Raw genomic sequence first — 57,671 nt, 5'->3', positions numbered from 1 at the left:
CGATCGACCAGTGCCACCATCAGCGAAATCACGAACAAGTCCAGCATTGACCAGCGACCGATAAAATCGATCACCCGATACATCACCAGCTGGCGCTTGCGCCGTACCGGTTTGGCCCGCTGCAACTGCCAGCAGATCCAGCCCAGCCCCAATATTTTGCCCACCGGCACCAGTATGCTGGCGGTAAGGACGATAGTGGCAATCCCGCCCATTTTGCTGCGATAGAGCATCATGATACCGCTGAAGATGGTATCTGACTGCAGTAAACCCTTGTTGTAGAAATGGGTAATAGGCAACAGATTGGCAGGCAACAACATGAAGGTGGCAAGTGCCAGCAAGCCCCACGACCAGGCAAGGGAGCGGGGGATGCGCACCTGCAACTTGCTGCTGCAAGGGGGGCAGGCTGCCCCGGCTTGATAACGCACCAGCAGACCGCAGGTATGGCAGCGGCAGAGCCCCATCTCACGGGCGCTGGTCATGTTCCGGCTCCTTTAACGGGATCCGCGCCCAGTAGGGGGCGGGGTCAAACAGGATCAGCAGGGTCATATTGAGCAGCATCAGAATGCCGAGACTGAGCAACCCGCCACCGAGGCGCACATCGGCGATGTCGATCAGTTTGAACAGGGCAACAAGCAGACTGACGATATAGACCTCCAGCATGGCCCAATGGCGAAACACCTCGACCAGCTTCAAGGTGGGCGCCAAGATATGCCAGCGTTTAGCCAGACCCGAGGCAAGCGCAAAGATCCCCGCCAATAACCCTACCGGTGCCAGTACGGCGCACCAGAGCACCAAAGAGGCCACCCAAAACTCACCTTCGCCAAATAGCACCAGGATACCGCGCAGCAGGTCGGCATCGGAGTTGACCCCCGCCAGCCGCAGATAGATCAGCGGTTCAAAAAACGCGGAGGGGAGCAGCAGAAATCCGGTGATGGTCAGGGCCATCAACTGGGAGGGACGAAAGGCATAACGGCCATAGAGATGTTGGTGACAACGCGGGCAGTGGGCATGACGACGCAGCGGCAGTGCTTTGCGCTGGATCAGCAAGTCGCACGCCGGACAGACAATTACGGAACCGGGCTCCATCATACAATTCAACCTGTTGAAGGAATTGGTGAAATTTACCCTAAAACCGGTTTCCTGTCTTGCCTGCGGCCGGAATGTCACGAAAGTATAATTGACGTTAACGTAAACGTGATATTAGATAGCCAGACTAGACAGGTGAAAGGAGTCATGATGTCCAGTTTGTCCCCCTCGGCAGGCCTGCGCTTTCGCACCGCCCTTGCCAATGAACATCCCCTGCAGATCGTCGGCACCATCAATGCCTATATGGCGCTGATGGCCGAGCGCAGCGGTTTTCAAGCTCTTTATCTCTCCGGCGCCGGAGTAGCCAATGCCTCCTATGGCTTGCCGGATCTCGGCATGACCTCCCTCAACGACGTGCTGATCGATGCCGAGCGGATCACAGCGGCGACCCGAGTGCCGCTACTGGTCGATATCGATACCGGCTGGGGCGGGGCATTCAATATCGCCCGCACCATTCGCGCGTTCGAGCGAGCCGGAGTTGCCGCTGTCCATATGGAAGATCAGGTTGCCCAGAAGCGCTGCGGTCATCGCCCCAACAAAGCGGTGGTGTCGCTGGAGGAGATGTGTGATCGGATAAAAGCAGCAGTGGATGCCCGCGAGAATAGCGAGTTCGTCATCATGGCCCGCACCGATGCGTTGGCGGTGGAGGGGATGGAGTCGGCTCTTGAACGCACTGCCGCCTATGTGGCCGCCGGGGCCGACATGATCTTCGCCGAGGCGGTGACCGAGCTTGCTCAGTACGACCAGTTCAAGCAGGCGGCCAAAGTGCCGATCCTCGCCAACATGACCGAGTTCGGCAAAACCGAACTGTTTGACAAAGAGCAACTGGCCGCCCACGGGGTCGACATGGTGCTCTACCCCTTGAGTGCCAACCGGGCCGCCAATCAGGCCGCCCTCAACGTCTATCAACATATTCGCCAGGATGGCCATCAGCGCGCTGTCGTGGAGACCATGCAGACCCGGGAGTCACTCTACGACTTCCTCGGATATCACCACTACGAGCAGACACTGGATCGTCTGTTTACAGCCAAGGAATAGGAGGCAGCTTATGGGACAGCAAAAACCGTTGGGCGGGGCCGGTCTGCGCGGTCAAAGCGCAGGGGAGACCAGTATCTGCACAGTAGGCAAGAGTGGCACCGGTCTTACCTATCGCGGCTATGACATCAAGGAGCTGGCCGATAGCGCCCAGTTCGAGGAGGTTGCCTATCTGCTGCTCAAGGGGGAGTTGCCCGGTGAGCAGCAGCTTGACGCCTACAAGCGCGAGCTGCGCCGCCTGCGCACCTTGCCCCAGCCGCTGCTGGAAGTGCTGGAACGCATTCCCGCCGATGCCCATCCCATGGATGTGCTGCGCACTGGCTGCTCCATGCTCGGCGATCTGGAGCCGGAAGATGGTTTCGAGCATGAGCATGAAGTGGCGGATCGGCTGCTGGCTGCCTTCCCGGGCATTCTGATCTACTGGTACAAGTTCAGCCATGAAGGTATTCGTATCGCCCTCGACAGCGACGAGGAGTGTATCGGTGGCCACTTTCTGGCGCTGCTGCACCAGAAGGCACCGAGCGAGCTGGAGCGGCGGGTGATGCATGTCTCCCTTATCCTCTACGCCGAGCATGAGTTCAACGCCTCCACCTTTGCGGCGCGGGTTTGCGCCTCGACGCTCTCTGACATGTTCTCCTGCATCACCGCGGCCATCGGCACCCTGCGCGGCCCGCTCCATGGCGGTGCCAACGAGGCGGCCATGGCGATGATCGAACACTGGCAGGATGAAGAGCAGGCAAGGCGCGAATTGCTGGCCAAGCTGGCGGCCAAGGAGAAGATCATGGGCTTTGGCCACGCCATCTACCGCACCTCGGATCCACGCAACGTCATCATCAAGGAGTGGTCGGCCAAGCTCGCCGAGGCGGTAGGGGATGATCGCCTCTATCGCGTCTCCTGCGAGGCGGAGAAGGTGATGTGGGAGGAGAAAGAGCTCTTTCCCAACGCCGACTTTTTCCACGCCAGCGCCTATCACTACATGGGGATCCCGACCAAGCTGTTCACCCCCATCTTCGTCTGCTCGCGGGTCAGCGGCTGGTGCGCCCACGTGATGGAGCAGCGCGAGCACAACCGGATCATCCGCCCGAGCGCCGATTATGTCGGCCCGGCCCCCCGTCACTTTGTCTCTCTACAACAACGATAAGGAAATCACGATGTCCGCCAACGTCGACGTCAACCACAGACCCGAGCCCGATCAGGTGCTGGTCGATATTGCCGATTATGTCTGCAACCACCCCATTACCAGCGAGGCGGCCCTCGACACCGCCCGCTACTGCCTGATGGATACGCTCGGCTGTGGCCTCTTGGCCCTGCGCTTTCCCGAGTGCACCAAGCACCTTGGCCCTATAGTCCCCGGGACACTGGTACCCCATGGTGCCCGGGTGCCCGGTACCCAGCTCTGCCTCGACCCCGTCAAGGCGGCCTGGGATATCGGCGCCATCATCCGCTGGCTCGATTACAACGACACCTGGCTGGCCGCCGAGTGGGGTCACCCCTCCGACAATCTGGGGGGCATTCTGGCCACCGCCGACTGGCTCTCCCGTACTCGCGTGGCCGAGGGCAAGGCGCCGCTCACCATGAGCGATGTGCTGGTGGCCATGGTCAAAGCCCACGAAATTCAGGGGGTGCTGGCGCTGGAGAACTCCTTCAACCGGGTCGGTCTCGATCACGTGGTGCTGGTCAAGGTCGCCAGCACCGCCGTGGTGACTCATATGCTGGGTGGCACCCGCGATCAGGTAATCGATGCGGTCTCCCAGGCCTGGGTCGATGGCCAGAGCCTGCGTACCTACCGCCATGCCCCCAATGCGGGATCGCGCAAGAGCTGGGCGGCAGGAGATGCCACCTCTCGCGCGGTGCGCCTCGCCCTTATCACCATGAGCGGCGAGATGGGCTATCCCGGTGTGCTGAGCGCCCCCAAGTGGGGCTTCTACGATGTGCTGTTCAAGGGCAACCAGTTCGCCCTGCATCAGGGGTACGGCAGCTATGTGATGGAGAACGTGCTGTTCAAGATCTCTTATCCCGCCGAGTTCCATGCCCAGACCGCGGTTGAGTGCGCCATGAAACTGCACGGTCAGGTGAAGGGGCGGCTGGATGAGATCGACCGCATCGAACTCACCACCCATGAGTCGGCCATTCGCATCATCAGCAAGGTGGGTGCCCTCAATAACCCGGCCGATCGGGACCACTGCCTGCAGTACATGGTGGCGGTGCCGCTGATCTTTGGGCGCCTGATCGCCGAGGATTACGAGGATGACGTGGCGGCCGATCCCCGCATCGACGCGCTGCGTAGCAAGATGGTGGTGCAGGAGGACAAACGCTACAGCCACGAATATCTGGAGGCGGACAAGCGCTCCATTGCCAACGCCATCCAGATCTTCTTCAAGGACGGTACTCACACCACCAAGGTGGAGGTGGAGTATCCGGTCGGCCATCGTCGCCGTCGGGAGGAGGGGATCCCGCTGCTGGTGGAGAAATTCCAGCACAATCTGGCCACCCGCTTCCCGGCCAAACGGGTCAGCGACATTCTGGCCCTCTGTCAGGATGGGCCGCGCCTTGCCGCCACCCCGGTGCACGCCTTTATGGATCTGCTGGTGATCTGATCGCTCCGCTCTTGCATTGGCCAACATATCGGCAAACAGTGATAAACGAAAAGCGGGCTCATCGGCCCGCTTTGTTATTCTGGCGGCTTATCCCTCGATAAGCCTTACCCCAGCGCACTGCTGTCGCCGTTAAAGAGCGCCGTCATGATGGCCGTCTCGCGACTGGCGATGGTCTCGAGAAACTCGTTGGCACGCCCCATCTGATGACACACCTGATAGCCGCGCTCGACAAAGGAGAAGAGCTCGCCAAGCCCCGCCAGATGGGCTGGCCCTGACACCAGCTTGAGGGTTGCCCCCAGCAGCGGCTTTCTCGCCAGTCTGTCCAGCGTCATGCCAAGCTCGCTCACCAACGCAATCTGATGTTCCCGGCGCGCCTGTTCACCCACGGCACGATAGGCGATGGTGTAATGATCCGGTGTGATGGGATCAATGCCATCAATGCGCCGCAGCGCCACCACCATCAGGTAGTCCAGCTCTTCGGAGAGAGCGTCGAGCTCGATCGCTTGCGCCAGCACCTTGAGGCCGGACTCCGGCAACAGCCGCTCGGCGGTTGGCATCACCCGCATCACGTCCGCATCGCGGCGGGCGCAATCCCCGGGGCCATAGAGATCGGTCAGGAAAAACTCGGCCGCCGGGCCGTAGCGGTCACTCTCCAGCAGATCACGATGGGTTCGCCCCAACCGGTCGGCCTGCCACTGGCGTAGCCGATCCCGATCCTGCAGATCCTCCGGGTGAGCACGCATCTGCTCGCGCAAGGCTGCAACCCGCTTGAGCTGGCGGTAGAGCCGACCCAGGGTGCTATCGTCGTCGTGGGCATGTTCTTGATGCGTCATCTACAGCTCTCTGGCCTTGGGCCCATTGATGGGGATTCGGTGATACGAAGATACAAGTGAATGAAAAACAAGCAGCTTTTGCTGATCGTTCCGTGACAAGTGTAGCGCGCACGGGGGAGGGAATAAATGCCATGCCCCGCTGATGGCCTGCATCCCTCTCGACTCTGTTAAGTGAGTCCCATTTATGTGAACCATCCTTTCATTTGTTGTGAACATGTGTTTAATATCAATAACTAACTTATGACCCAGAGTAACGACCATGTTCTTCAACTCGCTTGCTGGCAGCAGCGCACTCTCTACCATCCAGATCAGCCGTCAGCATCCGCTGGGACTGGCCGCCGCCCGGATCGCGGCCGAAGCCATCGCTGCGGACATGAGCGAGAGCTATCAACTCGATTGCGAATGGGCGGATGAAGAGGAGACCGAGCTACGCTTTCGCGGCTCAGGGGTACATGGCACTCTCACCCTGGACGAAGATACCCTGGAACTGGAAGTGCATCTTGGTTTGATGCTGTTGCCAGTACGCAGCGTGCTGGAGCAGGAGATCCTCGATTATGTCGACAATCGCTTACCTTGCCCCAAACGTGTTTGAAACTCTTCGTTGCACTGGTTTTAAATAAACCAGCTGTAAACGATGGCTGTTTGAAATAAGTTTGCAAGCCATGTGGTTTGTCAGATTTATTATCCAGCGAGGTCTCGATTCTATTTGTAAGTAATCTTTCATCTTTATTTCATATTTCGAGTCGGCACTCATTAAAGTCATTCTGATTGCATCAAGCCCTCATCCGGATATGAGGGAAGGAGCAATTTGCCGCCTCGGTAAATTCATTTTGTAGGGAAACAACCATGCCACTGAGTGAATTTATCTCCTGCGTCGATACCGCCTGGTTACGCATGGACAGACCCAACAACCTGATGCAGATCATCGGTGTCCTGATGTTTGAAGGAGAGCTTGATGAAACGCGTCTGCGGGCCGGATTGCGCCATACCATTTCGGTGCAACCCCGTTTCCACCAGCGGGCCGTGCTGGAGGGGGGCTCCTACTACTGGCGCCATGATCCCGATTTCGATCTCGATCAGCACCTCAAGCGAGTGATCCTGCCGGGTGAAGCGGGCAAGCTGGAGCTGGAGAAGCTGGTGGCCGATCTCGCCTCGACGCCGCTCAACCACCAGCGCCCCCTGTGGGATATGCACCTGACCGACACTTCGCTGGGTGGGCAAGCGCTGGTGGTGCGCATTCACCACGCCATGGGCGACGGCTTCTCGCTGGTGCGAGCCATGCTGACCATGATGGATAACACACCGGAAGGGGCGCCGCGACCACCGTCACCGGAGCCACTGGATGACAGCGATGACGAGGATGAGGAGGATTGCCACCAGGGCAGCCGGCTGGTGCGGGCCGGTCTCAAGCTGACCGGTAGCCTCTGGTCCAAATATGTCGAAGTGGTCACCCATCCCACCAAGGCGGTGGATTACCTCAAGACCGGGCGCGATCTGGCGAGCGAGCTGTGCAATATCGCCACCCTCGGTGATGACTCCCCCTGCCGCCTGCGGGGTAAGACCACCAGCACCAAGCGGGTGGCCTGGTCGGAGCAAATTGATCTGCCGGATATCAAGGCAGTGGGCAAGGTACTGGGCTGCTCGGTCAACGATCTGCTGATCGCCGCCACCGCAGGGGCGTTTCGCCACTACCTGCAGGAGAAGGGGGATGATGCCAACAAGGTCAAGATCCGCGCCCTGGTGCCAGTCAATATGCGTGCACCGGACGATGAGGGGGCACTTGGCAACCGCTTCGGGCTGGTGGCCCTGGACTTGCCACTGGATGTTGAACACCCGTTGCAGCGGCTCTATACCGTACGTGACCGAATGCAGGCGCTGCGCACCTCGCTACAACCCGTGGTAGTGCTCAACTTGTTACATGCCCTTGGCATGGCCCCCAATGCGGTGCAGCAGCAGGCCGTCGAGCTGCTCACGGCCAAGGCCAGCGCGGTGATCACCAATGTGCCCGGCCCGCAGCAGACCCTCTATCTGGCTGGAGCAAAATTGCGTCAGCCGCTGTTCTGGGTGCCGCAATCGGGGGATATCGGCGTCGGCGTCTCCATCCTCTCTTACGATCACAAGGTGCAGCTGGGCCTTATCACCGACAAGAAGCTGGTACCTGACCCGGATCAGGTTGTCGACCGCTTCGCCGTGGAGTTTGAACAACTGTTACTGCTGGTGTTGCTGGAGCCTGAGCTGCTGTTCGACCCGAACGGCCTTGATGCGCTGCTGGGTTGATCCGATACGTAAAAATCCCAATAAAAAGAGGCCAACCCGCGGGTTGGCCTCTTGTTTTGTTATCTATGAATAGTGGGAATAGCGGTTAATCCTCCAGCTCTTCCCGCGCCGCCTCCACATCGAGGCGCTCCATGGCATCCATGGGTTCGCACTCGGCCGCTTCGGCATAGAGGGCTTCGGCGGCTTTCAGGCGGCTCTTGCCGTGCAGCATCACCTGAGCGTTGGCGTACTCCATGCGGGCGATAGCCGAGTCGGGGATCAGCGCCAGCGCCTCCTTGAAGTGACGCTCGGACTCTTCCTTCTTGGCGCCATAGGTGAGGCCGCCGATCATGGCCCCCAGCTTGTCAACGATCTCGGCGTGCCAGGCGCCAAAGGCAATATGGGCCTCGGCGTGATCTGGCGCCAGCTCCAGCGCCTTCTCAAGGTTTGCCTTGATCTTGTCGCCAATTCCTTGCGAGAGGGCCTTGGAGATGGAAATGACCTGACTGTAGCGACCGAGGGCCAGCGCGTGGAAATACCAGGCATTTGCATTCTTGGGCTGGCGTTTTTGCAGCTTCTCGGCATGGCTGGCCGCCCGCTCGAAGGCGGCGCGCTTGGCATACTTGTCTTCCAGCAGATAGCTGGCATGGATCACCAGCGCTTTGTTCGCCACATTGAGGCCCTCCTCACCGGCCGCTTCGCCAAGGGCGACGGCCCGGGCAAAATCCCCGGCATGATAGGCCCGCCAGGCATCCTGTACCTGTTCATCTTCGGGCCAGGGTTCGGCATCCCCCTGATGGAGACGATCCCAGTTGTCCGCCAGCTTCTGGCCAGCATAGTCATAAGCCGCATCCGCGTAGGGGAAGGGGACAAATTCGAGTTGTGAAGTGGTCATGCTTGTTCTCCCTGTAGCATGTGAATCAAACCTTGTCGGTGTAGTGGTGGGCGAGGGCGCCCAGATGAGCGCGAGCATCGGCCCGCAAATAGGGTGCGACCAGCTGCATCACCTGAAAGACGCCGAGGGCAATATCGGCGTCCGCCTTGGGGTGCAGTGCCCGCTGATAAGAGATCCAGAATGTGCCCACCAGCGCCACATTGGCCGCCAGCGTGCGCATCTGTTGCGCCGTGCCCTCCATCAGCCCGACCGTTTGCAGATGGTTGCAAATGGCGATGGCGGTCTGCTCCTTGCGGCGCAGCAGGGCGGAGAAGCGCTGCTCCACCTGATGATAACCACTCATCAGGGTCGCGATATCGTAGTAGAGGAAACGGTACTGCCAGATAGCTTCAAACATCAGGTGGAGAAAGAGCCAGATATCTTCTGGCTCATCGGACGGGGTGCTGACCGCCTCCAGCAGGCGATCCATCTGCTGTTCAAATTCGCAGAACAGGGCGTTGACGATCTCCTCCTTGTTGTGGAAGTGGTAGTAGAGATTGCCCTGGCTGATCTCCATCTCGGCCGCAATAGCCGAGGTGGTGACGCTGGGTTCCCCTTGTCGATTGAAGCAGGCGAGGGCAGTGGTCAGGATCCGCTCCCGGGTACGGCGTTTGGGTTTGCGATCCATGCTACTCCTTTGGTGATGAACGACGCACGCCGTGGCGATAGCGTTTGGCAAGCCAGTGCTGCAGCTGCTCCAGCGACTTGTCGAGGGCGGCAACCGAGCCAAGGCCGGGGGCCAGCAGGGTGCGATCTTCATCGGCCAGCGCGGCCAGATTGAGCTCGAGGCCATGCTTGGCAAGCACCGGCGCCAGCTCGTCACGACGCTGCCAGAGATCGCGGCGGGTATGCTGGTAAGCGTGCTCGCAGAGACGGCGGCGATCCCGGTAACTGAATACATTGGTGAAGAACATCTCACCATCGGCAGAAGAGGGCTCAAACAGCAGGGCGTCGGCGTCGGGATATTGGTGCTTGTAGCGATCCATCCCCACATGCATGCGGGAGTGGATGATGGCGCGAAAAGTCTGGGCCAGCACCACCGGCAGACCGCTGTCCACCAGATTGGTCGGCGCGCCGGCGGCCATGTCCGCATCATAGGGCACCAGCGGATTGATGCAGAACACCAGATCCGCCCCCTCTTCCAGCGCTACCGAAGCGTGCAGGGTCTTGATCAGCGCCCCGTCCACATAGTAACGCCCGTTAATCAATGAAGGGGGGAAGAGGCCGGGCAGAGCGGCTGACGCCTGTACCGCCGCCGAGATGGGCACGTCATCGAGCCCCGGGCTACCAAAGGCAACCGGATGACCGGTGTCGAGTTCGGTAGCGACCACAAACAGTCGGCTGCGCAGCTGGCGAAAATCGTTGCTGCGGCCGGGACGAGAGAAAAACTGGGTCAGGGTACGATCCACCCCGCGGTTGTCGAACAGTCCGGTCGGAATGGCCTTGGAGAGCCCTTGCAGCGACTCAAACAGGCTCCGCTTCCAGGGCGCCGCCAGATAGTAGGTCAGGCTCTGCCACGCCAGTGGCGGGATCGAGGTCAGGCGGTCGGCATATTCACGAAAGGCGGGGCGCAGCAAGGTGGCCGGGTCAAACATCTCCCCCGAATCATCGCTGAGCAGGATCCGCACCAGCTTAGCCGGCGAGATGCCGTTGGCCAGCGCTGATGCCACCACGGCCCCCGAACTGACGCCGACATAGATATCGGCATGGTCAAGGCGCAAGCCACTGATGCTGTCAGAGAGGGCAGCACAGGCACCGATCTCGTAGATGCCGCCGAGCGGCCCGCCGCCAGCAAGGGCAATTGCGATGGTACTCATAGCGTCGCCTCTCTATCCATGACATTCACCATGACAAGACCGGCCCAGCGCAGGGCATGGGCCGGTATCAATCACCTTCCGTCACCGCGAGGGATCAGGGCAGGACGCTCTCTGCTTTGGCCTTCACCTCTTTCACCGCATCTTCCGCAGCGGAGAGGAGATCGGCGGCCTGCTCAACTACGGCCTCTTTAGCCTTGGCTACCGGTGCCTTCTTTACCGGAGGCTTGCGGGCAGCGGGCTTTTTGGCGGCAGCCGGTTTGGCTTCTGCGGCCGGGGCTTCCTCTTCCTGTGCATCCAGCAGTTGCTGGACCACGTCGGTCAGCTCGGCCATGCGCTTGGAGAGCTTGTCGATATCCTTACGGGTCGGAATGCCGAGGCTGGCCACAGCGCGGGCCACGCGATCTTCAAACACCTGCTCCAGACGGCCCCAGGTATTGGCAGTCTTGTCGGTCACAGCGGCAATCTTCTCATCTGCGCTCTGACGGGTTTTTGCTTGCAGCGCTTCACCTTCCTGCACCAGGGCTTCAAAGATCTTGCCACCCTCTTCCTGCGCCTTGGCATAGGCACCCAGACCCGCCAACCAGATCTGCTGGGTGGACTCCTTGATGGTGGAGGTGAGTTGGTTGTCGGTCACTGACCCTGCCAGCGCTTTCAATTTCTTAGCCATGATCTTCTCCTTGAATAACGACAGTTAAATGTAATGGCGACAACGAAACTGCAATCGGGTTGTGGCATTACTGATTTTTCAACTTCAGTCTAGGGACAAAAAATAGAGGGTTCTACCTAATAACGGAACAGGCACACCACCGAAATTAGGGTTTGCTCACGAACCGACAATCAAATTGCGGATTCCCATATGAATCGTGATATATCTAACAACCTAGTAACACCCTAATCAGTAGCAGGATTCTCTTTATGAACTATTTCATTACTGGCGGTAGTGGTTTTATCGGGCGTCGATTGATCAAAAAGTTATTCCAACAGCATCCCGACTGTATCGTCTATTTTCTGATGCGCGCCTCTCATCAGGATAAATTGCCGGAGTTATTTGCATTCTGGAATGTGGATGAATCGCGCGCAGTCCCGGTTTTTGGCGACATGACGCAACCGCTGCTGGGGGTATCGGTCGAGATACAGGAACAGTTGATCGGCAAGATAGACCACTTCTTCCATCTGGCTGCTATCTATGATCTGAACGCCAAGGCCGGGATCCAGCAGCAGGTCAACACCGAAGGGACCCGTCAGGCTGTTCAACTTGCCGAGCGGCTGGGAACGGGGCAGTTCCATCACTGCAGCTCCATCGCTGCAGCGGGCCTGTTTGACGGTCTGTTTCGCGAGGACATGTTCGATGAGGCCGAACACCTCGACATGCCTTACTTCCAGACCAAGCACGAAGCGGAAGGGATTGTGCGAAACGAGTGCACTATTCCGTGGCGGGTCTACCGACCGGGGATCGTTGTAGGTGACTCCAATACCGGCGAGATGGACAAGATTGACGGCCCTTACTACTTCTTCAAGACCATCCAGAAGCTGCGTCGCCTGCTGCCGCCCTGGATGCCCGCCATCGGGGTTGAGGGCGGGCGCATCAACATAGTGCCTGTCAACTTTGTGGTCGATGCCATGGTGCATATTGCCCATCAGGAGGGCGAGGAGAACAAGACCTTCCACCTGACCGACCCCAACCCGATGCGGGTCGGCGACATGCTGAGCACCTTCTCCCGCGCCGCCCATGCGCCGGAGCCTGCGATCCGCATCAACGCCTCTCTCTTTAATTTCATTCCCCGCCACCTGACCGCCATGCTGATGACCATGGCGCCGGTGCGCCGCATCCGCGATGCCGCCATCGCCGATCTGGGTCTACCCAAGGATGTGTTCCGCCTTATCAGTTATCCCACCCGTTTCGACAGTCGCGAAACCCAACGGGTACTGAAAGGGACCGGTATCGAAGTGCCACCGCTGCACAGCTACGCCTGGCGGCTGTGGGACTACTGGGAGCGTCATCTCGACCCCGAACTCTTCATCGATCGCTCCCTGCGTGGTCGGGTCGAGGGCAAGGTAGTGCTGGTGACCGGAGCCACCTCCGGCATTGGTCGTGCAACCGCACGCAAGCTGGCGGGGGCGGGGGCCAACGTTGTTACCATCGCCCGCGACGAGCAGAAGATTGCCGAGACTAAAGCTGAGTTTGCCGAGCTGGGGCTGACCATCGAGATCTATCAGGGGGATCTCTCCAATCTGGCGCAGGCCGAGGAGATCACCGCTCGCATCGTGGCCGATCACGGCGGCGTCGATATTCTGGTCAACAATGCCGGCCGATCCATCCGCCGCTCCATCGAGGACTCCTTCGATCGCTTCCACGATCTTGAACGCACCATGCAGCTCAACTACTTTGGCGCGCTCAAGGTGATCATGGGGGTGCTGCCCACCATGATCGAGAAGAAAAAAGGGCACATCATCAACATCTCCTCCATCGGGGTGTTGACCAATGCGCCGCGCTTCTCCGCCTATGTTGCCTCCAAGTCAGCCCTCGATGCCTGGGTGCGTACCGCCGCCTCCGAGTTTGCCGATAAAGGGGTGAGCTTCTCCATCATCAATATGCCGCTGGTGAAAACGCCGATGGTCGCACCGACCAAGGTCTATGAGCAGGTACCGATGATGACGCCGGAAGAAGCGGCCGATCTGGTATGCGATACCATCATCAACAAGCACGTTCGTCTGGCCACTCGCCTCGGGGTGTTCGGTCAGGTGGTTCACGCTCTGGCGCCGCGCGTCGCCCAGGTGATCATGAACACCAGCTTCCGCACCTTTGCCGACCCCAAGGATGGCGACAAATCCAAGGCCACCGCCGATCAGGTTGCCGTCTCGACCCTGATCAAGGGTATCCACTTCTAACCGGGTGATGCGATAAAGAGATCAACAGGGGCCTGAGCAATCAGGCCCCTGTTTTATTTGGAATAGCAGTTGAAGAACGATTAAGGAGGGTCAGACTCGGGACAACAACTCAAGCAGCAGATCCGTCGTACGGCGGGAATAGAGCAGAGAGAGATGGCCAATGGCAGGCAACTCGATATCTTCCATTCCCGCCAATCGTTGCCGCTCCTGCGGCATCACCACATTGTCGTGACTGGTGCGCACCGAGATGCCGGGTACGCAAAGCGGCACCGAAGCGAAACGCTGCAACCAGCCGGAGCCTGGCTCCATCTCGCGGGCATTGGCCCCAAGCCCAAGGGCGGCCAGCTGACTGCCCTGATGGGGCGTTGCCAGCGTGATCAGGCGCTCTACTTTGTCACCACCATGGATAGCCAGATAGTCGCGGCAGACCAGTCCGCCCATGCTGTGACCGACCAGCACCAGCTTGTCAGCCCCAGTCTGCGCCAGCACGTCGTCAATCCGGGTGGCCAGCAGCGGCACCATCTCATCGATATGACCAAATGGTGGCATCAGGGTAATGGTGGCGACCACATGGCCTGCAGCCTCTAGTCGGGCGCGCTGGGTGCGCCAGATCCCGCGACTGCAACCGTAACCATGCACCAGCAATACGGGGCGCTGGCATGGACGCAGCCGATCGGGTGCCATCAGCAAAGGCTCAAACGGTAGCAACAAGGTGAAGGTGTAGAGGTAGGCCAGCATCTCCTGCGCCATCATCTTCACCCTGCGCCAAAGGCCGATAGCCGGGGAGGGGTAGAAGCGGGTAAACAGCCAGCTACCGAGCACCACCAGGCAGCGCAACCCAAGCAGGGAAAACACCACAAACAGCAGGGTCAGCAACCAGGGGAGTCCCACGACCAAGTGGGCGATACTCCCAAGGAGCAGCACCTCTACCATCAGCAGGATAAACAGGTGTCGTACGATCGTCATAAGGCCATGTTCCGACCAGTCTGACGTGGAAGTCAAATGACACTTTGAGACAGCTTGATCCAGCGCGGCTTTTGTCGCTAAACCCCGGCGAACTCTTTTCCGGTGAGGCTATTTGCAATGCTGTATATCCATACATATACTCTATCCATTATCACCAAGAGGAGGCCATCATGGCTGTCGAGATCAAATATGTGGTTGTTCGTGGGGGAGTGGAAAAAATGACCTTTGCCAGCAAAAAAGAGGCCGATGCCTATGACAAGCTGCTGGATACGGCCGACGAGTTGATGACTCTGTTGGCTGGCGCCCCGATCGAGCTGGCACCAGAGCAGCAAGAGAGTCTGGCATTCTACCTGGCAGAGCAGCGTGATGTGCTGCAAACCCTGCTGCGTGGCGGCAAGGTTCAGGCAGGCACGAAGGAAGAAGAGGCTCCAGCGGCCAAGCGCAAGGAGAAGCCACTCAAACAGGTTGCCTGATTGCACAGACCTGCTATTTCTCGGGATAAATAGCTCACACCATTCACTTTAATTGCATTTAAATCCATTTTTACGGCTATTTATCCCGAGAATTTTTTAACAAAGATGCATATCCCATGCATAACTGAATAGCGTACACAACTGAGCGAAACCAGCCAGATCTATGAGGAAATAATGAGCAAACAGTGGAGAGATCGTTATCCAGATCGCTCCCGGTGACCTCAATCAGCAATAACAAGAGACAGAACAAAAACTAGCAGAAGCCGCATTCATCTATCACGAGCCCTTTTTTATCATCTCGGCTCACAGGCACATATCGATTCATCATCAACAAGCAACACCATGACTCAACACCCATTATCCTTGCCGCCGGCCATGCCGCTGTTTGACAGTCTTATCTATCTGGAAGCTGGCAACCCGCAGGTCAATCAGTACCTTGCCAACCTCAGCCTCAACGATGTGCCCGATGCCGGGCTGGTTTACGAGCTGGCGGTCGATTGGTTGCTGGAGCAGCGCAACAGCGAAAACAACTACAAAACCTATCGCAGCGAACTGACCACCTTTTTGCACTGGTGCTTTTGCGAGGCGGCCATCAGCCCGAAAGATCTCACTCGCCGCATCATGATCCGCTATCTCGACTACTGTCAGTCGCCACCTGAAGAGTTAATCGCCTATCGCAACGTGGCGCAATTTGTCCTAGACAAGGAGTGGGGGGAGCGGTTGCCCAATCCGCAATGGCGACCGTTTTTGGGCAAGCGGGAACTGGGCCGCACCTTGCCCTACCGTCTTAGCGAGCAGGCGATGAAGACCAAGCTCGCCATCCTGTCGGCCTTCTTCCAGTTCCTGATCCAGGAGGAGTACATGGACAGGAATCCCGCTCTGCTACTGCAGCGGGTCAAACGGCCGCAACAGCAGGAGGCCGATGATCAGGTGCAGGCCTTCAGCGAGTTGCAGTGGTCATACGTGATGCAGGCCGCCGATACCCTTGCCAACGACCATCCGGAGCAGCACGAGCGCAGCCGTTTTCTCACCATTCTGATGTACGCCTGCTATCTGCGGATCTCTGAGGTTGCAGCACGGCCGGGCTTTACCCCTGTGATGGGGCAGTTCAGGCGGGATCGCAAAACCGGCGTCTGGGGTTACTACATACCCAGTAGCAAGGGGGGCAAGCGCCGCACTGTTGCCGTTTCACAGGCGCTGCTTCAAGCACTCGAACGTTATCGCACGTTTCTGGGACTCTCGCCCTTGCCGGCACCCAACGAGCAGACTCCGCTTTTTATCCGTCATAAAGCGGCAGCCCACGGCCGGGAGCAGGGAGAACTTAATGCCAATTTAGGGATACGTCAGCTGCGTGAGCTGATACAAGCGGTGATAACCAAAGGTGCCGAACTTGCCGAGCTGGATGGCTTTTATCAGGATGGTGCCGAAATGCGGCAACTCTCTCCCCACGCTATTCGCCATACCGGGATCACTCATGACATCAACCTCAACGGCCGACCACTTTCCCACGTACAAGCTGATGCGGGCCACGACAGTATCGACACTACCTCCAAATACCTGCACACAAGCCAAAGCGAACGCCATGAGAGTGCACAGCAAAAACCGCTCGACAGATTGCGATAAAAGCACACAAGTGAGAGATAACGAAGAGTAAAGAAATGGAATGGCATCACCTTGAACCACGTCATTTTACAACATATGCCTGTCAATCGGAGTGAGTGCAATGGCTGCCCACTGTGAAAAGGGGAGCCCAATACACATATTGTTCAAGCATTTTAATAGTGAACGCTTGTCTCAAAATACGACATTTGTGGTTTCAGAATATCGACCACTGGGAGGGGGCGATTGCTATATCTTGTTATCTCTACAGCTCACCCCCACCATGCTCACGCAAACCAAAGGGGAGGGGCATTATCTCTCACAAGGCAAGGTTGTTATCATTGAGTTCTTTTTTCGCCAGAACCGCATAAATATCCGTATGAAGCATGGTGCTCAAACAGGGGATGCACGTGGCAAAGAATATTCGTGGTAACAAGATGGGAAGAACGGCGAAAACCAAACCTACACCATTCCTGGGCGGGGGACAGGCCCTCGTAAAGGCTTATTGAAGATATACACGAAGGAAAACATCCTGACTTTCATATTTATAAGCGTAATGAGGTCAGGTTCGTGAGAGCCGCTCCAGATAGCTCAGAGCAAAACAACGTTGATAAGGACTAGGATGGTGATGCCGATAAATGGGGTTATCGGCATCATTTGTGAAACCAAGGTCAAAATTGACCTTCAACATGTCTCACAGAGTAGGCCCACACCAGAAGAGAGAAAAATAAATGGGAGAACGTTCACCATTTCGGGTCACAACCCTCGAGGAGCTGATGGCCAAGGGGACGTGCTGAGTCTGGCCGATCTGGTGCGACGGGTCAGCCCTGGAAAAATGTCTGATGTCCTCCATGCTGCACATCGCGAGGTTGCGCCGATAGACTATGGCTAACAGAGCCATCCAACCCGGCGAGCAATTTTAGGGCTGCCCGATGGCGCCATAATTCACCGACAGACCCTGGAACTGATCGACACCTTGAAACCCCAGCCTGCAAGACGATAGAGTCAAAATGATTCTAGATAAATATCAATGGATACAATGGCATGTCTGACGATTGGCATTTGAACGAAACCTATAAGTCGCTCATCACGATTTCCGTCGAGGCTTTCAAGTTCTGTGCATTAGCAAATGGAGGAGCAGCGGTTGCCATTTTGGCTTACTTGGGGAATGTAGCTGCAAAAACCGATGTAACCACGCCAATAGGCATACGTTGTTCCATGGGGGCATTCTTGTTCGGATTGGTAACGTGTGGACTATCGATGGTTTGTGCCTACCTAACGCAATTGCAGTTGTTCAATGAAGAGAAACTACAGCGAGTTCCGGAAGAACTTCGTGGTAATAGCATCTCGCACGCTGCATTTCTCCGGCCAGCGCTGATCTTCTTAGTGGCGAGCCTTATGGCATTCTGTGAAGGTTCATTGCTTGCTGTATTGTCATTTTGATACTGATTAAGCTAGAGCTATTAGCGTAACAAGGCGTAGTGATGCAAAGATTCCAATACTTCTATCCTGGTCAAGTTGTGACACTTTCAGGCGGTGGCTATAGGATAACCGTCAAGCCGGTGAATGATGAGGAGAGCAATGATACCTGCTGCGTATGGTTCAATCCCGAACTGGGCGGAAAGCCCGTAGAGTGGACCTTCCCAAGTATCCTGCCGAAACTGGAAGAAAATCAGGAACTATATGGCTATGGCCGAACATTGTTTAAACTTGGTGATAATGCTCGTGGCGCTATAGACTGCCGTGATTTTGAATTGGGGGCCTTCCGGCCCCTCTGTTTTACCCTTAACCAATACTGCGTATAATGTATATTATGTTAAATTAAGTATCTTGTTTCCTGTCACCACTTATTGAACTGTGTATAATGGCAACAATTGCTCCTATCTTCGACCGGATGTCTTAAGTGGCTGAATTAACATCAGAACAATTAAAACCCGCTTTTGCGATTGAACAGTTCACCAAGCTTAGCGAGCTTGAACCTATCCCCTTTGCTGCGCTGCAACCCAGAGCCATTTCCGGCATCAAACGTCTTGCCAGTTTTGATGGTGACTGTCCGGTCATGCTGCTCAACGGGTTTCCCGGCGCAGATTACGAAGGCGTTTGCCAAACGTTGATTGCCGACTCCAATGGCAAGGACGGTGACCTGTTTGATCTCTGCTACACCGAGAATCTGAACAACCCCTACAAGCCTATCTGGCTGCGCCTGCAACCGGGCACCGGCGTTGAGTTTTGCGAAATGGTTGGCGAGCTGCTCAAGCTGTTGAGCCACCATCTCGATGCCGAACGGATCGTAACCCGCATCATGCGCAAGCAGAACAATGATCCGAAAATCGATGATTTCCTCTCCGATCTGGCGGCTCATGTGGCATTGGGTCTGGAGTTCCAGCACCCCATTCTGATCAACCTGCTGATCCACCACGAAGCGCAGGAAGCGCCGGTAATTTATGGCCGTGATCTCAACTGGGATACCCTTTTTGGCTCCATCAACTACCAGACCGAGCAAGGCTCAGTCTATGCCAACCAGCACCTTTTGGAGCCCGGTCTGCTGCGCGAAGCCAACGGCGGTTACCTCATTTTGCAACTGGACGAGCTGCTGGATCAGCCGCACCTCTGGTTCAAACTGAAAAATGCCATGCAAAAAGGAGAGCTGGACTGGAACGCTTATCAGGAAGGGAAAACCCTAACCCCCTTCTTCGCACCCGAAGCGACCCCCATCAAGCTCAAGCTGATCCTGGTGGGTGACCGACTCGATGTGGCCGAGTTCCAGATGCTGGATCGGGATATGTCCGAGCGCATCTTCCTGCGCGCGGATCTGGTATCAGAGGTGAATATTGAAGAGGATCTGCAGGAATTTCTGCAGTACCTGGCTTGGCTGCGCCAGCGTTGGAGTCTGCTGGACTTCACGCCAGCCGCCCTCGCCGCCCTTTGTCGTCATGCCAGCCGCCTCTGTGACCATCAGGAGTGGCTGTCGCTCTCCGAAGTGCAACTCTCCGCCATCATGCGGATGGCTGACAGTCTGGCCCGGGAGCTGGAATCTGATGTGGTCACCGACGAGCATATCCGTGGCGCACTGGAGGAGCAGGATTACCGCCTCAACTATCTGGTTGAGCAGTCAGATCAGGGGGTTATCGACGGTCAGATCCTGCTGCAAACCGATGGCGAAGAGATTGGCCAGATCAACGGCCTGTCGGTCATTCAGGTCTCCGGTCACCCTTATGACTTCGGCGAGCCGGTGCGCCTCACCGCTACCGTACACCTTGGTGATGGCGATGTGGCGGATATCGAGCGCAAAGCGGAGCTGGCCGGTCATATCCACGCCAAGGCGATGATGATTATCCACGGCTATCTCTCCAACAAATTTGGTGCAGAGAACCCCTCCCCCCTGTCGGCCAATCTGGTGTTCGAGCAGTCTTACCACGAAATTGATGGCGACAGTGCCTCACTGACCGGCTTGTGTGCCCTGCTCTCTGCCCTCGCCCGCCAGCCTATCTATCAGCACTTCGCCGTGACCGGTGCGGTCGATCAGTTTGGCAATGTGCAGGCCGTTGGTGGCGTGAACGAGAAGATTGAAGGCTTCTTCCGGGTGTGCAAAATCCACGGCATCACCGGCAAGCAAGGGATCATTTTGCCGGGCACCAACATCCAGCAGCTAAACCTCTCTGACGAGGTGATTGCAGCGGTTGAAGCAGGCCAGTTCCACATCCACCCGGTGGATCATGTGGAAGAGGCCATCGAGTTGCTGACTGGCTGTGTCGCCGGTGAGCCTGATATGCCTGATACCCTGTTTGGCCGTATTCAGGAGCGGTTGGACGAGTTGAACGGCTCCACTGCCAAAGTCGGACTGCTGCAATCCCTGCTGGGGCGCCTGTTTGGCCGCTGATGAAGTGATCGGAGTTGTTTAGCGAACAACTGTAAGCTAAATTGGCCCGGCTTTGACCCATTTGAAGGAAATACCGCGTGACCGTAGACAATACCACCATGGAAGCCCGCCTTTCCCTGTGCGAACAGGGCAAGAACTCTTTTACCCGTGAAGAGCTGCTGGCTTGCAGCCGTGGCGAACTGTTTGGTGAGGGTAACAGTCAGCTGCCTGCCCCCAACATGTTGATGATGGACCGCATCGTCAAGATCAATGACAACGGCGGCGAACACGGCAAGGGCGAGATCCTGGCTGAGCTCGACATTACTCCGGATCTCTGGTTCTTCGATTGCCACTTCCCGGGTGATCCTGTGATGCCTGGCTGTCTCGGTCTGGACGCCATGTGGCAGCTGGTTGGCTTCTTCCTTGGCTGGAAAGGTGGCCCCGGCAAGGGTCGTGCTCTGGGCGTAGGTGAAGTGAAATTCACCGGCCAGATCCTGCCGACTGCCAAGAAAGTGACCTACAAGATCACCTTCAAGCGCGTCATCAACCGCAAGCTGGTGATGGGGATTGCTGATGGTGTGGTCGAAGTCGACGGCCGTCCGATCTACAGCGCCACCGACCTGAAAGTGGGCCTGTTCAAAGATACCACCGCATTCTGATCTCTCTGATTGGTGGTAAAACAGCATTAACGCAAAGGGGCCACAACGGCCCCTTTCCTTTTGTAATGAGTGATGAAGTACCTGCTACTTCATGAAGAGGCCTGAGCCCCGCCCTTCCATGGCGTCACGCCAACCACCAAGCCAATGCCCTCGGGCATCCAGGCATTGATACGGACACGCTTCTTTCTGTTTGCCGACCACGCCAGCCTGATAACCACGAGCACGAGCTCTTTCCAGACGGTCCCGCTTCTGTCTCTTCATCATCTACGACCCTCTTCGTGGAACAAAAAAAGCGACCAATTCTGCATCGGTCGCTTTCATCTTTACTCCTGCGAGCGCACTGGGTCAAACAAAAACTTCCACCCTAACCGGGCTATGTGACACAAGGCACTGAACTGGATTAAGTTTTAATTACAGGGAACTTACTCCTGATTTTTGAGTCCTTCCAGCTCTTCCCAGCGAGCAAATGCCTGCTCCAGCTCGGCTTCAGCGGCATTGAGCGCATCGAGTTTCGGCTGGGTTTTATCTGCCGGCAACGAGAAGAAACCGGGCTGGTTGATTTCGCTTTGCAGCGCATCCAACTCGGCTTCCAGCTGTTCGAGACGAGCGGGCAACCCTTCCAGTTCAAGCTGCAGCTTGTAGGAGAGCTTCTTGCTTTTCTTCGGCGCTTCTGGCGCGGCGGCAACGACCGGCTCGGGCGCCTTGACCGGTGCACTCCTGGCCTGTTGCTGGGCATTCTGCTGTTCGCGGGTCGCCATCATGTCGGCATAACCGCCCACGTAATCGCTGATGCGGCCATCCCCTTCAAACAGCCAGCAGCCGGTCACTGTGTTGTCGATGAAGCGACGATCGTGACTGACCAGCAGCAGGGTGCCGGGGTAGTCGGAAAGCAGCTCTTCGAGCAGCTCCAGGGTTTCCACATCCAGATCGTTGGTCGGTTCATCGAGGATCAGCAGGTTGCTGGGCTTGAGGAACAGCTTGGCCAGCAGCAGCCGGTTCTTCTCGCCACCGGAGAGCGCCTTGACCGGCGTACGGGCCCGCTTGGGCTCGAACAGGAAGTCCTGCAGGTAACCAAGAATGTGACGGGAGCGGCCACGCACCATCACCTCCTGCTTACCCTCCCCCACGTTGTCCACCACTGTCTGCTCGGGATCGAGCTGCTCGCGGTACTGATCGAAGTAAGCCACCTCCAGATTGGTGCCCCCCTTGACGGTGCCACGGGTCGGCTCAAGCTGACCCAGCAACAGCTTGATCAGGGTCGATTTGCCGCAGCCATTGGGGCCGACCAGCGCAATCTTGTCGCCACGCAGCACTTGCAGATCGAGCCCCTTGAACAGGGTGCGATCGCCAAAATCCAGCCCCAGCCCTTCGGTCTCGAACACCAGCTTGCCGGAGCGATTGACCTCGTCCAGTTGCAGCTTGGCCTTGCCCTGCAGCTCGCGGCGCTGGGAACGCTCCATCCGCATCGCCTCAAGGGCGCGCACTCGGCCTTCGTTACGGGTACGGCGAGCCTTGATACCCTGACGCACCCACACCTCTTCCTGCGCCAGCTTGCGGTCGAACTCGGCATTTTTCAGCTCTTCGACCCGCAGCCACTCCTCTTTCCCCTGCAGATACTCGTCGTAGTTGCCCGGCCAGGAGGTGATGGCGCCGCGATCGAGATCGATGATCCGGGTGGCCAGCTTGTGGATGAATTCCCGATCGTGAGAGATAAAGACGATGGCGCCGCGAAAATCCTTGAGGAAATCTTCCAGCCAGTTGATGGCCTCGATATCCAGGTGGTTGGTCGGCTCATCGAGCAGCAACAAGTCGGGATCGCAAGCCAGCGCACGGGCCAGCGCCACTTTGCGTAGCCAGCCACCGGAGAGACTGTCGAGGGTCACGTCAGAATCAAGACCAAGCAGGGTCAACACCTGACTGATGCGGGTCTCGAACTGCCAGCCGTTCTGATAATCGAGCTGCTCTTGCAACTCGCTCATCTTGCGAATGTTGGCGTCTGACGGATCGCTCGCCAGCTCCATGGAGATGTGGTGGTACTGCTTGAGCAGCTCCCCCACCCCTGCCAGCCCTTCGGCGGCATAGTCAAACACCGTCAGCTCGCTGGAAGCAGGCGGATCCTGCTCAAGGCGGGTCACTTTCAAATCTTGCTGCAGCACCAGACGCCCGTCGTCCAGCGGCAATTCGCTGGCAATGACCTTCATCAGAGTGGACTTGCCCGCCCCGTTGCGGCCAACCAGGCAGAGGCGCTCGCCCCGCTCGATGGTCAATTCGGCATTGTCGAGCAGCGGGAAATCACTGAACGACAGACATGCGCCGTGCAATGTTAAAAGAGCCATGTATGTTCCTTATTTCATATGAAAAAAACGGGCAGCAGACTGGGTCTGCCCCCGTTTTATCGTCAAATCACGCTCACCCCTGACGTGCGGCCCAGCCCTTGAGCTCGACCAGCGTGAAGGGCCAGCCAAGCTCGCGGCCTGCCTCGTCACGCAGCACCGGAATGCGCACCCGATAGGCGGCAAGCCACTGCTCATCATCCATGATGTCGCACTGGCAGGTGGTAGCGGCAAGGCCTGCCTCCTCCACCAGCGCCCAGGCCTGCTCGCACAGGTGGCAACTGTCGGTATGAAACAGGGTCAGCATCACGCCTCGCCTTGCTCCGGCGCATGAGTGATGATCCAGCAGTTGTGGATATGCTGGTTACGTTCGAAATCCTTCGGTCGCGTCTTCTGGGTGATGTTCTGGGCCTTGAGACCAGTGGCCTCTAGACCGGCCAGATCCATCTTGAAGTGACGCTTGTTGTTGGAGAAGACCAGAGTGCCGTCCGCCGCCAGCAGGCGCTTCAGGTGCTGCATCAGCAACAGGTGATCGCGCTGTACGTCGAAGCTCTCGTCCATCCGCTTGGAGTTGGAGAAGGTGGGCGGATCGATGAAGATGAGGTCGTACTGCTCATCGGCTTCAGACAACCACTTCAGGCAATCTGCCTGGACAAACTTGTGCTGACGGCCCACCAGCGAGTTGAGGCGCATGTTGTCCTGCGCCCAGTTCAGGTAGGTGTGGGACATGTCCACTGTGGTGGTCTCGCTGGCACCGCCAAGACCTGCGTGCACGGTGGCACTGCCGGTGTAGGCAAACAGGTTCAGGAAGCGCTTGCCCTTGGCCATCTGACCCAGCATGCGGCGAGTCTGACGATGGTCGAGGAACAGGCCGGTATCCAGATAGTCGTATAGGTTGACCCACAGGCGGGCACCGTACTCCTGCACTTCCATCCGGTGCTGCTCTTCGGAGAGCTTCTGATACTGCTGTTTGCCTTCCTGACGCTCACGCACCTTCAGGATCACCTTCTCGCCATCCATGCCGGTCACCTTGATGGCGGCCTGAACCATGTCGAGCAGACGTTGACGGGTTTTCTGGGCGGGGATGTCCTTGGGCGCGGCATACTCTTGCACCACCAGGTAGTCCTGATAGCGGTCGATGGCAGCGTTGTATTCTGGCAAGTCGGCATCGTAGATGCGATAGCAATCGATGCCCTCTTTGTTGGCCCACTTCTCGAGGGTTTTCAGATTCTTGCGCAGACGGTTGGCAAAGTCCTGTGCGACTTCTTTTTGCGAGGCCACGGAGTCCAGTGCGATTTGATAATTGCGCAGCTGACACTCGAGGGCGCCGTTGAACAGGCGATATTGCTTGTCGGCGCGCAGGCGCAGACAGCTCAAGAGCTCCGGTGAGGCAGAAAGAATGGATACTCTCCACCCCTGGAAGCTGCGACGCAGAGCATCGCCAAGGGCCTGATGCACTTCCAGCAGCGCCGGGAACTCGCCAAGACGCTCGCCGTAAGGCGGGTTGGAGATCAGCATACCGACCTGGCGGGCCTCCCCTTGACCTTCTTCCCCTACAACAGGGGCAGGCATCGGCAGCGGGTTTTCCAGTTTGGTGACATCTGCTTGCTTGAAGGTGATGAGGTGGGCCACACCGGCCGCTTTGGCGTTATCACGGGCTTTGAGCAGCACACGCTGGTCGGCATCACAACCAAACAATTTTACTTCGCAACGTTGCATGCCACGTTTGGCGCGCACTTGTGCTTCCATCATCAGGCTCTGCCACAGCTCGCTATCGTGCTGCAGCCAGCGATCGAAACCGAAGCGCTCGCGGCGCAGAGCTGGCGCCATATCGGCGGCGATAAAGGCCGCTTCGATCAGCAGCGTACCGGAACCGCACATCGGGTCCATCATGGGCTCACCGGCCCAGCCACTACGGGCAATCATGGCGCAGGCCAGGTTCTCTTTGAGCGGTGCTTCACCGGTGCCTTGACGATAGAAACGCTGGTGCAGCGCCGGGCCTGACAAGTCCAGCGTGATATTGGCCTTGCCTTTGCCCAGGTGCGCCATGATGCGGATATCCGGCGACTTTTTGTCCACGTCCGGACGCACGTGACCGCGCTTGGTGAAGCGGTCAACGATGGCATCCTTGATCTTCAGCGCGCCATATTGGGTATTGCGAATGGCAGGGTTGGTACCGGTAAAGTCCACCGCGATGGTAGAGGTACCGGAGAAGTGCTCTTCCCAGGGGATGGTGTGGGCGCCCAGATAGAGATCCAGATCGTCGTTCATCTGGAATTCGGAGAGCACCAGCACGATGCGGGAAGCAAAACGGCTCCACAGGCAGGCCTTGTAGCCAATCGCCAGTTCGCCTTTGAAATGGACGCCAGCCACGGTCTCACGGACCTGCTCTGCGCCAAGATTGGTCAGCTCATCGGCCAACAGGTTTTCCAGCCCCTTGGGGCAGGTTGCAAAAAATTCTTTCATCACGCTCACGGGGAACCCATAAAAATAGTCCCGCATTATACCTCATCAGGCGGGCTGGAGCATGAAAAAGTCGGCGCAAACAGCAGGATGGAAACAGATTGATAGGTGGTGAAAAGATAAAAGGCCCCATGACTACCCGATGGCGAGATCATGGGGCCAGACATCATTTAGCGGATCACTTCATGCGAGCCTTGAAACGGGGATTGCTTTTGCAAATCACGAACAATTTGCCCCGACGGCGCACCAACTGACAATCGGGATGACGCGCCCGTGCGGATTTGAGTGAACAGACGACCTGCATTCAGGACTCCTTCTTGCTTGAAAATGCGCCAAAGCGCTTGTTGAAACGGGCCACACTCCCCTCGCTCGATACCTGCTTCTGCTTGCCGGTATAGAACGAGTGCGACTGGCTGGAAACATCGAGCGATACGTAGGGATACTCCTTCCCGTCTTGCCACGTATAGCGGCGATCGCTCTTGATGGTTGAACCTACCAGGAAAAAGGCATCTGCCGCCGTGTCATGGAACAGCACCAAACGATAATCCGGATGAATATGAGGCTTCATGGCAACTCCATTTTGTTATGTTATAACAAAATGTAAGTGAGAATAGCTCTCGTTTCAAGCATAAAATGTCGTATGAAGCAAATCGCTGCCGTGAGTGATGTGTTGATAGCGAGGTGGAGGCACTACGCAAGCAGAACGAAACAAGAGGAAGGCACCATGCTTGCAGCACGGAATACCAAGATACTGCATGGGTCAGAACACAAGGTGCAAGTGGATGTAACAAGCCTCAAGAGAAGCTGAGCCATAACCATGAAGATCAATGAGAATGGGCAAGATGTTCGCGGATCAATGAAGGATCAGAAACGAGGCGCGATTGAGGTGACAACAGTAAAAACAGACAGCGGTGTAATCACAGAGATAAAACGATTGATGAAAATATATCAACTGACCTGACGATATTGCTCGGTCACGGTAATACGCGGCTTCATCCGGTTATTCATCACCTTGATCACCCCGAAACGCGGCAGAGTTTTACTGGTGGTCAATACCAGATCGGCTGTGAGGTTCAAACAGACGCTGGCCTGCTCCCCTGCCTCAATGACCATAAATTCGCCGTTACCATGGGGTGTATTCATCAGGACCAGATCACCGTTTTGCGGGATCACTTGCGGATGCTGTTCACTAAAAAACCAGCTTTGCGGCATCAGGGGTTTATAAAAACGACTGACCGCGATGGCATTAAGCACCAACTGAACCTGATGAGGAATACTCCACTCAAGTTCGGCTGCTTTATCCATCAACTGATAATAGAGAGCTGCATCATCGACACAAAAAGGCTGGGCTGCAAACGAACTGGGCACCAATTGTCGCCCTTTATACTCGGTCGCAAATAACATGTTATCAGACAGGTCCAACATCAGACGGTCACTCTGGGCATCATAGTGCCATTGCCAGCTATCGGTCGGTTGGATAAACATGTTGGAACCCTTACTTGATAATTACCAGTTGACTTTATTCCATATGCAGGGAATCAGCAACGTCAAATAAAGGGCTCCGCCATCTATTTCTTAAATATTGGTCACAATCTCTTTGACCAGCCCCGGCCCTTTATAAATAAAGCCGCTATAAATTTGTACCAGACTGGCACCGGCGGCCAATTTTTCACGGGCGGCCATGGCACTATCAATACCACCCACCCCGATAATTGGCAGAGCACCATTGAGCGCCTTGGCCAGATGGCGGATCACCTCGGTACTCTTGTGTTGCAGCGGACGACCGCTCAAGCCACCCGCTTCACCGGCATGGGGCATGTCATAAATCATCTCGCGCTCGAGGGTGGTATTGGTGGCGATAACCCCATCAATGCCATTACGCACCAGCGAAGCGGCCACCTGATCTATTTCTTCAAGGCTTAAATCCGGGGCAATTTTAACCGCCAGCGGCACATACTTTTTATATTGGGCGGCCAGCTCTTGCTGCCGCACCTTGAGGGCGGCCAGCAATTCATCCAGCGCCTCACCATATTGCAGCGAACGCAAACCCGGAGTGTTGGGGGAAGAGATATTGACGGCAATATAACCGGCGTGATCATAAACCTTGTCCATGCAGATCAGGTAATCATCCTTACCCTGTTCGATGGGAGTATCTTTGTTCTTGCCGATATTAATGCCGATGACCCCCTGATATTTGGCCTCTTTTACCTTGGCCACCAGATGATCAACCCCCTTGTTGTTGAATCCCATCCGGTTGATGATCCCCTCTGCCGGAATAACCCGGAACAGGCGGGGCTTGTCATTGCCGCTTTGGGGTCTGGGGGTGACGGTACCGACCTCGATAAAGCCAAATCCCATGGCGCCCAGCGCATCAATGCACTCACCATCTTTATCCAGACCGGCCGCCAATCCCACCGGATTGGCAAAAGAAAGCCCCATGACAGTGACGGGGCGTTTCGGCAAATTCTGGCGGAAGAAACAATCGAGTGGCGTACCGAGAAGGCGGGGCAAATATTTCATGGAGAGATCGTGAGCCTGTTCCGGATTGAGTTTGAACAGGAAATGCCTGGTGATGGGGTACAACATCTTTGCTCCTTAAAGAAAGCCCCGGCAACTGGCCGGGGCTTTGGGTGTAATGTCGGTCTCATGCCTTAATCTGGCAATTAAAGTGCCCGACAATTCAACTGGAGCAGGTTCAACTCTCGCAAGGCCACCGAGAACTTGGCGAACTCGTGAGTACTGGTGGTCTTGAAGTCGGCCAACATATGGGTCCAACGGGACAAGAGTTGCTCATGCTCCGAAATCCAGTCGGCCAGTATGGTAGCGCATTCTCCCTGATCTTTGCACCCTTCCAGTACCACAGAAGTGAGACTGCGCTGCTGCCAGTCCAGATCTTCGCGGAAGGAGGCTCGCGCCATCGCCTGCCAGTGGTTGCCGACCGGCTGATGGTTGATCTGGTCGAGGAACCAGTGCAGATCCAGTTTGGCACCGAGGCGATAGTAGACATTGGCGGCACGCAGGATATCGGTCTTGTGCTCCGCGGCAATCTGCGCCAGGTCCAGGCTGGAGAAGAGGCTGCTCATATGGGCGACCTGACGGGCAATGGCCTCCGGCACCTGTTTTTCCATCCACTTGGCGACAGCCTGACGATGCTCGGCCACTTCGCTCTCATCCATCACCTCGTAGAGGTGCTTTCCTAAGGTCTCGAACGCTGGACGGAAGAAGGCGATGTTCTCGCTGATGCTCCAGCTACGATTACGGGCGCGCAGGAACCAGCGGGTGGCACGGCGCACGATCCGGCGGCTGTAGAACATCAGCTCGAGCTGAGTCTGGGCATCCACCAGGTTGTCGCACCCTTCGATATCGCGCCACAGCTGGTTCATGCCAAACACTTCGCGGGCCATGGCAAAGCAGCAGGCCACTTCGGCGACCGAGGCACCAGTTTCGTCCTTCATCCGGCTGGCGAAGTTGAGCCCCATGTCGTTAACCAGCATGTTGGCAACCCGGGTAGCGATGATCTCGCCGCGTAGCGGGTGATCGGCCAGCTGGGCACCAAACTGCTGCTGTACCTTGGCCGGGAAGCTGGTGACCAGCATGTTGGCGAGGAAGGGCTCGTCGGTCACTTCCGGGCAGTTGAGCTGCTCTTTCAGTACCATCTTGCCGTACGCCACCAACACCGCCAGTTCGGGGCGGGTCAGCCCCTGCCCTGCCGCCATCCGCTCGGAGAGCTCCTCATCGGATGGCAGGAACTCCAGTGCACGATCGAGCTTGCCTTCCCGCTCCAGCCCCTGAATAAAGCGCTGCTGCTCTTTGAGTTGTTCAGAGCCACGGAAGCTGGTGACCGAGATGGACTGGGACTGGCGATAGGCATTGGTGATCACGATCTGCGCCACGTCGTCGGTCATCTCGTAGAGCATCTGGTTACGCTGCTTGAGGGTCAGATCCCCTGCCGCCACCAACTGGTTCAGCAGGATCTTGATGTTCACCTCGTTATCGGAGCAATCCACCCCACCCACGTTGTCGGTAAAATCGGTGTTGATGCGACCGCCCTGACTGGCGTACTCCACCCGACCGAGCTGGGTGAAGCCGAGGTTACCCCCCTCGCCCACGATGCGGGCCCGCAAATCGCGACCATTGACCCGCAATGCGTCATTGCTGCGATCGCCCACTTCCCCATCGCTCTCACGAGCGCTCTTCACGTAGGTGCCGATGCCGCCGTTCCACAGCAGATCGACATTGAGGCAAAGCAGCGCCTTGATCAGCTCGTTCGGGGCCATGCTGGCCTTGTCGGTGCCGAGCAGGGTCTGCATCTCGGGGCTCAGCTTGATGGATTTGGCAGAGCGCAGGAAGATGCCGCCCCCTTGTGATATCAGCTCGCGGTTGTAGTCATCCCAGCTGGAACCCGGCAGATCGAACAGACGCTGGCGTTCGACAAAGCTCTTTGCCGCATCTGGGGTCGGGTCAACGAAGATGTGCATGTGGTTGAACGCGCCCACCAGCCGGGTGTGCTCGGAGAGCAGCATGCCGTTGCCGAACACGTCCCCCGCCATGTCGCCGATCCCCACGCAGGTAAAATCGGTGGTCTGGCAGTTGACGCCGATCTCGCGGAAGTGGCGCTTGACCGACTCCCAGGCACCGCGGGCGGTGATGCCCATCTTCTTGTGGTCGTAACCGACCGAGCCGCCGGAAGCGAACGCGTCGCCAAGCCAGTGACCGTATTCGAGGCTTATTTCGTTGGCGATGTCGGAGAAGGTCGCCGTGCCCTTGTCGGCGGCGACCACCAGGTAGTAGTCATCCTCATCATGGCGTACCACGGATTTGGGCGGGATCACCTCGCCGCCGATGATGTTGTCGGTCACATCGAGCAGGCCACGAATAAACAGGCGATAACAGGCCTTACCCTCCTCCTGGATGACGGCGCGGGTTGCCCCCACCGGCATCTGCTTGCAGTAGAAACCGCCCTTGGCCCCCACCGGCACGATGACGGTGTTCTTCACCTGCTGGGCTTTCACCAGACCCAGCACTTCGGTGCGGAAGTCCTCTTTGCGATCGGACCAGCGCAGGCCGCCACGGGCTACCTTGCCCCAGCGCAGATGCACCCCTTCCACCCGTGGCGAATAGACGAAGATCTCGAATTTCGGCAGCGGCAGCGGCATGTCGGTAATGCTGGAGGGAGCCAGTTTGAAGGAGATGTAGGGCTTGAGGTTGCTCGCCTTGTCCAGCTGGTAGTAGTTGGTGCGCAGAGTAGCGTCGATCATCTCCACATAGCGGCGAATGATGCGATCGTCGTCCAGGTTGGCCACCTGATCCAGCTTGGTGGCAAGCTCCTCGTGCAACTTGGCTTCTGCTTTGGCATCCTGCTTGCCAGCCGGGTCGAGACGCTGCTCGAACAGGGTAAACAGCAGCTGGGCGATATCAGGGTAACGGGTCAGGGTCTCTTCGATATAGGACTGGCTGAAGGAGACGCCGGTCTGGCGCATGTATTTGGCATAGGCGCGCAGCACCGAGACCTGACGGCCAGTGAGGCCCGCCCCCAATACCAGCCGGTTGAAGCCGTCATCTTCCAGCTGCTTGTTCCAGATGGCGGCAAACGCCTGCTGGAAGCGCTGCTGGCTCTGGGCCAGATCAAAGGGCTGCTCGCCGTGCAGCAACATGGAGAAGTCGAGGATCCAGAACAGATCGCCAGCCGGAGTGCGTACCTGATACGGGGTCTCGCCGATCACCCGCAGCCCCATGTTCTCCAGCATCGGCAGCACATCGGAGAGGTGAATGGGCTCGGTGCGATGGAACAGCTTGAGCCGTACCCGACGGTCGTTCTCCTCCTCCTGCGCGCGGTAGAACAGCATCCCCAGCGGCTCGGCTTCGCTCAGGTTATCGAGCGCCATGATATCGGCCACGGCCGAGCCTGGCAGCACATCCTCCTTGTAAGCGCGAGGGAATGCGGTGCTAAAACGGCGTCGCAGCTCGTTGCCACGAGCCTCGCCATAATGGGAAAGCAGCACGGAGTCGAGTCTGTCGTCCCAGCTGCGGGCCGCTTCAATCAGGTTATTCTGTACTTCGTTCACATCCACATCCACGTTGTTGTTGTTGACCCGCACTATGTAGTGGGTCCGCGCCAGCACGCCTTCGGTGAAGTAGACGTTGAACTCCACCTCTTCATTGCTGCCAAAATATTTCTGCAAAATTTGCTGGGTCTTGATCCGCAGCGCCGTGTTGTAGCGCTCCTTGGTGACATAGACCATGCAGGAGAAGAAGCGACCATAGACATCCCGGCGCACGAATAGCCGCAGCATGTCCCGCTCCTGCATCTCCAGCACCCCAAGGCCGGTAGCCAACAGCTCCTCTTCGCGGGCCTGGATCAGTTCGTCACGGGGATAGGTTTCCAATACGTTCAGCAGCGCCTTGTAGGCGTGGGAGCCCTTCTCGTGACCGGAGGCGGCCATTATGCGCTCGAGGCGATGGCTGATGAGCGGGATCTGGGTCGCGCTGGTGTTGTAGATGGAAGAGGCATAAAGGCCGATGAAGCGATCTTCCCCGATCACCTTGCCATGCTCGTCGAAGCGCTTGATGCCGATGTAATCCACATAGGCCGGACGGTGTACCCGGGACTTGCTGTTGGATTTGGTGAGGATCAGCAGATCGGAGCTCAGGGCGGCGTGACGGGCGCTGGCCGGCATGTTGCCAAGGCGCTGGCCCACCTCCTTGATGGAGTTCTTCATCAGACCGAGGCTGGAGCTGGCCTGCGGCAGGATCTCGTGATCCCCCTCCACCGCCTTGACGTCGTAGCGGCGATAGCCCATCAGGGTAAAGTTGTGGGCAGCCACCCATTTGAGGAAAGCAACGCAGGAGGCCACCTCCTCCTTGCTGACCGGGTGCTTGCGCTTGGGCAGTTCGTCGATGATCTCATTGAGCTTGGCCAGCATGGGCTGCCAGTCGCCGACTGCCAGCGCCACTTCCCCGGCCACCGAGTTGAGCTCGGTAGCCAGCGCGGCCATCTGCTCCTCGCTGGTGAGGTGATCGATCTCGATAAGGAATGCTGTTTCAACCGAGGTCTGCCCGTCGGTGTTGTCGAGCTCCAGAATGGCGCCGATCTTGCCATCCGCGCCACGAATGAGGTGCAGCGGTTGGTGCAGCATCATGTGGGCGGTGATATTGAGCCGCTTGAGCGCCATCCGGATGGAGTCCACCAGGAAGGGCGAATCCTGCAGGATCACCTCGACGATGGTATGGGGCGATTGCCAGCCGTGACGGGTCAGCTCGGGATTGTAGACCCGGATGTAGGGGTCGGTGCCGGTACGCTGATTGAGGGCATTCCACAGGCTCAGGGCCGCACCGTAGAGATCGCTGTCATTGCGATCGTGCAGATCGGAGCTCGCCATGTTGCCGTAGAACTTGGCAACGAAGCGCTCGACCAGCGAGGCACTGTTTTTGGGCAACTTCTGATGGATCAGGCTGAGAACGTTTTCGAGCAGAACTGAGGTAGGGGCGTCTTTCAATGCCATTTTTATATTCCTTATCGGACGACATTAACCACCGACGCAGAGGCAACCACCCTGGTTACCCGCTGGTGCAGAGTTGTTGCGAAGTGTAATGGCTTGGATAAGGGAAGGCGAGGATAGGTGCTAACGAGATGTTAAAAACAAGGTGCAGATCACGGCTTAAACTGTAAGAAATTTTGTAAATAACCAAAAATACAGAAATTCCCACTACCTTTGTGCCAGTTTACCGGATAGATAGTGACGCAAAGCAGATAAACAGTCGGTAATCTGTTCGATTTTTGTTAATTTATGCGTTCGAGACTGATAAAGCGGTAATCATCCTGCGTTTTCAGCCGAAAGTAGCCATGAACACCATTAATGGCGACAAAGGGCCGTATTTTTTCTATGCCAAGTTCCAGGGTCAGCCCCTGTTCGCTGCGCACCACCAGCCGTTTGGCATGGCCCTGATACATCAGCATCACCTCGTCGCTGCTCAATGAGAGCCGAAAAGTAAACTGCTTCACGCTTGCTCCTGATCACACGGCAAATCACACAATGAGGGGCAGGCGCGTTCACGCCCCTGCCCCGTCGGTACTTACTGCTGCAGTGCCTTGCTTACCTTCTCGAACAGATCCCGTGCCAGCCCCTCAAGGTTGGCAAGACGAGTCAGCTCGGCGCGGATCAGGGCCTTGCGCGCCTCATCCAGTCGCTTGAACTGGATAAGCGGCGTGATGAGGCGAGATGCCACCTGCGGATTCACCTCGTTGAGCTCGATCAGCAGATCGGTCAGGAAGCGGTAACCGCTGCCATCCACCGCATGGAACTGCACCTGATTGCTCATGGCGAAGCTGCCGATCAGCGCCCGCAGCCGGTTCGGGTTGCGAATGCTGAAGGTGGGGTGACTCATCGCCTGTTTCACTTCGCCCAGCACATCGGCAGCGGGCTTGCTGCCAATCAGCCGCAGCCAGTTGTCCAGCACCAGTCCATCCTTAGCCCACTTACCTTCGAAATCGGCCAGCAGTGCAGCGCGGCATGGCAACAGATAGCCGTTGGCCACCTGCAACGCTGTCAGGGTATCGGTCATGTTGTCGGCAGTTGCATACTGCTCGCGCACCAGCGCATCGGCATGCTCAGAGTCCAGCGCCGCCAGATAGCCGAGCACCACCCCTTTGAGGGCCCGCTTGGCCATGTCGGCGTGCACCACCTGATAACCGCTCAGACGCAGGCTCTGGTAGATAGCCGCCAGCCGCGCGCCAAAGGCCTCGGCAAGACGGATGTGGATCGCGCCGCGCACCTGATGGATGGCGTCGATATCAGCAACCTCGAACAGCTCGGCCAGGGTTGCCTCACCGGGCAGCGCCAGCAGCTCCGCCTTGAGGGCCAAATCCAGCTCGCTGTCGTCCAAAATGGCGACAAAGGCTGCCAGCAGGGTCTGGGAGAGCTCAACCCCCTGCCCGTGCTGTACCCGTGCCACCCCTTCGATGACCGCCTTGTTGATCAGCATCTGGGCGGCATCCCAGCGGGCAAACTCGTTGCGGGCAAAGCGCATCAGGAAGGCGAGCGCTTCATCGCTGTAGTCATAGTGCAGCTTGACCGGCGCGGAGAAGTCCCGCAGCAGGGAGGGAACCGGCTTGACCGGCACCTGATCGAATTCGAAGGTCTGCTCTGCTTCCAGCACGTCGAGCACGTTGCCGATGGCCTTGCCCTGATATTGCAGCGCAATGACGGCACCTTGTTGGTCATAGAGCTCGATGTCGAGGGGAATGTGCAGCGGCAGCTTCTGCGGCTGATCCTGAGTCGGCGGGGTGTGCTGGCTCACATGGAGGCGATAGATACCGCTGGCGGCATCGTACTCGTCAGTGACGGTCAGCTCCGGCGTGCCGGACTGGCTGTACCAGCGGCGGAAACGGCCGAGATCGACACCGGAAGCATCCTCCATCGCCTGCACGAAATCATCGCACGTAGCGGCCGAGCCGTCGTGACGCTCGAAGTAGAGACGCATGCCGGCCTGGAAGGCATCTTCCCCCAGCAGGGTGTGCATCATGCGGATCACTTCCGACCCCTTCTCGTAGACGGTCAGGGTGTAGAAGTTGTTCATCTCGATCACCACATCCGGGCGGATCGGGTGTGCCATGGGGCCGGCATCTTCGGCAAACTGCGGGCCGCGCACGGTACGCACGTTGTTGATGCGGTTGACGCCGCGGGAGCCCAAATCGGAGGAGAACTCCTGATCCCGGAATACCGTCAGCCCCTCTTTCAGGCTGAGCTGGAACCAGTCGCGACAGGTGACGCGGTTGCCGGTCCAGTTGTGGAAATACTCGTGGCCGATCACCCGTTCGATGCCGTGGTAGTCGCTATCGGTGGCGGTGGCCGGATTGGCCAGCACGAACTTGGAGTTGAAGATGTTGAGCCCCTTGTTCTCCATGGCGCCCATGTTGAAGAAGTCCACCGCAACGATCATGTAGATGTCGAGATCATACTCGAGGCCAAAACGCTGCTCGTCCCAGCGCATGGAGTTGATGAGGCTCTCCATGGCAAAACCGGCGCGATCGAGGTTGCCCTTGTCGACGAAGATCTCGAGGGCCACCTTGCGGCCGCTCTTGGTGGTGTAGTGGCTGCGCTCCACATCGAAATCACCGGCCACCAGGGCAAACAGGTAGCTCGGTTTGGGGAAAGGATCCTGCCACTGCACGAAGTGACGGCCGCCATCCAGATCACCGCTGTCAACCTTGTTGCCATTGGAGAGCAGGAAGGGGAACTGGGCTTTGTCGGCGGTAATGCGGGTGCTGTAGCGCGCCAGAATGTCGGGGCGGTCCAGATAATAGGTGATGCGGCGAAACCCTTCCGCTTCACACTGGGTGCAGTAGGCATCGCCTGACTTGTAAAGCCCTTCCAGCGCGGTGTTGGCAGCCGGATCCAGCAGGGTGACGATGGTCAGTACACATTCGGCAGGCAGGTTGAACAGGGTCAGACTGCTCTCGCCTTGCTCGTAGTGGTCACAGGGAATGCCATCGATGGCAACACTCTTGAGGGTCAGCTGTTCACCATCGAGGACGAGCGGCGCATTGTGCTCGCCGTTGCGACGAATGCGGGTGATGGCGGTGACCTGGGTCAGCGGCTCCTGCAGTTGGAAATCGAGGTCGATGGTGTCGATCCAGTAGAGCGGCGCCTGATAATCCTGGCGATATTTGGCCGTCATGGCCTGGGAGTGATCGGTCATTATTGTCTGCTTCCACGCTTGTTAAAGGCGAGAAAGAGGCTGTCACAACCAACTGGCGGGGTCAAACAATTTGCATTACGTCAGATATGCCAGACAAAAAGAAAGGGCGACCGCAGTCGCCCTTGTGCATTGGAGGCCGCTTTGTCAGCTGCGTTTGCTGACCTTGGCCAGATCTGCCGTGATATTGGCCGCTTCGATGAGATACTCATCGGGCGCTTCGAAATCAGCGGGCAGTTCATCCAGACTCTTCACCGCCGGCTTGCCAAGACGTGCCAGACGCTCGTTGGTACGTTTGAGCGCTTTCTCATCCTGTTTCGCCTGCTCTGCAACACGCTCCGCCTCGTTGAGGGAGACCGACTTCTTGTCTTTCTCCTCCTTGTAGTCGGCGATGTCCTGCATCACATAGGCAAACTCGGGATCCTTGGCGATCCGGGCATCGTGCGCCGCCTGCAACTTGGGCAGCAGGCTGGCGAAGTTGCCGAGTTTCTCGTAGTTAGCGGAGGCAATTTTGTCCCACGGCAACGCATTGAACTCACGGCTTTCGCCCGTCTCTTCCGGAGCAACCGGTGTCGGGAAGCTGATATCCGGCGCAACGCCCTTGTTCTGGGTGCTGCCACCGTCGATCCGGTAGAACTTGGCGATGGTGTACTGCACGTGACCGAGCGGCTGCTCGTAGAAGTCATAGACCTTGGCGAGACTGCGATGCTGCTGCACCGTCCCCTTGCCGAACGAGTTTTCACCCAGAATCAACGCGCGGCCATAATCCTGCATGGCGGCAGCGAAGATCTCGGAGGCCGAGGCACTGTAGCGGTCTATCATCACCGACATCGGGCCGCCGTAGTAGACGTTGCCATCGTCATCGCCATTGACCGTGATACGGCCCATGTGATCACGAATTTGCACCACGGGACCGCTGGCAAAGAAGAGACCGCTGAGGGCGGAAGCTTCAGTCAGGGCGCCGCCGCCATTACCGCGCAGATCAATGATCAAGCCATCGATCTTCTTCTTGTTCAGGCTGGAGAGCTCCTTGATCACGTCATCGTGCAGATTGACGTAGAAACTCGGGATCTCGATGACGCCAATCTTCTTGCCTTCGGCGTTAATCACCTTGGACTTGGCAGCCCGGTCTTCAAGGCGCACCTTGTCGCGGGTCAGCTCGATCTGCTCGGTCTTGGCGGTTGCCCCCTTGCCGCGCTGGATCTCCAGCTTGACCTTGCTCCCCTTGGGCCCCTTGATGAGCTCGACCACGTCATCAAGACGCCAGCCGATCACATCGACAATCTTGCCATCTTCCTGCCCCACCCCGGTGATCTTGTCATCGGGTTTGAGGTGGTTGGATTTGGCAGCCGGGCCACCGGGCACCAGAGAACGGATGACGGTAAAGTCATCTTCCGCCTGCAACACGGCACCAATCCCCTCCAACGAGAGGTTCATCTCGGTGTTGAAACGATCGGCACTGCGTGGTGAGAGGTAACTGGTGTGCGGTTCGATGGCGCGAGCGAAGGAGTTCATGAAGAGCTGGAAGACATCCTCGCTCTCGGTCTGGGACATCCGCTTGATGGCGTTGTTGTAACGCTTGCCAAGCAGCTCCTTGATCTCGGGCCACTCCTTGCCGCTGAGCTTGAGACTCAGGGCATCGAACTTGACCCGCTGACGCCACAGCTCGTTGAGCTCTGCTTCATCTTTGGGCCAAGCCGCCCCTTCCCGATCAAACACATAGTTGTCGGTCTGGGTAAAATCGAAAGGAGTATCAAGCAGTTTGAGGGCGTATTCGAACCGCTCATAACGCCGCTGCTGACTCAGGTTGAACATCTCGTAGGCGGGAGCCAGACGGCCTCTTTCGAGGTCGGTGTCAAAACCGTTACGGTACTTTTCAAAACGGCTGATATCAGAGGCCAAAAACAGGTTGCGGCTGTAGTCCAGATTCTCCAGATATTTATCGAAAATCACGGAGGAAAAGGCATCGTCCAGCTTGAACTGTTTGTAGTGCGAGCGGGTAAACAGATTGGTAATTCGCTTGCTGGCCGTAGCATGTTGGCTCTCTTGAGCCAACACAGGCAAATCACTCTCCTTGAGCACCGGCTCGATGGCCTGTGCAAGCCCGGCAAGCGCCAGGCTACAGGCAACGAGGGAAAAACGAATTACGCCATGCTTCAACATTTGTCTCCTTAGAGAACCAAGTGCTCTGATTTGACCCGCACCATCATGCCGGTCTGCAGTTGGACCTGTACATCGTCCTTGGTTACTTCCTTGATGGTTGCCGGAACCGGGAATTTACCCATAACGACGCGCACATCCTGGCCCACTTTCAGCGTAGCGGCATCCACTTTAACCAGCGGAGCGTCAGCGACCGGTGCCTTGGCGGCAGCTTTCGGCTTGGCAGCTACATCAGCTTTCTCGGTTTTGCGCACAGCAGGACGACGGGGCTTCTTGGCCTTCTCATCCTTCTCTTTGGTATTGGTACGACGGCTGGCGAATACGCGCTCTTTGCTCTCTTTCAGAGCTTGCTTGGCGTGCTCGATGTGCTCTTCGGTCAGCAGTTCGCCCGGGTTGCCATCCAGATCAACGCGAGCCTGACCAGCTTTGAGACCGTGCAGGTAGCGCCAGCTGGAGGTGTATTGACGCAGTGCGGAACGCAGCATGGTCTTGGAGACTCTGGCATCGTCAGCAAGACGCTCGGCCAAATCCTGGAAGATGCCAATCTTGAGCGGCTTGGCCTCTCCTTCAGCAACGAAGCAGGCCGGGAATTTCTCGACCAGGTAGGCAACGATCTCTTTACTGTTCTTCAGCTTCTCAGTGTTTTCCATGTATAACCTTGGCTTTCATATAAACGCACGGGCACGTCCCGAGCACAACAAAGGCCCCATTATAGAGAGCTTGGGGCCTTTTGCGAACCATCTAGCAATGACTTAGAGCATGCTTTCCAAAATTTGCACCGTTTCTTCGAGGCCAATCCGGTCTTGCTGGTCGAAACGGTTAAAAATCGGACTGTCGATATCGAGTACCCCGATGATCTCGCCACCACGGCGCAACGGGATCACGATTTCCGAGTTGCTCGCGCCATCACAAGCGATGTGACCGTCGAACTGGTGGACATCGTCAATGAGCTGGGTTTTCCCCTCTGCCACTGCCGTACCACACACCCCACGGCCGACCGGGATCCGCACACAGGCCGGTTTGCCCTGAAATGGCCCCAATACCAGGGTCTCGCCCTGCAACAGATAAAAACCGACCCAGTTGATCTCCTCCAGCTCCTGATTCAGCAGCGCGGAGAGGTTGGCCAGATTGGCAATCAGATCGGTTTCCCCCTCCAGCAGCGCCTTGGCCTGCTGGTTGAGGGTGCGATAAAACGGTTGTTTTTCAATCATGATTAAATGAACTTCACTCCCTGATGGTTTGGGGAAGGTAACGCCTGGCCGGGAAATTTCAAATATTTTTTCCACTCCCCACCTCTTGCGCCATTATTCCCGGGCAACGGAAAGCGCCAATTGCTGGCGTTGACCATTACTCCACTCGATATTTAACAACCAGATCATGACGGGTGATGTACAGCTCCCCACCTGGGTCACCCCCTGCCACTGTCCGTCTATTTGTTCAAAGCTCACCGGAATGGTGCCCATAAACATATCTTTGCCTTCGAGTGTCGCTTTCATCGGCTTGATGGCCGGATCGCCGCCGGTAATAGCGATGGCAAAGTCATGTTCGGCGCGCAGCGGTAATTCCTTGATGCCGACCGTCAGTGGCTTGTCACCAATCAGCGCGCTGCAAGGGGTGTGGGAAAGATCACAAATCTGATCTTTTTTCTGGTCAACAGAGACGCTGTTATCGGCCGAAAACCAGGTGCGATAGGCCATCAGCGCCAATAACAGCGCCAATACCAGTACGAGGTGCAAAACTTTACGTGCGGTAAGTCTCTCTTTCATCAAAAACAGCCCGATTAAGATGCAATTAAAATAGTTTTTTGTGATCTCGAACAAGGTAAAAAACTGCCATATCGAGACCGGACGGAGCCAAATATATCACTGTTTATACTGTTATTTTACCTGTCACTTCAGTATCATTCCCATGCAGTTTTCATTTAGCCATCTTTTGCTTTTCCTTTCGTTAACAGATGTTAACAACTGGTCGGCGGTGGCTGATGAAGCCAGTCCGGTTCTCCGGATACAAAACCAAACAACAGCAGCATCGGAAGCGGAATATAACGATGAGCCATACAACTAACCATCCTGAGTACAACTACACCGTTGTTCGCCAGTTTACCGTCATGACGATTGTCTGGGGAATTGTCGGCATGTCGGTTGGCGTACTGATCGCAGCCCAGTTGATCTGGCCTGCCCTCAACTTCGAGACCCCGTGGCTGACTTACAGTCGTCTGCGGCCCCTCCATACCAACGCAGTGATCTTCGCCTTCGGCGTCAGTGCACTGATGGCCACCTCGTTCTACGTGGTGCAGCGCACCTGTCAAACCAGACTGTTTGGTGGCCCGCTGGCAACCTTCGTCTTCTGGGGCTGGCAAGCGATCATCCTCTCTGCCGCCATCTCTCTGCCGCTGGGTTACACCTCTGCCAAAGAGTATGCCGAGCTTGAGTGGCCGATTGATATCGCCATCACTGTGGTATGGGTCGCCTATGCCATCGTCTTCTTCGGCACCCTGATGAAACGCACCACCTCCCACATCTATGTGGCGAACTGGTTCTTCGGCGCCTTCATCATCACCGTTGCGGTGCTGCACATTGTCAACAACATGGAAGTGCCGCTCTCCGGCATGAAGTCCTACTCCATGTACTCCGGCGCCATGGACGCCATGGTGCAGTGGTGGTATGGCCACAACGCGGTAGGCTTCCTGCTGACCGCCGGCTTCCTGGGGATGATGTACTACTTCGTGCCCAAGCAGGCCGGTCGTCCGGTTTACTCCTATCGCCTCTCCATCGTGCACTTCTGGGCGTTGATCTCCCTCTATATCTGGGCAGGTCCGCATCACCTGCACTACACCGCACTGCCTGACTGGGCTCAGTCACTGGGCATGGTGATGTCCCTGATCCTGTTCGTACCCTCCTGGGGCGGTATGATCAACGGCATCATGACTCTCTCCGGTGCCTGGCACAAACTGCGTTATGACCCTATCCTGCGCTTCCTGATCGTCTCCCTCTCTTTCTACGGCATGTCGACCTTCGAAGGCCCGATGATGGCGATCAAAACCGTCAACGCCCTCTCCCACTACACCGACTGGACCGTTGGTCACGTGCACTCCGGTGCGCTGGGCTGGGTTGCCATGGTCTCCATCGGTGCGGTTTACCATCTGATCCCGAACCTGTTCGGCCAGGGCCGGATGTACAGCGTCAAGCTGATCAACGTTCACTTCTGGCTGGCGACCGTGGGCACAGTGCTCTACATCGTTGCCATGTGGATTTCCGGCGTGATGCAGGGCCTGATGTGGCGTGCAGTCAACGAAGACGGCACCCTGACCTACAGCTTCGTTGAAGCGTTGCAGGCATCCTATCCCTTCTATTTCGTGCGCTTCCTGGGTGGCTGCTTCTTCGTCACCGGCATGTTGCTGATGGCTTACAACGCCTATCGCACCATCACTGCGCCCAAAGGTTCTCTGGAACCTGTCGCCCAGCCAGCATGATTGAAGAGGTCAACCCATGAGCAACAATAACCGTCACGAAATATTTGAAAAGAGCGTTCCCATGCTGGTGGTCGGCATCATCTTCGCCATCAGTCTGGGGGGCCTGGTTGAAATCACTCCGCTGTTCTTCCAAAAGCAAACCACCGAGCCGGTGGAGGGCCTCAAGCCCTACACCGCTCTGCAGATGGAAGGACGCGACATCTTCATTCGCGAAGGCTGCACCAACTGCCACAGCCAGATGATCCGTCCGTTCCGGGCCGAAACCGAGCGTTACGGTCACTACTCGGTCGCAGGTGAGAGCGTCTGGGAGCACCCCTTCCTGTGGGGCTCCAAGCGTACAGGTCCGGATCTGGCCCGTGTTGGTGGCCGCTACTCCGACGAGTGGCACAAGGTTCACCTGATCAACCCGCGCGATGTGGTACCGGAATCCAACATGCCCGCCTACCCCTGGCTTGATACCAATGTGCTGACCGGTGAGATGACGGCCAAGAAGCTGGCGCTGTTCCGCGATCACTTCGGTGTGCCCTATACCGACGCCGATATTCAGGGTGCTGGCGAAGCCGTCAAGGGCAAAACCGAGCTGGATGCGCTGGTGGCCTATCTGCAATCACTGGGTCATGCCCTGAAATAAGGAGGCGAAAATGGACTACGGCACATTTCGCGGTCTGTATACCCTGCTGTTGATGGCCATCATGATTGGCATCATCGTCTGGGCCTACAGCAAACGCCGCAAGACCTCTTTCGACGAGGCTGCCAATCTGGTTTTTGCCGATGATGAGCAACCCGGTGCTGATAAAAAGAACGCAGGAGCGAAAAAATAATGAGCACTCTGTTTAGCATTTTTGTGACTGTCATCAGTCTGGGAACCATCCTCGGCTGCTTCTTGCTGCTGATGTGGTGCCGCAAGGACAAGATGGGTGTTGAAGAAGGCAAATCGATGGGTCACTCCTTCGATGGCATCGAGGAGATCAACAACCCGCTGCCGAAGTGGTGGACTTACATGTTCCTCTTCTTCATCGTCACCGGTCTGGTCTATCTGATCGCCTTCCCGGGGCTTGGCAACTTTAAAGGCCTGTTGGGCTGGCAAAGTTCCAACCAGGACGTGCGCTCGCTGGCCGAGTCCAAGGCTGCAACCGAATCGGCCAAGGCCGAAGGTCGCGCGGTGGAGTATGACCGCGAGGTCGCCAAGGCTGACGAGATCTACGGCGCCAAGTTCCGTGAACTCACCTACGAAGCGGATGGCAAAACCTATCGTGCCATCACCGAGATCGCCAAGGATCCGGAAGCCCTGAAAGTGGGTCAGCGTCTGTTCCTGCAGAACTGCTCCCAGTGTCACGGCTCCGATGCCCGTGGTGGTCGCGGCTTCCCGAACCTGACCGACAGCGAATGGCAATGGGGCGGCCAGCCTGATCAAATCAAGACCACCATCATGGGCGGTCGTCAGGGGATCATGGCGGCCTGGGGTGAAATCCTCGGCAAAGATGGCGTTCAGGAAGTGGCCTCCTATGTGCTGAGCCTCTCCGGTCGCAAGGTCGACCTGGTCGAAGCGAAGAAAGGTGAAGCACGCTTTGCCATCTGCGCTGCCTGCCACGGGGCCGATGCCAAGGGCGGTGTTGCCGTCGGTGCGCCAGATCTGACCAACAACACCTGGCTCTACGGTGGCTCCCGCGAAGTGGTGGTACAAACCATCACCCACGGTCGTCACGGTGTGATGCCAGCCTGGAAAGACATTCTGGGTGAGGACAAGGTTCACCTGCTGGCCTCCTACGTTTACAGCCTGTCTCATCAACAGTCTGCCAAATAAGGTTCGCCCGTAACGTTGTAACATGTGATAAACACGTGATTACACAGCAAAAAGCCTCGACTCCTCGAGGCTTTTTGTTATCTTGTGTTGCGTAAAAACCATCTTCCACGTTAATCATTCGTTTCATGGCAGTAGCAATCATGACCCAACCTCTATCCAAACCGTGGTATCGCCAATTCTGGCCCTGGTTTATCATCGCCCTCCCCACTGCCGCCGTTGTCGGCAGTATCGCCACCGCCATCATCGCCAGCAAGGATGGGGTCAATCTGGTGGCCGAGGACTATTACAAACAAGGGAAAGAGATCAATCAGGACTTGAGCAAGTTTGACCGCTCCGAAGCGCTCAATATCCGCTTTGGACTGGAGGTTGACGGCAACGAGCTGACCCTCAAACCCATCAGCGGTGACATTCCTGCCGGGCAAGCTCTCTATCTCTCATTGTTCCACCCGACCTTGGCCGGTCAGGACAGCGAACACATGATCACCGCCGATGCGAGCGGCACCTATCGCCTCCATTTCGACAAGCCGCTGGTCGGCAAGTGGCACATTCGGGTCGATGCCTTCGATCACGAGTGGCGATTACAAGAGACCGTCCAGCTGCCCACCCTGGCCCCTGTCGAACTCGACCCGAAAGGACGCTAAGCCATGACCGGCTGTTCTCACTGTGGCGAGCCGGTGCTCGCCAGTGCCCCTGCTGCTTGCATTCTGCATTCAGGGAGGCATAACGCATGACCCCCTGCTTTCACTGTGGCGAGCCGGTACCCGCCAATAGTGGCTATTCCCTCGAGATAAAGGGGATTGTTCGCCCCATGTGCTGCCCCGGTTGTCAGGCGGTGGCGGAAACCATCATGGAGTGCGGCCTCGCCAGTTACTACGATCACCGCACCGCCCCCGGTACCAAGGGGGATCTGGTACCCGAGGAGCTAGCCGCCCTCACCCACTACGATCTGGCAGAAGTGCAACAGGATTTTGTCACCGACAGCGGTACCCTTCGCGAAATCCAGCTGACAGTTGAAGGGCTCACCTGCGCCGCCTGTGCCTGGCTTATCGAACGCCACCTGATGACCCTTGGCGGCCTGCGCTACATCAACGTCAACACCACCACCCACCGGGCCCGCATCAAGTGGGATCCGGGCCAGCTCTCCCTGAGTGACATTCTCAAGGGATTTGCCCAAATCGGCTATCGTGCCTACCCGTTCCAGACCCATCAACAGGAGGCGCTCTACGCCAAAGAGGTGCGCAGCTATATGTTCCGGCTGGCACTGGCAGGGCTGGGCTCGATGCAGGTGATGATGTGCGCCGTGGCCCTCTACATGGATCTCTTCATCAGCGTTGAAGATGAGTTCATGGTCTACTTCAAGTGGATAAGCCTGCTGCTCTCCACCCCCATCATGATCTACTCGGCCCAACCCTTTTACGTGGGTGCCTGGCGCAGCCTGAAACAGGGCCACCTGTCGATGGATGTGTCGGTGTCGCTGGCGCTGATCGGGGCTTTTATCGCCTCCATGTGGGCCACCGTGTTCAATACCGGTGAGGTCTATTACGACTCCATCACCATGTTCGTCTTCTTCCTGCTGCTGGGGCGCTTTCTCGAGTTGCGGGCCCGGCGCAAGGCGTCGGAATCGAGCTCCAACCTGGCGCGACTGGTGCCCATCATGGCGACCCGCATCGATGATGAAGGGGAGCATGAGGTAGCGGCCAAGACCTTGCAGGTCGGCGATCGGGTACGGGTGCTGGCCGGCGCCACCTTGCCAGCGGACGGCATCATTGTCGAAGGGCAAGCCAGCCTCAACGAATCCATGCTGACCGGTGAACAGCTGCCCCTGCTCAAACAGCGCGGTGATCAGGTCTATGCCGGCACCATCAACACGGATGCCCCGCTGCAGATCCGGGTCAGCCACCGTATCGAAGAGTCGCGGATCGCCCAGATCATGCGGCTGCAGGATCACGCCCTCGATGATAAACCGGCCATCGCCCAGATGGCGGATCAGCTGTCGCGCCACTTTATTCTGGTGCTGCTGATCATTGCCGCCGCGGTTTGGACTTTCTGGCACTTCCATCAACCGGATCAGGCGTTCTGGGTCACCCTCGCCGTGCTGGTTGCCACTTGCCCCTGTGCCCTGTCGCTGGCCACTCCGACGGCGCTAACCTCGGCCACCGCCAATCTGACCCGCAACGGCATTCTGCTGCGCCGTGGTCATGTGCTGGACGTGCTGACCAAGGCAAACCGGATCGTGATGGACAAGACTGGCACCCTGACCACCGGTGAGATCAGTCTGACGCAGACTCAAGCGTTGGCCGACCTTGACGTGGCCCACTGCCTCGCCATCGCCCGGGCCATGGAGGCGCAATCCGAACATCCCATTGCCCGCGCCTTCCGACTGCCCGCCGACAGCATCGCCGTGTTGCCATCCGCCCGCGAGATCACCCCGGTCATCGGTCACGGCATAACAGCTCTGGTGGATGGCGTACGCTACCGTATCGGCAGTGCCCGCTGGCTTGGGCTGGATCCGGCGCAAGAACGCGGCCGCGGTCTGGCTATCTATCTGGCCAACGAGCAGCAGGTCTTGGCCCGCTTCAATCTGGAAGATACCCTGCGCCCCGATGCCAGGGCGCTGATCGCGGCATTCAAGGCAGCCGGTCTGCAAACTACCGTGCTGACTGGCGACAGCTCTTTGCAGGCAGACGAGATTGCCCGCGAGCTGGGGGTGGATGAGCTGGTCAAGGGGGTCTCGCCCGATGGCAAACTGGCCTACCTCAAGGCCCGGGAAGCCCAGGGAGATATCAGCATCATGGTGGGCGATGGCATCAACGACGCGCCGGTACTGGCTGGCGCTCACGCCTCGTTTGCCATGGCTGGTGGCACCGATCTGGCGAAAAACAGCGCCGACGCCATCCTGCTGGCCGATAACCTGAGCCGCCTGCTCGAGGCCAGAGTGCTGGCAATGCGTACCCGCAAGATTATCATCGAGAACTTCGCCTGGTCCATCGGTTACAACCTGCTGGTGCTGCCGCTGGCGGCCTGCGGCTGGCTGCCCCCCTATCTGGCGGCAGCGGGCATGTCGCTCAGTTCACTCATCGTGGTGACCAACTCCATGCGCCTCAACCGATGAGACCGGTGGCGAAAAATAGCTGAAAATGTGGCCTGCCTCCGATGCAGGCCACATTTCTCACTGATAGCAGCTGGCCCCCTGCCCGAACAGGGTTACCATAGTGGACGCTTGCCAAGGATGAACGCCAAGGTACCTCTCATGAATATAATTTTTGTCCTGATCCCCATCGCCATCCTGTTTGTGATCATCGCCGGGGTCGTCTTCTTCTGGGCCATTCGCTCCGAGCAGTTTGAAGATCTCGACCGGCAGGGTTCCAACATTCTGTTTGACGAAGAGCAACCTGCCCACAAACCCGTAAAGCCTGCTGACCATGACCCACAACCTTGATCTGGCCGGCGCCCTGCTGGTCGGACTGGCAGGCTCAGCCCACTGTATCGGCATGTGCGGTGGCGTCTCCGCCGCGCTCTCCATGGCGATCCCAGCCAACAAGCAACACTTCTGGGGGCGGCTTGCCTATCTGCTCAACTACAACCTCGGCCGGATCCTGAGCTATGTCATTGCAGGTGCACTGGTGGGCGGCCTGCTCGCCACCACCAGCGGGCTGGGCGCAGGCAAACACGCCATCGCCGGATTGCGCTTGGTGGCAGCGTTATTGATGATTGCGCTTGGCCTTTATCTGGCGGGCTGGTGGCAAGGGATCTTGCTGCTGGAGCGGCTCGGCGCCAGACTTTGGCCCCGTATCAAACCGCTGGCGGGCAAATTTATCCCCTTCACCTCACCTGTGCAGGCACTGCCCTTTGGCATGGTGTGGGGTTGGCTGCCCTGCGGGCTGGTCTACTCCATGCTGACCTGGAGCGCGGCGGCCGGTTCGGCCAGTGGCGGTGCGCTCATCATGCTCTTTTTTGGTCTCGGCACCCTGCCCACCCTGTTTGCGTTGGGGGGACTCGCTGATCGCCTGAGATACTGGCTCACCCTGCGCAGTTTGCGCCTTGGCGGTGCCCTGCTGCTCATTTTGTTCGGGGTGCATACCTTCTGGATTGGCATTGCTTCCTTTTGAAACCCTATCCAAAACGGATGAGTTGATGGTAAACTTGTTTGATATAAATCAATTATTCGTATGAGCCTATGATCCCGGAAAAGAAACCTGGCAGACGTATCCAGAGCGGTGGCTGTGCAATTCATTGCCAGGATTGCAGCATCAGTCAGCTCTGTATTCCCTTCACTCTGAACGACAACGAGCTTGATCAGCTGGACAGCATCATCGAGCGCAAGAAGCCGATCCAGAAGGGTGAAGAGCTGTTCAAGGCTGGCGATGAGTTCAAATCGCTCTATGCCATCCGTTCCGGGACCATCAAGTCTTACACCATCACCGAGCAAGGTGATGAGCAGATCACTGCGTTCCACTTGGCTGGCGATCTGGTCGGTTTTGATGCCATCAACAAGCAGGCCCACCCCTCCTTCGCCCAGGCGCTGGAAACGGCCATGGTGTGCGAGATCCCCTTTGAAGTGCTCGACGATCTCTCCGGCAAGATGCCCAAACTGCGCCAGCAGATCATGCGTCTGATGAGCAGCGAAATCATGGGCGATCAGGAGATGATCCTGCTGCTCTCCAAGAAAAATGCCGAAGAGCGCCTCGCCGCCTTCCTGCACAATCTGTCGGTACGCTTCTCCGAGCGCGGCTTCTCCGCCAAGGAGTTCCGTCTCTCCATGACCCGTGGTGACATTGGCAACTATCTGGGACTGACCGTCGAGACCATCAGTCGTCTGCTCGGCCGCTTCCAGAAGTCCGGTCTCATCAGCGTCAAAGGCAAATACATTACCGTGCTGGATCAAGTCGCCCTTGGCATGATGGCCGGTGCAACTCGACCGCCCTGCGGCTGATTTTTCCGCTTACCCTCCAGCTTTTCTCCTTCTTTTCCTGCCGGATCCTTTCCTCTGGAATGTGATCCGGTACGTTCCCCATACCCTCCTCCTGCGCTAAGCTGTAATGGCTAAGATTCTGCTGTCATTGGACTTTTCCAAGGAGGAGAAGATGGTCAAATATCAGAATATTCTGGTGGTTATCAATCCAGAAGAGGAGCGTCAAATCGCCCTCGAACGGGCAGTCAAAGTCGCCGAGCTGGACGAAAACGCCCATCTGACCCTGCTGCTCACCATCTATGACTTCTCGTATGAAATGACTGCCATGCTCTCGGTGGACGAGCGGCAAGAGATGCGTGATGGCGTCATTTCACAGCGACGTGAATGGCTGGACGAGATCCTGACCCCTTATCGGGCACAGGGGATAGAGTGCGAAGTCAAGGTAGTCTGGCACAATCGCCCCTTCGAGTGTGTCATTCAGGAAGTGCTGGAGCATCGCCACGATCTGGTTGTCAAAGCCACTCACCATCACAGCTTCCTGCAAACCTTCATCTTTACCCCCACCGACTGGCACCTGCTGCGCAAATGCCCCTGTCCGGTGCTGCTGGTCAAGGAGGGTCACTGGCAACGAGGCGGCAACATCATCGCCGCCATCAACTGCTCAAGCGACGATCCGGATCAGAAACTGCTCAACGAACGGATCACCCAGGAGGGGAGCGACATCGCCGAGCTGCTGGGCTCCAACCTCTATCTGGTCAACACCTACCCGGGCACCCCGGTCAACGTGGCCATCGAGCTGCCGGAGTTTGATCCCAACGCCTACAACGAAGCGATCCGCAAACACCACGAAAGCCTGCTGCTCAGCCATGCCGACAAGTTCGGGATCGGTCATCTCTGGACCCGGGTTGCAGAGGGGCTACCGGAAGAGGTGTTGCCGGATATGGCCGAAGAGCTCAAAGCAACCTTGATGATCATGGGCTGCGTCGGCCGTACCGGTCTTTCTGCAGCTTTGCTCGGCAATACAGCCGAACATGTGATTGACCGCCTCTCCTGCGACATCCTGATCCTCAAACCGGCGGACTATAGCTGCCCGGTCGACAGTCGTCGCAATCAATCATAAGGTGCCTGGCACCTTGCCCTCCCCCGGGACATGGCTATAATAACGCGCTTATTTGTGTCCCGGGTTTTACGAGCATGCTAGAAGAGCTGAACGCCAAAGAAAAATACAGTTTCAACAAACTGCAAAAGCGCCTGCGGCGCAACGTAGGTCAGGCCATTGCCGACTTCAACATGATTGAAGAGGGCGACAAGGTCATGGTCTGCCTCTCCGGCGGCAAGGACAGCTTCGGTATGCTCGACATACTGATGAGCCTCAAAGCCAGTGCCCCCATCCATTTCGATCTGGTTGCCGTCAACCTGGATCAGAAGCAGCCCGGTTTCCCCGAGCATGTGCTGCCCGAGTATCTGGATTCCCTCGGCATCGAGTACAAGATTGTCGAAGAGGATACCTACTCCATCGTCAAGGAGAAGGTGCCGGAAGGCAAAACCACCTGCTCCCTCTGCTCACGGCTGCGCCGCGGTATTCTCTATCGCACCGCCCAGGAGCTGGGTTGCACCAAGATTGCCCTTGGCCACCACCGCGACGACATCCTCGAGACCCTGTTCCTCAACATGTTCTACGGTGGCAAGCTCAAGTCCATGCCGCCCAAGCTGGTGAGCGATGATGGCAAGAACGTGGTGATCCGCCCGCTGGCCTACTGCAAAGAGAAGGATCTGATCCGCTACGCCGACGTCAAAGCCTTCCCCATCATTCCGTGCAACCTGTGCGGCTCGCAGGAGAACCTGCAGCGTCAGGCCATCAAACAGATGATGCAGGATTGGGATCGCCGCTTCCCGGGTCGTATCGAGACCATGTTCACCGCCATTCAGGACGTGATCCCGAGCCACCTGCTCGACCACAAGCTGTTTGACTTCAAGAGCATCAACCGCGACTCCGGCATCATCGATGGCGGTGACAAGGCGTTTGATCCGCCCGAGATGCCAAAAGCGCCGCTGCTGGACATCGACGAGATGGACATGCTGGATGTGATTGAAGTGCGCTAAGCCGCGCTCACAGGGCAAACGCCACACAATAAAAAAGGAGCGATAATCGCTCCTTTTTTGCTTTCTTGATCTGCCTGTTACTAACGTGATAGCAGCGTTGGCATCAACCCTTGTGCAGCCAGGGGGTCAGCCGCAGCACCTCGCCCTGCAGACGCAAGGTACCACCCGCAAATGCACTCAGCTGCGCATTGCTCAAGAGCAACTGGCCATGCTGCCACGCAACGGGCTCCTGCCGGGCCCCATCGACAAGGTAGGCAATCCCCTGCGGCTCGACCAACGCGATCCGGATCCCCTCCATCTTCGGCAAGAAGTACTTGCCGACCATACCGGCCATCTTGTCCAGCAGCTGCTGCATCTGCTGCTGACGCTTGGCAAGCTCAGCCAGTGGCATGTCGGGTACAGGCGGAGCATCGGCCATCACCTGCACCGTCATATCGCAGGTCGCGTGCGGCTCTTTCAGGGTGACCGCAACCACCGCCTTGTCGAGATTGAGGTCGTCATCGAACGGCAGACGCAGCTCGCTGTCGATCGTCACCTCCCCCTTCACATCCTTGTCTTGCATCGAGACCCGGGCAGAGTCGAGCGCACAGCGCTTGCCATTTTGCGGATCTGTCAGATAAAACCCCAGTCTGGCATGGCCAAACTCGCCCTTGGCGAAGGTCTTCATCTGGCTGTAGAAGGCGCCATATTGCAGCTCCAGCACAGGTTGCCCGGCCATCGCCAGTGTCGGCAGCAGCAGGCTGGCCAGCAGGGTACGACGTACGGTAGAGATCACTCCATATCGACAGGTCATTCAGCGTCCTTTTGCATCATGCATTGAAATGGTTGGGTCCTTCAGCCACCTCGTTAACCTCTACCGCCACCCCGCAGAGATCCCGATAGATGATCCCCTTGCAGTTGAAATAGAGCGGTGCCACCCAGATAAGCCCCAACCCCATGGGGATCAGAGCCAGGAAGAAGAGCGCGGTCATCACGCCGTGGAACAGCACAATGCTGGGCCAGCCGCGAGCAAAGAGTTTGAGAGAAACCAGAATGGCCTGGGGCGGCGTCAGACCGCGCTCCAGCACCAACGGGACGGTAAAGAGCAGCCCCATGCCGATCAGGGCCGAGGGAATAAAAGAGAGCACGGCAGGCAATCCCAGCAGATCGAACAGCGGGCCAAACAGGCTGGTGAGCAGACTGCCAAGCAGGCTCAACATGCCAAGGCGTACAAAGTGGCGGAAGAAGTCGAACACCTGGTTGGCACGGGCGCGCACCCCGACTGACTGCTGCAACCCCAGCATATCGAGGGAGCTGGTCATGGGGGCCATCACCACCGTCATCAGCAGACTCAGCACCATGGCCACATTCATCTGGCTGTCATCCCCCAGATAGGGCAACAGCAGCACATTGCTGAGCAGGATCCAGATCGCCGTCACCCCGACAATCGCCAGCAGCAGGCCAAATCCGGTACGGCGGGTCTGTTGCCATCCCTCCTGGATGACCCCTTTCAGATCAAGGCGGTAGCCCTGGTTCAGAGACTGCTCAAGGGAGCCGCCAATACGCATTTTATTACTCAATTGACTATCCAATATCGAAAACGACCAAATCAGGTGGCACATTATAGCGATTTGGTCTGCTATTCGTAGCCGTTTTTCCTGCGCACTTGCGGCTAATTCGGGCCAAAAAGCCTTTAATTTCATGTGTCGGCTGCATAGAATGCGGCCCTCTTTCAACACGATGGCCACTGGCTGGGGTGAGACTGGCGGATGATGAACAATCCACAGGTAATTGTCGCGCTGAACAAGATCAGCAAAAAATACGATGGCAAGGTGATCCTGAGTGACCTTGACCTTGAAATCTATGACGGTGAATTTCTTACCCTGCTGGGCCCCTCCGGCTGTGGCAAGACCACCCTGCTGCGCCTGCTGGCCGGGCTCGAATCGGTCGACGGTGGCACCATCCATCTGGCCGGTGACGAGATCACCCATATCCCCGCCGAACACAGGCACATCAACACCGTGTTCCAGAGCTATGCGCTCTTCCCCCATATGACGGTGTTTGAAAACGTCGCCTTTGGCCTCGAGATGCAGAAAGTACCGGCCAGCGAGATCCGCCAGCGGGTCGAGGAGACCCTCGCCATGGTGCAGCTCACCGAGCTGGCCAATCGACGCCCGGATCAGCTCTCCGGCGGCCAGCAGCAACGGGTCGCCATCGCCCGCGCCGTGGTCAACAAGCCGCGCCTGCTGCTGCTCGACGAATCCCTCTCGGCGCTCGATTACAAGCTGCGCAAGCAGATGCAGAGCGAGCTCAAGGCGCTGCAGCGTCGCCTTGGCATCACCTTTGTCTTCGTTACCCATGATCAGGAAGAGGCACTCACCATGTCTGATCGCATCCTGGTGATGGAAGGCGGCAAGATCATCCAGCGCGGCACCCCGCGCGATATCTACGAATCGCCAGCCAACCTGTTCGTGGCCCGCTTTATCGGCGAGATCAACGTGATGGATGGCAAGCTGATCAGCCAGCGCGAGCCCGGTATCTGGCAGGCGGAGGTAGAGGGGCGCGAATGCCTGCTCCATACCACCTTGCCGTTCCAGCCAGATGAGAAGGTGCTGGTGCTGCTGCGCCCGGAAGATCTGCGCATTCTCGATCAGGATGACGATCAAAGTGGCGCGCTGCGGGGCAATATCCGCGAGCGCAACTACAAGGGGGCTACGCTGGATTCGGTGATCGAGCTCGAAAGTGGCAAACAGCTGCTTATCTCCGAGTTCTTCGACGAGGATGACCCCGATTTTGACTACCGTCTGGGTCAGGAGGTGGCGATCCACTGGGTTGACAGCTGGGAGGTGGTGCTGCCCTATGAGCCTCACTAATCTGCGGATAGCGCACAGCTTTGCCCACAACGGCTTTCGCAACGGAGCCATCGCGCTGATCCTCGGCTGGCTGACGCTGTTTGTCTTCCTGCCCAACCTGATGATCATCGGCGTCAGCTTCCTGACCCGCGATGAATCCGAGCTTATCGCGCCGCTCTTTACCCTGAGCAACTATGGCCGCCTGCTGGACCCCCTCTATTTCGAGGTGCTGCTCCACTCCCTCTGGCTGGCGCTGCTCGCCACAAGCATCTGCTTGCTGGTGGGCTACCCCTTTGCCTGGCTGCTGGCCCATCTGCCAGCGCGTATCCGCCCGCTGCTGCTGTTTCTGGTGGTGGTGCCGTTCTGGACCAACTCCCTGATCCGCACCTATGCGCTGAAAGTGCTGCTCGGCACACGGGGGCTGATCAACGGCTGGCTGCTGGATCTGGGGCTTATCGAGCGGCCGCTGCAGATAATGTATACCGAGGTGGCCGTCATCATCGGGCTGGTCTATGTGCTGCTCCCCTTTATGGTGCTGCCGCACTACTCCAGCATCGAGAAGCTGGATGGCCGTTTGCTGGAGGCGGCGCGAGATCTCGGCGCCAACGGCTGGCAGCGGCTGGTGCGGATCATTTTACCCCTCACCCTGCCCGGCATCATCGCCGGTTGTCTGCTGGTGTTCCTGCCCGCCATGGGGATGTTCTACGTCTCCGACTTGCTGGGCGGCGCCAAGCACCTGCTGATCGGCAACCTGATCAAGACCCAGTTCCTCAACAGCCGTGACTGGCCCTTTGGCGCCGCCATCAGCGTGATGCTGACGGTACTGATGGCGCTGTTGGTCTACTGCTACTGGCGGGCGGGCAAGCTACTCAGCAAGAAGGGGGAGCTGGCATGATGCGCGCATTGAAAACTCTGTTTCTGCTGCTGGTGTTTGGCTATCTCTATGTGCCCATCGGGGTACTGATCGCCAACTCCTTCAACCTGTCGAAATATGGTATCGACTGGCGCGGCTTTACCCTGGGCTGGTATGAGAAGCTGTTTGCCAGCGCCAGCCTGATGCAGGCGGCCCAGCACTCCCTGACCATCGCCGCCCTCACCGCCACCGCGGCCACCCTGATCGGCACCCTCACCGCCGTGGCGCTGTTTCGCTACCGCTTTCGCGGCAAGCAGTACGTGAGCGGCATGCTGTTTGTGGTGATGATGTCCCCCGATATCGTAATGGCCATTTCGCTCCTGACCCTGTTTGTGGTCACCGGCATTGCGCTGGGCTTCTGGTCGCTGCTGATCGCCCACATCACCTTCTGCCTGCCGTTCGTGGTGATCACCGTCTACTCGCGGCTATGCGGTTTTGATGTGCGGATGCTGGAGGCAGCGCGGGATCTGGGGGCTGGCGAGTGGATCATCCTGCGCCGCATCATACTGCCGCTTGCGCTGCCGGCGGTGATGGCGGGCTGGCTGCTCTCCTTTACCCTGTCGCTGGACGACGTGGTGGTGAGCTCCTTTGTTACCGGCCCGGCCTACGAGATCCTGCCGCTCAAGATCTACTCCATGGTCAAGGTGGGCGTCTCCCCCGAGGTCAACGCCCTGGCCACCCTGATGCTGGTCGCCTCCCTCGGGATGGTGCTGCTGGCGCAACTGTTACTGCGTAGACGGCAGGGGTAACCCTGCCCGTTTCGCCCCGCCATCTTTGGCGAACTCTGTCACGGTGGGCCGCAAGGCCCCATAACCCCAAGGAGTTGTTGATGACAATCCAACACAAGGCCGGCGCCCTGCTGGCAGCCGCCCTCACCCTCACCACCCCGCTGCTGAGCCAGAGCGCTCACGCGGCCGACGACAAGGTGGTCTACTTCTACAACTGGTCGGAATATGTGCCGGACGGCCTGCTGGAGCAGTTCCAGCAAGAGACCGGCATCAAGGTGATCTACTCCACCTACGAATCCAACGAGACCCTCTACGCCAAGCTGAAAACCCATGGCGACGGCTATGACGTGGTGGTGCCCAGCACCTACTTCATCTCGAAAATGGCCAAAGAGGGGATGCTGCAGCCGCTGGATCGCGCCCAGCTGCCCAACTTCAAGCACCTCGACTCCACCCTGCTCAACCACGAGTACGACCCGGACAACCGCTACTCCATCCCCTATATCTGGGGCGCAACCGGGATCGGCACCAACACCGACATCATCGAGCAGCCGGTTACCAGCTGGAAGCAGCTCTGGGCACCGGAGTGGAAAGAGAGCCTGCTGCTGATGGACGATGCCCGCGAGGTGTTCCATATCGCGCTGGTGCAGCTGGGTTACAGCCCCAACACTCAAGACAAGGCGCAAATTGCCGAAGCGTTCGAATACCTGAAAAAGCTGATGCCCAACGTCAAGGCGTTCAACTCCGACAACCCGGCCGACCCCTTTATCGCCGGTGAGGTCAATATCGGCATGCTGTGGAACGGCTCGGCCTACGGCGCCCAGCGCGAATACCCCTCCATCCAGATGACCTATCCCGAAGAAGGCGCCGTGCTCTGGATGGACAACCTCGCCATCCCGGCCAAGGCCAAGCATGTGAAAGAGGCCCACGCCCTGATCAACTTCCTGATGCGCCCCGATGTGGCCGCCAAAGTAGCCGAGGCGATTGGCTACCCCACTCCGGTCAAGGATGCCATTCCCCTGCTCACCCCGGCGTTTCGCAACAACCCCATGGTCTTCCCGAGCGACGAGATCAAGCGCAAGGGGGAGTTCCAGTCCGATGTGGGGGATGCCTCCCGCCTCTACGAGCAGTACTTCCTGCAGCTGAAAGCCATGGTGGCAAAGGCCGGTTAAGTCTGCTTTTCACGTACCCTGACGGAATCAATGAATTAAGGGAGCAATAGCTCCCTTTTCTTCGTCATCACCTCTGCGAGGCCTAATCACAACGGCCCCACCTGCAGATATCAAAAGTTGATAAATGTGAACACGCATGCATTGAAATGCGTGACCGGACTCGTTAGAGCTAGTAACCTATTTACAAGTCAAGGCAAAGGTAGGATACCCTCATGATTTCTATGAACATGAATACACTTACCGATTGCAGCATAACTTCAATGAACATTGGAAAAAGGTTTTTATATGAAGTCAATCGGCTTTTTCAATAACAAAGGTGGAGTGGGGAAAACCACTCTAATATGTAATCTTGCTGGCTCACTAGCCATCAAAAATAATAAAAAAGTTCTTGTTATTGACGCAGACCCACAATGCAACGCTTCAGCATATTTACTTGATGAAGACAAATTGCAATCCATTTTGATGGACAATAAACATTATAGTGTAGATGCATTCTATGAACCCATTCGTCGTGGGCAAGGCTATCCAAAAGAAACACCTACAATTGTAAGAAGTGAACGATTTAATGTAGATCTAATTGTCGGCGACCCCAAATTATCAATTAGAGAAGATTTACTTGCTACTGACTGGGCTGAGACAAGAAATGGTGAGCCAAGAGGTTTCCAGACCACTTATGCTTTTAGGGAACTTGTTAGCAGATTTGAACAATATGACTATGTATTGATCGATATGGGACCATCACTCGGTGCATTGAATAGGTCTGTTCTATTAGGTGTAGATTATTTTTTGATGCCATTGTCCGTCGACATTTTCAGCATGATGGCGGTTGAGAATATAATTAAGTCACTAACATCTTGGAAATCCGCTCTTGATGGTGCTATCCAACGACACTATGAATCTGAAGGGCATAACTTTCAAATCGCGGGTAAAGATGTTGGCTGGTCTTTGAGCTTTGCTGGCCATGTAGTTCAACAATATAGAGCAAAAAAAAGAGAAGGGGTACGGCAACGTGAATTCAGATAATAAGTGCAATGCCCATGGTGCATAGGAGAGAGGCGGTCAACTACCAGTTAGGGTACGCTTCT

The 57,671-nt window shown here is 57.4% G+C and carries 54 protein-coding genes (1 of these 54 running past the window's edge); 29 read left to right on the top strand and 25 right to left on the bottom strand.

The window, feature by feature from the left end; genetic code table 11:
• Both OKC31_RS09800 and OKC31_RS09795 read right to left on the bottom strand, forming a co-directional pair.
• On the bottom strand, positions 1-479 hold the 5' portion of the coding sequence (locus OKC31_RS09800) for a paraquat-inducible protein A (protein ID WP_270656831.1). Its footprint begins 124 nt before the window's first position; the window shows 479 of its 603 coding nt (coding positions 1-479); it begins with the start codon at positions 477-479; its stop codon lies beyond the left edge, outside the window.
• Entirely contained in the window at positions 463-1,089 is a 627-nt protein-coding gene (locus OKC31_RS09795; protein ID WP_216978795.1) for a paraquat-inducible protein A, read from the bottom strand. The genes OKC31_RS09800 and OKC31_RS09795 overlap by 17 nt, the downstream gene beginning before the upstream one ends.
• A gap of 147 nt (positions 1,090-1,236) precedes the next feature.
• Between OKC31_RS09795 and prpB the strand changes: the two genes are divergently transcribed.
• From prpB to OKC31_RS09780, 3 genes are read left to right on the top strand one after another with little or no spacing between them, the layout of a single operon-like run.
• On the top strand, positions 1,237-2,124 hold the full coding sequence (gene prpB, locus OKC31_RS09790) for a methylisocitrate lyase (protein ID WP_139462753.1): 888 nt from the start codon (positions 1,237-1,239) through the stop codon (positions 2,122-2,124).
• 10 nt (positions 2,125-2,134) lie between these two features.
• A complete protein-coding gene (gene prpC, locus OKC31_RS09785) occupies positions 2,135-3,262 on the top strand; it encodes a bifunctional 2-methylcitrate synthase/citrate synthase (protein ID WP_270656830.1) in 1,128 nt (375 codons plus the stop codon).
• 10 nt (positions 3,263-3,272) lie between these two features.
• Positions 3,273-4,718: a bifunctional 2-methylcitrate dehydratase/aconitate hydratase gene (locus OKC31_RS09780; protein ID WP_247822804.1), complete on the top strand. Its 1,446-nt coding sequence runs from the start codon at positions 3,273-3,275 to the stop codon at positions 4,716-4,718.
• A 104-nt stretch (positions 4,719-4,822) separates the two neighbouring features.
• On the opposite strand, the gene OKC31_RS09775 is transcribed toward OKC31_RS09780, so the two are convergent.
• On the bottom strand, positions 4,823-5,551 hold the full coding sequence (locus OKC31_RS09775) for an FFLEELY motif protein (protein ID WP_157160780.1): 729 nt from the start codon (positions 5,549-5,551) through the stop codon (positions 4,823-4,825).
• A 259-nt stretch (positions 5,552-5,810) separates the two neighbouring features.
• On the opposite strand from OKC31_RS09775, the gene OKC31_RS09770 reads away from it, so the two are divergent.
• Together OKC31_RS09770 and OKC31_RS09765 are read left to right on the top strand one after the other, a co-directional pair.
• On the top strand, positions 5,811-6,143 hold the full coding sequence (locus tag OKC31_RS09770; RefSeq protein WP_100645872.1) for a polyhydroxyalkanoic acid system family protein: 333 nt from the start codon (positions 5,811-5,813) through the stop codon (positions 6,141-6,143).
• 254 nt (positions 6,144-6,397) lie between these two features.
• Positions 6,398-7,828, top strand: coding sequence for a wax ester/triacylglycerol synthase family O-acyltransferase (locus tag OKC31_RS09765; protein WP_247822803.1), 1,431 nt, complete (start codon positions 6,398-6,400; stop codon positions 7,826-7,828).
• Between the two features lie 85 nt (positions 7,829-7,913).
• Here the strand turns inward: OKC31_RS09765 and OKC31_RS09760 are convergent, their stop codons facing one another.
• The 4 genes from OKC31_RS09760 to OKC31_RS09745 form a co-directional block, all read right to left on the bottom strand.
• Complete coding sequence (locus OKC31_RS09760; protein WP_270656829.1) at positions 7,914-8,702, bottom strand: hypothetical protein; 789 nt, start codon at positions 8,700-8,702, stop codon at positions 7,914-7,916.
• 25 nt (positions 8,703-8,727) lie between these two features.
• Complete coding sequence (locus OKC31_RS09755; protein ID WP_005345492.1) at positions 8,728-9,369, bottom strand: TetR/AcrR family transcriptional regulator; 642 nt, start codon at positions 9,367-9,369, stop codon at positions 8,728-8,730.
• Position 9,370: 1 nt separating this feature from the next.
• The gene (locus tag OKC31_RS09750) at positions 9,371-10,558 is read right to left on the bottom strand and encodes a patatin-like phospholipase family protein (RefSeq protein WP_247822802.1); all 1,188 of its coding nucleotides are present in this window, start codon (positions 10,556-10,558) and stop codon (positions 9,371-9,373) included.
• 94 nt (positions 10,559-10,652) lie between these two features.
• Entirely contained in the window at positions 10,653-11,225 is a 573-nt protein-coding gene (locus OKC31_RS09745; RefSeq protein WP_005333118.1) for a phasin family protein, read from the bottom strand.
• A 248-nt stretch (positions 11,226-11,473) separates the two neighbouring features.
• On the opposite strand from OKC31_RS09745, the gene OKC31_RS09740 reads away from it, so the two are divergent.
• Positions 11,474-13,447, top strand: coding sequence for an SDR family oxidoreductase (locus tag OKC31_RS09740; RefSeq protein WP_236289049.1), 1,974 nt, complete (start codon positions 11,474-11,476; stop codon positions 13,445-13,447).
• Positions 13,448-13,537: 90 nt separating this feature from the next.
• On the opposite strand, the gene OKC31_RS09735 is transcribed toward OKC31_RS09740, so the two are convergent.
• Complete coding sequence (locus tag OKC31_RS09735; protein ID WP_270656828.1) at positions 13,538-14,413, bottom strand: esterase/lipase family protein; 876 nt, start codon at positions 14,411-14,413, stop codon at positions 13,538-13,540.
• A gap of 170 nt (positions 14,414-14,583) precedes the next feature.
• On the opposite strand from OKC31_RS09735, the gene OKC31_RS09730 reads away from it, so the two are divergent.
• The 7 genes from OKC31_RS09730 (at position 14,584) to fabA (ending at position 21,003) form a co-directional block, all read left to right on the top strand.
• A complete protein-coding gene (locus OKC31_RS09730; protein ID WP_005333111.1) occupies positions 14,584-14,886 on the top strand; it encodes a YebG family protein in 303 nt (100 codons plus the stop codon).
• A gap of 375 nt (positions 14,887-15,261) precedes the next feature.
• Positions 15,262-16,509 (top strand): tyrosine-type recombinase/integrase, encoded by a 1,248-nt coding sequence (locus OKC31_RS09725; protein ID WP_005345479.1) that lies wholly within the window; start codon positions 15,262-15,264, stop codon positions 16,507-16,509.
• Positions 16,510-16,609: 100 nt separating this feature from the next.
• Entirely contained in the window at positions 16,610-16,918 is a 309-nt protein-coding gene (locus OKC31_RS09720) for a hypothetical protein (protein WP_270656826.1), read from the top strand.
• Between the two features lie 611 nt (positions 16,919-17,529).
• A complete protein-coding gene (locus tag OKC31_RS09715) occupies positions 17,530-17,928 on the top strand; it encodes a hypothetical protein (protein ID WP_247822800.1) in 399 nt (132 codons plus the stop codon).
• A gap of 41 nt (positions 17,929-17,969) precedes the next feature.
• Positions 17,970-18,290: a hypothetical protein gene (locus OKC31_RS09710; protein WP_247822799.1), complete on the top strand. Its 321-nt coding sequence runs from the start codon at positions 17,970-17,972 to the stop codon at positions 18,288-18,290.
• 98 nt (positions 18,291-18,388) lie between these two features.
• Positions 18,389-20,365, top strand: coding sequence for a Lon protease family protein (locus OKC31_RS09705; protein WP_069554855.1), 1,977 nt, complete (start codon positions 18,389-18,391; stop codon positions 20,363-20,365).
• A gap of 77 nt (positions 20,366-20,442) precedes the next feature.
• The gene (fabA, locus tag OKC31_RS09700) at positions 20,443-21,003 is read left to right on the top strand and encodes a 3-hydroxyacyl-[acyl-carrier-protein] dehydratase FabA (protein WP_005336586.1); all 561 of its coding nucleotides are present in this window, start codon (positions 20,443-20,445) and stop codon (positions 21,001-21,003) included.
• Positions 21,004-21,087: 84 nt separating this feature from the next.
• On the opposite strand, the gene rmf is transcribed toward fabA, so the two are convergent.
• The 15 genes from rmf to OKC31_RS09625 all read right to left on the bottom strand — a co-directional run bounded on the left by rmf (position 21,088) and on the right by OKC31_RS09625 (position 40,420).
• Positions 21,088-21,267: a ribosome modulation factor gene (rmf, locus tag OKC31_RS09695; protein ID WP_005315693.1), complete on the bottom strand. Its 180-nt coding sequence runs from the start codon at positions 21,265-21,267 to the stop codon at positions 21,088-21,090.
• Between the two features lie 158 nt (positions 21,268-21,425).
• Positions 21,426-23,339, bottom strand: a complete 1,914-nt coding sequence (gene uup, locus OKC31_RS09690) for an ATP-binding cassette ATPase Uup (RefSeq protein WP_270656825.1) — start codon at positions 23,337-23,339, stop codon at positions 21,426-21,428.
• A gap of 73 nt (positions 23,340-23,412) precedes the next feature.
• Positions 23,413-23,643, bottom strand: coding sequence for a glutaredoxin family protein (locus OKC31_RS09685; RefSeq protein ID WP_247822791.1), 231 nt, complete (start codon positions 23,641-23,643; stop codon positions 23,413-23,415).
• The gene (rlmKL, locus tag OKC31_RS09680) at positions 23,643-25,838 is read right to left on the bottom strand and encodes a bifunctional 23S rRNA (guanine(2069)-N(7))-methyltransferase RlmK/23S rRNA (guanine(2445)-N(2))-methyltransferase RlmL (RefSeq protein ID WP_270656824.1); all 2,196 of its coding nucleotides are present in this window, start codon (positions 25,836-25,838) and stop codon (positions 23,643-23,645) included. Before rlmKL ends, OKC31_RS09685 begins: the two co-directional genes overlap by 1 nt.
• 139 nt (positions 25,839-25,977) lie before the next feature.
• Positions 25,978-26,103 carry a type B 50S ribosomal protein L36 gene (ykgO, locus tag OKC31_RS09675; RefSeq protein WP_005336596.1) on the bottom strand — a complete coding sequence of 42 codons (126 nt, stop codon included), beginning with the start codon at positions 26,101-26,103 and terminating at the stop codon, positions 25,978-25,980.
• Positions 26,104-26,367 carry a type B 50S ribosomal protein L31 gene (locus tag OKC31_RS09670; RefSeq protein ID WP_005336598.1) on the bottom strand — a complete coding sequence of 88 codons (264 nt, stop codon included), beginning with the start codon at positions 26,365-26,367 and terminating at the stop codon, positions 26,104-26,106.
• A gap of 380 nt (positions 26,368-26,747) precedes the next feature.
• A complete protein-coding gene (locus OKC31_RS09665; protein WP_270656823.1) occupies positions 26,748-27,284 on the bottom strand; it encodes a cell division protein ZapC in 537 nt (178 codons plus the stop codon).
• Between the two features lie 90 nt (positions 27,285-27,374).
• Complete coding sequence (pyrD, locus tag OKC31_RS09660) at positions 27,375-28,385, bottom strand: quinone-dependent dihydroorotate dehydrogenase (RefSeq protein WP_270656822.1); 1,011 nt, start codon at positions 28,383-28,385, stop codon at positions 27,375-27,377.
• A gap of 77 nt (positions 28,386-28,462) precedes the next feature.
• The gene (locus OKC31_RS09655; RefSeq protein WP_270656820.1) at positions 28,463-33,301 is read right to left on the bottom strand and encodes an NAD-glutamate dehydrogenase; all 4,839 of its coding nucleotides are present in this window, start codon (positions 33,299-33,301) and stop codon (positions 28,463-28,465) included.
• Positions 33,302-33,579: 278 nt separating this feature from the next.
• Positions 33,580-33,801, bottom strand: coding sequence for a DUF2835 domain-containing protein (locus tag OKC31_RS09650; RefSeq protein WP_042023382.1), 222 nt, complete (start codon positions 33,799-33,801; stop codon positions 33,580-33,582).
• 71 nt (positions 33,802-33,872) lie between these two features.
• Positions 33,873-36,497, bottom strand: a complete 2,625-nt coding sequence (gene pepN / locus OKC31_RS09645) for an aminopeptidase N (RefSeq protein WP_270656819.1) — start codon at positions 36,495-36,497, stop codon at positions 33,873-33,875.
• A gap of 144 nt (positions 36,498-36,641) precedes the next feature.
• A complete protein-coding gene (gene prc / locus OKC31_RS09640; RefSeq protein WP_127005597.1) occupies positions 36,642-38,657 on the bottom strand; it encodes a carboxy terminal-processing peptidase in 2,016 nt (671 codons plus the stop codon).
• 8 nt (positions 38,658-38,665) lie between these two features.
• Positions 38,666-39,304 (bottom strand): RNA chaperone ProQ, encoded by a 639-nt coding sequence (gene proQ, locus OKC31_RS09635; protein ID WP_005351923.1) that lies wholly within the window; start codon positions 39,302-39,304, stop codon positions 38,666-38,668.
• A gap of 102 nt (positions 39,305-39,406) precedes the next feature.
• Complete coding sequence (locus tag OKC31_RS09630; RefSeq protein ID WP_128835707.1) at positions 39,407-39,865, bottom strand: GAF domain-containing protein; 459 nt, start codon at positions 39,863-39,865, stop codon at positions 39,407-39,409.
• A gap of 93 nt (positions 39,866-39,958) precedes the next feature.
• A complete protein-coding gene (locus OKC31_RS09625; RefSeq protein ID WP_270656816.1) occupies positions 39,959-40,420 on the bottom strand; it encodes a hypothetical protein in 462 nt (153 codons plus the stop codon).
• Positions 40,421-40,701: 281 nt separating this feature from the next.
• Between OKC31_RS09625 and ccoN the strand changes: the two genes are divergently transcribed.
• The 11 genes from ccoN to ttcA all read left to right on the top strand — a co-directional run bounded on the left by ccoN (position 40,702) and on the right by ttcA (position 50,945).
• Positions 40,702-42,126, top strand: a complete 1,425-nt coding sequence (ccoN, locus tag OKC31_RS09620; protein ID WP_005336616.1) for a cytochrome-c oxidase, cbb3-type subunit I — start codon at positions 40,702-40,704, stop codon at positions 42,124-42,126.
• A 16-nt stretch (positions 42,127-42,142) separates the two neighbouring features.
• Positions 42,143-42,757 carry a cytochrome-c oxidase, cbb3-type subunit II gene (gene ccoO, locus OKC31_RS09615; protein WP_005336618.1) on the top strand — a complete coding sequence of 205 codons (615 nt, stop codon included), beginning with the start codon at positions 42,143-42,145 and terminating at the stop codon, positions 42,755-42,757.
• A gap of 10 nt (positions 42,758-42,767) precedes the next feature.
• Positions 42,768-42,947 carry a cbb3-type cytochrome oxidase subunit 3 gene (locus OKC31_RS09610; RefSeq protein WP_257696275.1) on the top strand — a complete coding sequence of 60 codons (180 nt, stop codon included), beginning with the start codon at positions 42,768-42,770 and terminating at the stop codon, positions 42,945-42,947.
• A complete protein-coding gene (gene ccoP / locus OKC31_RS09605; RefSeq protein WP_019446377.1) occupies positions 42,947-43,930 on the top strand; it encodes a cytochrome-c oxidase, cbb3-type subunit III in 984 nt (327 codons plus the stop codon). The genes OKC31_RS09610 and ccoP overlap by 1 nt, the downstream gene beginning before the upstream one ends.
• A 140-nt stretch (positions 43,931-44,070) precedes the next feature.
• Entirely contained in the window at positions 44,071-44,571 is a 501-nt protein-coding gene (locus OKC31_RS09600; RefSeq protein ID WP_043820362.1) for a FixH family protein, read from the top strand.
• Between the two features lie 86 nt (positions 44,572-44,657).
• Entirely contained in the window at positions 44,658-47,042 is a 2,385-nt protein-coding gene (locus tag OKC31_RS09595; protein ID WP_270656815.1) for a heavy metal translocating P-type ATPase, read from the top strand.
• A 138-nt stretch (positions 47,043-47,180) separates the two neighbouring features.
• A complete protein-coding gene (gene ccoS, locus OKC31_RS09590) occupies positions 47,181-47,369 on the top strand; it encodes a cbb3-type cytochrome oxidase assembly protein CcoS (protein WP_005336630.1) in 189 nt (62 codons plus the stop codon).
• Positions 47,353-48,039, top strand: a complete 687-nt coding sequence (locus tag OKC31_RS09585) for a sulfite exporter TauE/SafE family protein (protein ID WP_270656814.1) — start codon at positions 47,353-47,355, stop codon at positions 48,037-48,039. The genes ccoS and OKC31_RS09585 overlap by 17 nt, the downstream gene beginning before the upstream one ends.
• A 68-nt stretch (positions 48,040-48,107) precedes the next feature.
• Positions 48,108-48,863 carry an FNR family transcription factor gene (locus OKC31_RS09580; protein WP_005351934.1) on the top strand — a complete coding sequence of 252 codons (756 nt, stop codon included), beginning with the start codon at positions 48,108-48,110 and terminating at the stop codon, positions 48,861-48,863.
• Positions 48,864-49,014: 151 nt separating this feature from the next.
• Positions 49,015-49,962 carry a universal stress protein UspE gene (gene uspE, locus OKC31_RS09575; protein ID WP_184233743.1) on the top strand — a complete coding sequence of 316 codons (948 nt, stop codon included), beginning with the start codon at positions 49,015-49,017 and terminating at the stop codon, positions 49,960-49,962.
• 74 nt (positions 49,963-50,036) lie between these two features.
• Complete coding sequence (gene ttcA, locus OKC31_RS09570) at positions 50,037-50,945, top strand: tRNA 2-thiocytidine(32) synthetase TtcA (protein WP_005336634.1); 909 nt, start codon at positions 50,037-50,039, stop codon at positions 50,943-50,945.
• Positions 50,946-51,048: 103 nt separating this feature from the next.
• On the opposite strand, the gene OKC31_RS09565 is transcribed toward ttcA, so the two are convergent.
• A complete protein-coding gene (locus tag OKC31_RS09565; protein ID WP_270656813.1) occupies positions 51,049-51,738 on the bottom strand; it encodes a DUF2987 domain-containing protein in 690 nt (229 codons plus the stop codon).
• A gap of 16 nt (positions 51,739-51,754) precedes the next feature.
• Positions 51,755-52,492 (bottom strand): hypothetical protein, encoded by a 738-nt coding sequence (locus tag OKC31_RS09560; RefSeq protein WP_270656811.1) that lies wholly within the window; start codon positions 52,490-52,492, stop codon positions 51,755-51,757.
• A 201-nt stretch (positions 52,493-52,693) separates the two neighbouring features.
• On the opposite strand from OKC31_RS09560, the gene potA reads away from it, so the two are divergent.
• The 5 genes from potA (at position 52,694) to OKC31_RS09535 (ending at position 57,609) form a co-directional block, all read left to right on the top strand.
• Positions 52,694-53,797 (top strand): spermidine/putrescine ABC transporter ATP-binding protein PotA, encoded by a 1,104-nt coding sequence (potA, locus tag OKC31_RS09555; RefSeq protein WP_069554838.1) that lies wholly within the window; start codon positions 52,694-52,696, stop codon positions 53,795-53,797.
• Complete coding sequence (potB, locus tag OKC31_RS09550) at positions 53,784-54,671, top strand: spermidine/putrescine ABC transporter permease PotB (protein WP_270656810.1); 888 nt, start codon at positions 53,784-53,786, stop codon at positions 54,669-54,671. Before potA ends, potB begins: the two co-directional genes overlap by 14 nt.
• A complete protein-coding gene (gene potC, locus OKC31_RS09545; protein WP_270656809.1) occupies positions 54,668-55,438 on the top strand; it encodes a spermidine/putrescine ABC transporter permease PotC in 771 nt (256 codons plus the stop codon). The genes potB and potC overlap by 4 nt, the downstream gene beginning before the upstream one ends.
• Before the next feature lie 80 nt (positions 55,439-55,518).
• On the top strand, positions 55,519-56,586 hold the full coding sequence (locus OKC31_RS09540) for an extracellular solute-binding protein (protein WP_245096646.1): 1,068 nt from the start codon (positions 55,519-55,521) through the stop codon (positions 56,584-56,586).
• Positions 56,587-56,871: 285 nt separating this feature from the next.
• Positions 56,872-57,609 (top strand): ParA family protein, encoded by a 738-nt coding sequence (locus tag OKC31_RS09535; protein WP_270656808.1) that lies wholly within the window; start codon positions 56,872-56,874, stop codon positions 57,607-57,609.
• The last annotated feature ends 62 nt before the right edge of the window (positions 57,610-57,671 follow it).

This window comes from Aeromonas sp. Y293-4 (genome assembly GCF_027705905.1).
In the GTDB taxonomy this organism is placed as follows: Bacteria; Pseudomonadota; Gammaproteobacteria; order Enterobacterales; family Aeromonadaceae; genus Aeromonas; species Aeromonas veronii.
Note: the sequence above shows the minus strand (reverse complement) of the source record. Positions and strands in the feature narration are given on the sequence as shown.

Coding starts and splice junctions, on each gene's coding strand:
- ccoS (WP_005336630.1), top strand. CDS start 47,181: ATGAATATAATTTTTGTCCTGATCCCCATCGCCATCCTGTTTGTGATC.
- rmf (WP_005315693.1), bottom strand. CDS start 21,267: ATGATGAAGAGACAGAAGCGGGACCGTCTGGAAAGAGCTCGTGCTCGT.
- OKC31_RS09625 (WP_270656816.1), bottom strand. CDS start 40,420: ATGAAAGAGAGACTTACCGCACGTAAAGTTTTGCACCTCGTACTGGTA.
- OKC31_RS09770 (WP_100645872.1), top strand. CDS start 5,811: ATGTTCTTCAACTCGCTTGCTGGCAGCAGCGCACTCTCTACCATCCAG.
- OKC31_RS09760 (WP_270656829.1), bottom strand. CDS start 8,702: ATGACCACTTCACAACTCGAATTTGTCCCCTTCCCCTACGCGGATGCG.
- OKC31_RS09600 (WP_043820362.1), top strand. CDS start 44,071: ATGACCCAACCTCTATCCAAACCGTGGTATCGCCAATTCTGGCCCTGG.
- OKC31_RS09755 (WP_005345492.1), bottom strand. CDS start 9,369: ATGGATCGCAAACCCAAACGCCGTACCCGGGAGCGGATCCTGACCACT.
- proQ (WP_005351923.1), bottom strand. CDS start 39,304: ATGGAAAACACTGAGAAGCTGAAGAACAGTAAAGAGATCGTTGCCTAC.
- OKC31_RS09745 (WP_005333118.1), bottom strand. CDS start 11,225: ATGGCTAAGAAATTGAAAGCGCTGGCAGGGTCAGTGACCGACAACCAA.
- prc (WP_127005597.1), bottom strand. CDS start 38,657: ATGTTGAAGCATGGCGTAATTCGTTTTTCCCTCGTTGCCTGTAGCCTG.
- ccoP (WP_019446377.1), top strand. CDS start 42,947: ATGAGCACTCTGTTTAGCATTTTTGTGACTGTCATCAGTCTGGGAACC.
- OKC31_RS09595 (WP_270656815.1), top strand. CDS start 44,658: ATGACCCCCTGCTTTCACTGTGGCGAGCCGGTACCCGCCAATAGTGGC.
- rlmKL (WP_270656824.1), bottom strand. CDS start 25,838: ATGCGGGACTATTTTTATGGGTTCCCCGTGAGCGTGATGAAAGAATTT.
- potC (WP_270656809.1), top strand. CDS start 54,668: ATGATGCGCGCATTGAAAACTCTGTTTCTGCTGCTGGTGTTTGGCTAT.
- OKC31_RS09735 (WP_270656828.1), bottom strand. CDS start 14,413: ATGACGATCGTACGACACCTGTTTATCCTGCTGATGGTAGAGGTGCTG.
- OKC31_RS09560 (WP_270656811.1), bottom strand. CDS start 52,492: ATGCGTATTGGCGGCTCCCTTGAGCAGTCTCTGAACCAGGGCTACCGC.
- OKC31_RS09765 (WP_247822803.1), top strand. CDS start 6,398: ATGCCACTGAGTGAATTTATCTCCTGCGTCGATACCGCCTGGTTACGC.
- ccoN (WP_005336616.1), top strand. CDS start 40,702: ATGAGCCATACAACTAACCATCCTGAGTACAACTACACCGTTGTTCGC.
- OKC31_RS09610 (WP_257696275.1), top strand. CDS start 42,768: ATGGACTACGGCACATTTCGCGGTCTGTATACCCTGCTGTTGATGGCC.
- OKC31_RS09780 (WP_247822804.1), top strand. CDS start 3,273: ATGTCCGCCAACGTCGACGTCAACCACAGACCCGAGCCCGATCAGGTG.
- OKC31_RS09630 (WP_128835707.1), bottom strand. CDS start 39,865: ATGATTGAAAAACAACCGTTTTATCGCACCCTCAACCAGCAGGCCAAG.
- prpB (WP_139462753.1), top strand. CDS start 1,237: ATGTCCAGTTTGTCCCCCTCGGCAGGCCTGCGCTTTCGCACCGCCCTT.
- OKC31_RS09795 (WP_216978795.1), bottom strand. CDS start 1,089: ATGATGGAGCCCGGTTCCGTAATTGTCTGTCCGGCGTGCGACTTGCTG.
- prpC (WP_270656830.1), top strand. CDS start 2,135: ATGGGACAGCAAAAACCGTTGGGCGGGGCCGGTCTGCGCGGTCAAAGC.
- OKC31_RS09580 (WP_005351934.1), top strand. CDS start 48,108: ATGATCCCGGAAAAGAAACCTGGCAGACGTATCCAGAGCGGTGGCTGT.
- potB (WP_270656810.1), top strand. CDS start 53,784: ATGAGCCTCACTAATCTGCGGATAGCGCACAGCTTTGCCCACAACGGC.
- OKC31_RS09685 (WP_247822791.1), bottom strand. CDS start 23,643: ATGCTGACCCTGTTTCATACCGACAGTTGCCACCTGTGCGAGCAGGCC.
- uspE (WP_184233743.1), top strand. CDS start 49,015: ATGGTCAAATATCAGAATATTCTGGTGGTTATCAATCCAGAAGAGGAG.
- OKC31_RS09720 (WP_270656826.1), top strand. CDS start 16,610: ATGGCTGCCCACTGTGAAAAGGGGAGCCCAATACACATATTGTTCAAG.
- OKC31_RS09540 (WP_245096646.1), top strand. CDS start 55,519: ATGACAATCCAACACAAGGCCGGCGCCCTGCTGGCAGCCGCCCTCACC.
- pyrD (WP_270656822.1), bottom strand. CDS start 28,385: ATGTTGTACCCCATCACCAGGCATTTCCTGTTCAAACTCAATCCGGAA.
- OKC31_RS09725 (WP_005345479.1), top strand. CDS start 15,262: ATGCCGCTGTTTGACAGTCTTATCTATCTGGAAGCTGGCAACCCGCAG.
- OKC31_RS09565 (WP_270656813.1), bottom strand. CDS start 51,738: ATGACCTGTCGATATGGAGTGATCTCTACCGTACGTCGTACCCTGCTG.
- OKC31_RS09750 (WP_247822802.1), bottom strand. CDS start 10,558: ATGAGTACCATCGCAATTGCCCTTGCTGGCGGCGGGCCGCTCGGCGGC.
- OKC31_RS09710 (WP_247822799.1), top strand. CDS start 17,970: ATGCAAAGATTCCAATACTTCTATCCTGGTCAAGTTGTGACACTTTCA.
- OKC31_RS09585 (WP_270656814.1), top strand. CDS start 47,353: ATGACCCACAACCTTGATCTGGCCGGCGCCCTGCTGGTCGGACTGGCA.
- OKC31_RS09740 (WP_236289049.1), top strand. CDS start 11,474: ATGAACTATTTCATTACTGGCGGTAGTGGTTTTATCGGGCGTCGATTG.
- ttcA (WP_005336634.1), top strand. CDS start 50,037: ATGCTAGAAGAGCTGAACGCCAAAGAAAAATACAGTTTCAACAAACTG.
- uup (WP_270656825.1), bottom strand. CDS start 23,339: ATGGCTCTTTTAACATTGCACGGCGCATGTCTGTCGTTCAGTGATTTC.
- OKC31_RS09670 (WP_005336598.1), bottom strand. CDS start 26,367: ATGAAGCCTCATATTCATCCGGATTATCGTTTGGTGCTGTTCCATGAC.
- OKC31_RS09535 (WP_270656808.1), top strand. CDS start 56,872: ATGAAGTCAATCGGCTTTTTCAATAACAAAGGTGGAGTGGGGAAAACC.
- pepN (WP_270656819.1), bottom strand. CDS start 36,497: ATGACCGATCACTCCCAGGCCATGACGGCCAAATATCGCCAGGATTAT.
- potA (WP_069554838.1), top strand. CDS start 52,694: ATGATGAACAATCCACAGGTAATTGTCGCGCTGAACAAGATCAGCAAA.
- ykgO (WP_005336596.1), bottom strand. CDS start 26,103: ATGCAGGTCGTCTGTTCACTCAAATCCGCACGGGCGCGTCATCCCGAT.
- OKC31_RS09665 (WP_270656823.1), bottom strand. CDS start 27,284: ATGTTTATCCAACCGACCGATAGCTGGCAATGGCACTATGATGCCCAG.
- OKC31_RS09730 (WP_005333111.1), top strand. CDS start 14,584: ATGGCTGTCGAGATCAAATATGTGGTTGTTCGTGGGGGAGTGGAAAAA.
- OKC31_RS09715 (WP_247822800.1), top strand. CDS start 17,530: ATGTCTGACGATTGGCATTTGAACGAAACCTATAAGTCGCTCATCACG.
- ccoO (WP_005336618.1), top strand. CDS start 42,143: ATGAGCAACAATAACCGTCACGAAATATTTGAAAAGAGCGTTCCCATG.
- OKC31_RS09775 (WP_157160780.1), bottom strand. CDS start 5,551: ATGACGCATCAAGAACATGCCCACGACGACGATAGCACCCTGGGTCGG.
- OKC31_RS09655 (WP_270656820.1), bottom strand. CDS start 33,301: ATGGCATTGAAAGACGCCCCTACCTCAGTTCTGCTCGAAAACGTTCTC.